The sequence below is a fragment of the Marinirhabdus gelatinilytica genome (assembly GCF_003353425.1).
Classification (GTDB): Bacteria; Bacteroidota; Bacteroidia; order Flavobacteriales; family Flavobacteriaceae; genus Marinirhabdus; species Marinirhabdus gelatinilytica.
On record NZ_QRAO01000003.1, the window covers coordinates 399,445 to 457,115 of the forward strand.

At 41.9% G+C, this 57,671-nt stretch carries 55 protein-coding genes (1 of these 55 running past the window's edge); 21 read left to right on the forward strand and 34 right to left on the reverse strand.

Going from position 1 to position 57,671, the window contains the following annotated elements:
• The first annotated feature begins 38 nt into the window (after positions 1–38).
• Positions 39–1,352: a 7TM diverse intracellular signaling domain-containing protein gene (locus tag C8D94_RS10890; RefSeq protein WP_115123966.1), complete on the forward strand. Its 1,314-nt coding sequence runs from the start codon at positions 39–41 to the stop codon at positions 1,350–1,352.
• Positions 1,353–1,387: 35 nt separating this feature from the next.
• On the opposite strand, the gene ccsA is transcribed toward C8D94_RS10890, so the two are convergent.
• Complete coding sequence (gene ccsA / locus C8D94_RS10895; RefSeq protein ID WP_115123967.1) at positions 1,388–4,606, reverse strand: cytochrome c biogenesis protein CcsA; 3,219 nt, start codon at positions 4,604–4,606, stop codon at positions 1,388–1,390.
• Positions 4,607–4,750: 144 nt separating this feature from the next.
• Between ccsA and C8D94_RS10900 the strand changes: the two genes are divergently transcribed.
• The 9 genes from C8D94_RS10900 (at position 4,751) to C8D94_RS10940 (ending at position 13,814) form a co-directional block, all read left to right on the forward strand.
• On the forward strand, positions 4,751–5,491 hold the full coding sequence (locus C8D94_RS10900) for a Rossmann-like and DUF2520 domain-containing protein (protein WP_115123968.1): 741 nt from the start codon (positions 4,751–4,753) through the stop codon (positions 5,489–5,491).
• Between the two features lie 70 nt (positions 5,492–5,561).
• A complete protein-coding gene (locus C8D94_RS10905) occupies positions 5,562–6,095 on the forward strand; it encodes a KdsC family phosphatase (RefSeq protein ID WP_115123969.1) in 534 nt (177 codons plus the stop codon).
• Positions 6,096–6,122: 27 nt separating this feature from the next.
• Positions 6,123–7,037, forward strand: coding sequence for a geranylgeranylglycerol-phosphate geranylgeranyltransferase (locus C8D94_RS10910; RefSeq protein WP_115123970.1), 915 nt, complete (start codon positions 6,123–6,125; stop codon positions 7,035–7,037).
• 262 nt (positions 7,038–7,299) lie between these two features.
• Entirely contained in the window at positions 7,300–7,887 is a 588-nt protein-coding gene (locus C8D94_RS10920) for a Maf family nucleotide pyrophosphatase (protein ID WP_115123972.1), read from the forward strand.
• Positions 7,888–7,918: 31 nt separating this feature from the next.
• On the forward strand, positions 7,919–8,830 hold the full coding sequence (locus tag C8D94_RS10925) for a septum formation inhibitor Maf (protein ID WP_115123973.1): 912 nt from the start codon (positions 7,919–7,921) through the stop codon (positions 8,828–8,830).
• A gap of 2 nt (positions 8,831–8,832) precedes the next feature.
• Positions 8,833–9,417: a mechanosensitive ion channel domain-containing protein gene (locus C8D94_RS10930; protein ID WP_115123974.1), complete on the forward strand. Its 585-nt coding sequence runs from the start codon at positions 8,833–8,835 to the stop codon at positions 9,415–9,417.
• Between the two features lie 50 nt (positions 9,418–9,467).
• On the forward strand, positions 9,468–11,960 hold the full coding sequence (locus C8D94_RS10935) for a PIG-L family deacetylase (RefSeq protein ID WP_115123975.1): 2,493 nt from the start codon (positions 9,468–9,470) through the stop codon (positions 11,958–11,960).
• A 21-nt stretch (positions 11,961–11,981) separates the two neighbouring features.
• Positions 11,982–12,113 carry a hypothetical protein gene (locus C8D94_RS15510; protein ID WP_262510545.1) on the forward strand — a complete coding sequence of 44 codons (132 nt, stop codon included), beginning with the start codon at positions 11,982–11,984 and terminating at the stop codon, positions 12,111–12,113.
• On the forward strand, positions 12,114–13,814 hold the full coding sequence (locus C8D94_RS10940) for a sodium:solute symporter (RefSeq protein WP_115123976.1): 1,701 nt from the start codon (positions 12,114–12,116) through the stop codon (positions 13,812–13,814). It abuts the gene before it with no gap.
• A gap of 234 nt (positions 13,815–14,048) precedes the next feature.
• Here the strand turns inward: C8D94_RS10940 and C8D94_RS10945 are convergent, their stop codons facing one another.
• The 14 genes from C8D94_RS10945 to C8D94_RS11015 form a co-directional block, all read right to left on the reverse strand.
• On the reverse strand, positions 14,049–14,990 hold the full coding sequence (locus tag C8D94_RS10945) for an NAD(P)H-dependent flavin oxidoreductase (protein ID WP_115123977.1): 942 nt from the start codon (positions 14,988–14,990) through the stop codon (positions 14,049–14,051).
• Positions 14,990–16,612, reverse strand: coding sequence for a S8 family peptidase (locus tag C8D94_RS10950; RefSeq protein WP_115123978.1), 1,623 nt, complete (start codon positions 16,610–16,612; stop codon positions 14,990–14,992). The genes C8D94_RS10945 and C8D94_RS10950 overlap by 1 nt, the downstream gene beginning before the upstream one ends.
• A 32-nt stretch (positions 16,613–16,644) precedes the next feature.
• Entirely contained in the window at positions 16,645–17,835 is a 1,191-nt protein-coding gene (gene mnmA, locus C8D94_RS10955) for a tRNA 2-thiouridine(34) synthase MnmA (protein ID WP_115123979.1), read from the reverse strand.
• 90 nt (positions 17,836–17,925) lie between these two features.
• Complete coding sequence (locus tag C8D94_RS10960) at positions 17,926–18,615, reverse strand: toxin-antitoxin system YwqK family antitoxin (protein ID WP_115123980.1); 690 nt, start codon at positions 18,613–18,615, stop codon at positions 17,926–17,928.
• A gap of 104 nt (positions 18,616–18,719) precedes the next feature.
• On the reverse strand, positions 18,720–20,594 hold the full coding sequence (yidC, locus tag C8D94_RS10965) for a membrane protein insertase YidC (RefSeq protein ID WP_115123981.1): 1,875 nt from the start codon (positions 20,592–20,594) through the stop codon (positions 18,720–18,722).
• 203 nt (positions 20,595–20,797) lie between these two features.
• Positions 20,798–22,408 (reverse strand): CTP synthase, encoded by a 1,611-nt coding sequence (locus C8D94_RS10970; protein ID WP_115123982.1) that lies wholly within the window; start codon positions 22,406–22,408, stop codon positions 20,798–20,800.
• 277 nt (positions 22,409–22,685) lie between these two features.
• Complete coding sequence (locus tag C8D94_RS10975) at positions 22,686–23,330, reverse strand: alpha/beta hydrolase (protein WP_115123983.1); 645 nt, start codon at positions 23,328–23,330, stop codon at positions 22,686–22,688.
• An 87-nt stretch (positions 23,331–23,417) separates the two neighbouring features.
• Entirely contained in the window at positions 23,418–23,816 is a 399-nt protein-coding gene (locus C8D94_RS10980) for a VOC family protein (RefSeq protein WP_115123984.1), read from the reverse strand.
• Between the two features lie 203 nt (positions 23,817–24,019).
• A complete protein-coding gene (locus C8D94_RS10985; RefSeq protein WP_115123985.1) occupies positions 24,020–24,451 on the reverse strand; it encodes a VOC family protein in 432 nt (143 codons plus the stop codon).
• Between the two features lie 295 nt (positions 24,452–24,746).
• Positions 24,747–25,358, reverse strand: a complete 612-nt coding sequence (locus tag C8D94_RS10990; RefSeq protein ID WP_115123986.1) for a tetratricopeptide repeat protein — start codon at positions 25,356–25,358, stop codon at positions 24,747–24,749.
• A 182-nt stretch (positions 25,359–25,540) separates the two neighbouring features.
• Complete coding sequence (locus tag C8D94_RS10995) at positions 25,541–26,041, reverse strand: hypothetical protein (protein ID WP_115123987.1); 501 nt, start codon at positions 26,039–26,041, stop codon at positions 25,541–25,543.
• A gap of 308 nt (positions 26,042–26,349) precedes the next feature.
• Positions 26,350–27,450, reverse strand: coding sequence for a TIR domain-containing protein (locus C8D94_RS11005; protein ID WP_115123989.1), 1,101 nt, complete (start codon positions 27,448–27,450; stop codon positions 26,350–26,352).
• 285 nt (positions 27,451–27,735) lie between these two features.
• Complete coding sequence (locus tag C8D94_RS11010) at positions 27,736–28,188, reverse strand: hypothetical protein (RefSeq protein ID WP_147278542.1); 453 nt, start codon at positions 28,186–28,188, stop codon at positions 27,736–27,738.
• 163 nt (positions 28,189–28,351) lie between these two features.
• Entirely contained in the window at positions 28,352–30,826 is a 2,475-nt protein-coding gene (locus tag C8D94_RS11015) for a M14 family metallopeptidase (protein WP_115123991.1), read from the reverse strand.
• A gap of 242 nt (positions 30,827–31,068) precedes the next feature.
• Between C8D94_RS11015 and bshC the strand changes: the two genes are divergently transcribed.
• Positions 31,069–32,664: a bacillithiol biosynthesis cysteine-adding enzyme BshC gene (bshC, locus tag C8D94_RS11020; protein ID WP_115123992.1), complete on the forward strand. Its 1,596-nt coding sequence runs from the start codon at positions 31,069–31,071 to the stop codon at positions 32,662–32,664.
• A 2-nt stretch (positions 32,665–32,666) separates the two neighbouring features.
• Here bshC and C8D94_RS11025 read toward each other — a convergent pair whose 3' ends face one another.
• From C8D94_RS11025 to C8D94_RS11040, 4 genes are read right to left on the reverse strand one after another with little or no spacing between them, the layout of a single operon-like run.
• On the reverse strand, positions 32,667–32,966 hold the full coding sequence (locus C8D94_RS11025; protein ID WP_115123993.1) for a chaperone modulator CbpM: 300 nt from the start codon (positions 32,964–32,966) through the stop codon (positions 32,667–32,669).
• Entirely contained in the window at positions 32,963–33,871 is a 909-nt protein-coding gene (locus C8D94_RS11030) for a DnaJ C-terminal domain-containing protein (protein ID WP_115123994.1), read from the reverse strand. Before C8D94_RS11030 ends, C8D94_RS11025 begins: the two co-directional genes overlap by 4 nt.
• 11 nt (positions 33,872–33,882) lie before the next feature.
• Entirely contained in the window at positions 33,883–34,923 is a 1,041-nt protein-coding gene (locus C8D94_RS11035; RefSeq protein ID WP_115123995.1) for a glutathione synthetase, read from the reverse strand.
• Positions 34,924–34,936: 13 nt separating this feature from the next.
• Positions 34,937–36,760, reverse strand: coding sequence for a flavohemoglobin expression-modulating QEGLA motif protein (locus C8D94_RS11040; protein WP_115123996.1), 1,824 nt, complete (start codon positions 36,758–36,760; stop codon positions 34,937–34,939).
• 180 nt (positions 36,761–36,940) lie between these two features.
• Here C8D94_RS11040 and guaA point away from each other — a divergent pair, with 180 nt between their 5' ends.
• The 6 genes from guaA (at position 36,941) to C8D94_RS11070 (ending at position 42,675) form a co-directional block, all read left to right on the forward strand.
• On the forward strand, positions 36,941–38,470 hold the full coding sequence (gene guaA, locus C8D94_RS11045) for a glutamine-hydrolyzing GMP synthase (protein WP_115124053.1): 1,530 nt from the start codon (positions 36,941–36,943) through the stop codon (positions 38,468–38,470).
• A 98-nt stretch (positions 38,471–38,568) separates the two neighbouring features.
• A complete protein-coding gene (locus C8D94_RS11050) occupies positions 38,569–40,467 on the forward strand; it encodes a LysM peptidoglycan-binding domain-containing protein (RefSeq protein ID WP_170134763.1) in 1,899 nt (632 codons plus the stop codon).
• Positions 40,464–40,868, forward strand: a complete 405-nt coding sequence (locus C8D94_RS11055) for an OsmC family protein (protein WP_115123998.1) — start codon at positions 40,464–40,466, stop codon at positions 40,866–40,868. The genes C8D94_RS11050 and C8D94_RS11055 overlap by 4 nt, the downstream gene beginning before the upstream one ends.
• A gap of 49 nt (positions 40,869–40,917) precedes the next feature.
• Positions 40,918–41,460 carry a DUF922 domain-containing protein gene (locus C8D94_RS11060; RefSeq protein WP_115123999.1) on the forward strand — a complete coding sequence of 181 codons (543 nt, stop codon included), beginning with the start codon at positions 40,918–40,920 and terminating at the stop codon, positions 41,458–41,460.
• Positions 41,438–41,686, forward strand: a complete 249-nt coding sequence (locus C8D94_RS11065) for a DUF3820 family protein (RefSeq protein ID WP_115124000.1) — start codon at positions 41,438–41,440, stop codon at positions 41,684–41,686. The genes C8D94_RS11060 and C8D94_RS11065 overlap by 23 nt, the downstream gene beginning before the upstream one ends.
• 62 nt (positions 41,687–41,748) lie before the next feature.
• Entirely contained in the window at positions 41,749–42,675 is a 927-nt protein-coding gene (locus tag C8D94_RS11070; protein WP_115124001.1) for a tetratricopeptide repeat protein, read from the forward strand.
• On the opposite strand, the gene C8D94_RS11075 is transcribed toward C8D94_RS11070, so the two are convergent.
• Together C8D94_RS11075 and C8D94_RS11080 are read right to left on the reverse strand one after the other, a co-directional pair.
• Positions 42,672–43,922 (reverse strand): glycosyltransferase family 4 protein, encoded by a 1,251-nt coding sequence (locus C8D94_RS11075; protein WP_245946282.1) that lies wholly within the window; start codon positions 43,920–43,922, stop codon positions 42,672–42,674. The two genes, C8D94_RS11070 and C8D94_RS11075, sit on opposite strands and share 4 nt — an antisense overlap.
• A gap of 33 nt (positions 43,923–43,955) precedes the next feature.
• A complete protein-coding gene (locus C8D94_RS11080; protein ID WP_115124002.1) occupies positions 43,956–45,212 on the reverse strand; it encodes a hypothetical protein in 1,257 nt (418 codons plus the stop codon).
• A 57-nt stretch (positions 45,213–45,269) separates the two neighbouring features.
• On the opposite strand from C8D94_RS11080, the gene C8D94_RS11085 reads away from it, so the two are divergent.
• Positions 45,270–45,632, forward strand: coding sequence for a hypothetical protein (locus tag C8D94_RS11085; protein WP_115124003.1), 363 nt, complete (start codon positions 45,270–45,272; stop codon positions 45,630–45,632).
• A gap of 85 nt (positions 45,633–45,717) precedes the next feature.
• On the opposite strand, the gene rimO is transcribed toward C8D94_RS11085, so the two are convergent.
• Positions 45,718–47,019 carry a 30S ribosomal protein S12 methylthiotransferase RimO gene (gene rimO / locus C8D94_RS11090; protein WP_115124004.1) on the reverse strand — a complete coding sequence of 434 codons (1,302 nt, stop codon included), beginning with the start codon at positions 47,017–47,019 and terminating at the stop codon, positions 45,718–45,720.
• Positions 47,020–47,353: 334 nt separating this feature from the next.
• On the opposite strand from rimO, the gene C8D94_RS11095 reads away from it, so the two are divergent.
• Positions 47,354–48,028 carry a hypothetical protein gene (locus tag C8D94_RS11095; protein ID WP_115124005.1) on the forward strand — a complete coding sequence of 225 codons (675 nt, stop codon included), beginning with the start codon at positions 47,354–47,356 and terminating at the stop codon, positions 48,026–48,028.
• A gap of 84 nt (positions 48,029–48,112) precedes the next feature.
• Here C8D94_RS11095 and ftsY read toward each other — a convergent pair whose 3' ends face one another.
• From ftsY to C8D94_RS11135, 8 genes are all read right to left on the reverse strand, one after another.
• Positions 48,113–49,066 (reverse strand): signal recognition particle-docking protein FtsY, encoded by a 954-nt coding sequence (ftsY, locus tag C8D94_RS11100; protein ID WP_115124006.1) that lies wholly within the window; start codon positions 49,064–49,066, stop codon positions 48,113–48,115.
• A gap of 221 nt (positions 49,067–49,287) precedes the next feature.
• Positions 49,288–49,440, reverse strand: coding sequence for a DUF4295 domain-containing protein (locus C8D94_RS11105; protein WP_115124007.1), 153 nt, complete (start codon positions 49,438–49,440; stop codon positions 49,288–49,290).
• A 9-nt stretch (positions 49,441–49,449) separates the two neighbouring features.
• Positions 49,450–49,632 carry a 50S ribosomal protein L33 gene (rpmG, locus tag C8D94_RS11110; protein WP_081211513.1) on the reverse strand — a complete coding sequence of 61 codons (183 nt, stop codon included), beginning with the start codon at positions 49,630–49,632 and terminating at the stop codon, positions 49,450–49,452.
• Positions 49,633–49,658: 26 nt separating this feature from the next.
• Complete coding sequence (gene rpmB / locus C8D94_RS11115; protein ID WP_115124008.1) at positions 49,659–49,898, reverse strand: 50S ribosomal protein L28; 240 nt, start codon at positions 49,896–49,898, stop codon at positions 49,659–49,661.
• A gap of 77 nt (positions 49,899–49,975) precedes the next feature.
• Positions 49,976–51,223, reverse strand: coding sequence for a competence/damage-inducible protein A (locus tag C8D94_RS11120; protein ID WP_115124009.1), 1,248 nt, complete (start codon positions 51,221–51,223; stop codon positions 49,976–49,978).
• On the reverse strand, positions 51,224–51,565 hold the full coding sequence (locus C8D94_RS11125) for an Hpt domain-containing protein (protein ID WP_115124010.1): 342 nt from the start codon (positions 51,563–51,565) through the stop codon (positions 51,224–51,226).
• A complete protein-coding gene (locus tag C8D94_RS11130) occupies positions 51,566–52,177 on the reverse strand; it encodes a fumarylacetoacetate hydrolase family protein (protein ID WP_115124011.1) in 612 nt (203 codons plus the stop codon). It abuts the gene before it with no gap.
• Positions 52,178–52,225: 48 nt separating this feature from the next.
• Positions 52,226–52,999, reverse strand: coding sequence for a 3'-5' exonuclease (locus C8D94_RS11135; RefSeq protein WP_115124012.1), 774 nt, complete (start codon positions 52,997–52,999; stop codon positions 52,226–52,228).
• A 45-nt stretch (positions 53,000–53,044) separates the two neighbouring features.
• On the opposite strand from C8D94_RS11135, the gene C8D94_RS11140 reads away from it, so the two are divergent.
• Together C8D94_RS11140 and C8D94_RS11145 are read left to right on the forward strand one after the other, a co-directional pair.
• Complete coding sequence (locus C8D94_RS11140; RefSeq protein WP_115124013.1) at positions 53,045–53,662, forward strand: glutaredoxin family protein; 618 nt, start codon at positions 53,045–53,047, stop codon at positions 53,660–53,662.
• A 146-nt stretch (positions 53,663–53,808) separates the two neighbouring features.
• Positions 53,809–54,222, forward strand: a complete 414-nt coding sequence (locus C8D94_RS11145) for a 3D domain-containing protein (protein ID WP_211308914.1) — start codon at positions 53,809–53,811, stop codon at positions 54,220–54,222.
• Between the two features lie 47 nt (positions 54,223–54,269).
• On the opposite strand, the gene C8D94_RS11150 is transcribed toward C8D94_RS11145, so the two are convergent.
• The 4 genes from C8D94_RS11150 to C8D94_RS11165 form a co-directional block, all read right to left on the reverse strand.
• Entirely contained in the window at positions 54,270–55,628 is a 1,359-nt protein-coding gene (locus C8D94_RS11150) for a dihydrolipoamide acetyltransferase family protein (protein WP_115124015.1), read from the reverse strand.
• A 77-nt stretch (positions 55,629–55,705) separates the two neighbouring features.
• Entirely contained in the window at positions 55,706–56,827 is a 1,122-nt protein-coding gene (locus C8D94_RS11155; RefSeq protein WP_115124016.1) for a glycosyltransferase family 2 protein, read from the reverse strand.
• 6 nt (positions 56,828–56,833) lie between these two features.
• Positions 56,834–57,451, reverse strand: a complete 618-nt coding sequence (gene recR / locus C8D94_RS11160; protein ID WP_115124017.1) for a recombination mediator RecR — start codon at positions 57,449–57,451, stop codon at positions 56,834–56,836.
• A 75-nt stretch (positions 57,452–57,526) separates the two neighbouring features.
• Positions 57,527–57,671, reverse strand: partial view of a T9SS type A sorting domain-containing protein gene (locus C8D94_RS11165; protein ID WP_170134764.1) — the 3' portion only. The gene runs 2,345 nt beyond the window's last position; the window shows 145 of its 2,490 coding nt (coding positions 2,346–2,490); the start codon falls outside the window, past its right edge; its stop codon occupies positions 57,527–57,529.

Genomic DNA, 57,671 nt, shown 5'->3' on the forward strand with positions numbered 1-57,671 from the left:
GTATATTGGACTACCCAAATTTATAAAACCTACTAACTATGAGACTACTATTTCACCCCGCATTATGGTGTCTTTTTCTTGCATTTTTCTTGGCTCCCTCGTGTATCCAAGCCAAATCTAAACCTATTGTTTTAAAAACTAAAAATGCTGATTACGAGTATTTTAAACATATTTCCAACAGCAAAGAAGCAATTTTTACCAATGCAACTACTGCTAATAATCTTTCGACAAATGCAACCATAATAAACAGTCCCAATCTTGTTGGATTGAATTATGTGACACATTATGAAAATGCTTCGTTTGAAGAAAATTCCTACAATTATTCTAAAGGTTCTGCTGCCGCTGAAACAGAATTTTCAGAAAATTATCAAACATTACAATATGTAGCCTCAACAGATACAAAAACATCTTTTCTACAAGGCTTGTACTATGGATTTGCCTGTATGGTGTTGCTCATAAACCTTGTGTGTTATTTTATATTCGAAGAAAAACTATTCTTTTTCTATTCAGTTACGCTTGTAGGAATTACCTTGGTGTTCTTCTTTAACGATGGGCTACATAACCTATTTGGCATCCCAGCGCCCAGCAACCCATTTTTGGTACAATCGTTATTGTTATGGTTTGCTATGGGTAGTAGCGCACTGTTTGCGGCCAATTACTTGAGTCTCAAAGAATTTTTTCCAAAATTAAAACTAGTAACCTACCCCCTTATTGCAATAGGAGGTTTGCTTACTGTGGTAGCGTTAGTTACCAATAGTGTCGTGCTTGCATACACAGCAAACTTTGTGTCTATATCGGTTTTAGTGTGTTATTTTGGGGTGAGCGTGGCGTTGTTCAGTGGAAAGAACTATGCTAAGTTTTATGCCATAGCTAGTTTTATCCCCCTGCTTTTTGCTGTCGATTTCTTTATTCTGAAAAATCTTGGTGTACACTTCCTCTCTACAGAAAGTATACATATTAAAATTGCCGGATTGGTGGAAATGCTCATACTTACCTATGCTATTGTATACCGTATGCGTGCCATTAAGGAAGAACACGAGATGCGCCAGACCGAAATGCGTATTTTCCTAAAAAGACAAGAAACGTTGAACAGACAGAGCGCCATAAAATTAATGGAGGACGTCTATCTAGAAAACCTTATCATGCACTACGACCTGGACGGTCTGGAAATAAAATTATTACAGTATATAAGCGAGGGCAAGGAAAACCCAAAAATTGCCCGCAAGTTAAAAATCACCGAAGCCGATGTAGAAGAACTTACCAAAGAACTCTATCAAAAACTAGAGATCGGGGAGCATGTACAGGAAGATTACCGCCTATTGGACAGCCAACCGGATTATCTTTATAACTAAAAAAATAACGTATATTGGAAAGGATGGCTATTTGGCTATCCTTTTTTTATATAGTACTTCTTGTATTTCAAGTAAGAAACCCCACTCAATATCACAAAAAAGGCAACTAGATAGTAAACAAAAGTAGGTGTCACCGGTACATCACCACTGGCGTAGCTGTGTAATCCAGTGAGGTAAAAGTTCACCCCAAAATAGGTCATCATGATACTGGCGTATGCAAAAATGGAGAATACGGCAAAGGTCCATTTACCACGCAGCCCCGGTACCAATCTAGCGTGGATTACAAAGGCATATACCATTATACTAATGAGTGCCCAAGTTTCCTTTGGGTCCCAACCCCAATAACGCCCCCAGCTTTCGTTGGCCCATTGTCCGCCTAAAAAGTTTCCTATGGTGAGCATTACCAGCCCTACAGTTAGCGCCATTTCAGTAATGATGATAAGCTCTTTTATGTTTAGGTCCATTTTGGGTTTGTTCTTCTCATTGGTCAATAAAATAAGCAACAAAATAGTGGTTCCCAAAATCATTCCAAGGGTAAACGGGCCATAGCTTGCCACAATAACCGCTACGTGTATCATTAACCAATAACTGTCCAAAACAGGCACTAAGTTGGCAATAGAGGGATCCAGCCAATTCTGGTTGGCCACCCACAAGATAATTGCTGCTACAAAAGCGGTGCTGGCAATGGTCAAATTACTCTTGCGCCCAAAGGCCAGGCCAAAGAATACTGTTGCCCAAGCAACGTATATGATACTCTCGTAGGCATCACTCCAGGGTGCGTGACCACTAATATACCATCTTGCAGCAAGACCAAGTGTCATTAGGACAAAGAAGGCCCAAATTGTGTATTTACAAACCTTTACAAGCGTGTTCAAGACTTTACCCTCCTTAAAAATCTGGAAGATGATAAACGTGAACATTAAAATTCCAACGAGGACAAAATATTTATAAAGCCTGTTAAAAATATCCACTTTATTATAAAGGATCTCAGCTTTTATCTTATTGTCGGAAAGCATCACTTCCCCCCCAAACTTATGCTGAAATTTATTGATTCCCTCCAAGAGTGCATCGGCCTGCGAATAATCTCCTGTCTTTCGTGCTTCCTGCAAACTCTGGAAATAAGCAGGGAGAATATTCCGAACGTTTGCTGCTTCTTCACCCGTAAAATTGGCTTCCCCCAATTCCAGATAAGACACCCATTTATTACCCGGGTCGTTAGGAACTGGGAAGATTTTTAGAATGCTTCCGCTCAAAGCCTGGTTCAGTAAGAATACATTCTCATAGGTTTTTACAAAATCTTTTTCAAACTGGTTAGGATTGTTTTTTGCAGTGGCTGCTTCCAGATAAGGATCCAACTTGTTCACGCCTTTTTCATCAAACAAATCCAACAGACTTATTTTTTTGGTATCAACCGGAACGCCCAGTACTTTTCTAATGCTATCGTTACCGCGTTTTAAATTTACCAAGGGTACTTCAACCCAAACACGTGGAAACTCTGTCATGGAAAGAAAAACCTGGTTTGCATCCAGACCTTCGTAGGTGTCATTTCGGCTTATTTTACGTAACAATTGGCTGGCATAGGTGTGTACGGGTTTCATACGGCCGTTATCCTGTATCACCAGCTCGGCAAACTTAGCTGCGTGTGCCTTGTCTACCACGTTTGCTTTTATAACACTATCTAATTGTTCTTTTTTAACCTTTGTATGGGCGTGGTTGGTTTGCTGTGCCTGCATTCCCAATCCAAAGAACAACACCAAAATAGCCGTTAGCCTTGCTTTTTTAGATTTTACATTATCCAGCATTCGCTTTAAGGAACCAAAGCGGGAACCCTTCACGAACAAGATGGCCATCAAACCTATGTATAATAGAAAATAACCTATGTAGGTAATCCAGGTTCCCCAAGCATCGTGATTCACGGAGAGGATGGTACCTTTCTCGTCTGGATCGAAACTGGCTTGGAAAAAACGGTAGCCCTTGTGGTCTAAAACGTTGTTCATAAACACCTCGGTATCGAAAAACTCGGTTTCGGAGTCGCTAACGGTAAGTTTGCTTTTAAAGGATTTATAGTTCTTTTCGGTTCCGGGATATTTTTCAGCAATAAAATCGCGAAGGGTGATGCTAAAGGGAAGTTCGTATTCCTTGCTTCCGTAGGTAAGATACACGTCCAAGCCATTCACGGTTACCTTTTTGGGGTCCGGAGCGGTTCCTATCCCGCCCAGCAATTCTATAGTCTTGGTTTCACCACCAGAGCTAACGTCCAATACAAGACCGCTCTTGTTCGTTTTTTCCAATCCTTCGGCCTTTACTATTCCTTGTCTTCCCTGTACTACGGGACTAGGGATTACAAATTGCATTTCGGCCAAGTTATAGAGGGAGCGCAATAGCAACGGCTGTACGCTATCCTTCACAAAAGGTCTGTGGAACTGGTCCATATTCCCCGTCATTTGCCCGGGTTGTATTCCTGCGGCACTCAGTTCTGCCATATTGAGATAGGTACCCTCAAAAGGTGAAGAAATACTGTAGCTACCGTCTTCCTTGTTATAGGTAATATTTACGGCGCCTTCGGTAGGGTTGTTCAGTGCGAAAAGAATGTTGTGGATATTGGCTACTTGTCCCATTTCCAGCCAATGGTCGTGTTTTTCGCCGCCTCCACTTTCAACTATTTTCAGGTATTCTTTACCATCTACTTCGGTTACGAGGCTTTCCTTGGCGTTATCTATAAAATTCTGATACGTTATGGTAACGGGGGTTCCGTTATAGTCGGTTGTAATGGTAAAATTGTTATCCAAGCGTTCAGAAAGATTCATTTTCCTGGGTTCCAGCACACGGCGTTGTGCAACGCCATCTACCATATAGTCACCATCGATAAACGTAGTGAGGTAGGCGTGTTCTGAAAGAAACGTATTTTCCGTAGCGCCTTCCCGTATGCTCATTCGCCCTTCGTACCCAATGTAACGGGTAACAAAAGCCCCGACCAAAATCAAGATAAAGGATAAATGCAGGGTAAGTGTGGCCCATTTCTCCTTCTTATACAATCTGAAACGGAAAATGTTCCCCAAAAAATTGATCACAAAGAACACCATAATGGCCTCAAACCACCATGCATTGTAAATGAGCTCTCGCGAATAGGGCGTTGGTGAAGTCTCAGATGAAGCATCCAAGAATGTTCCTACGGCCATGGCGACGGCAAAAACAATAAAAAGAACAGCGGTAAGGCGAGTAGAAAAGAGGAAAGCGGCCAATTTTTTTTGCATCGGGCAAATTTTTTGCAAAAATAACGAAAATCTGAGGCTTAAGTACCGTTTCTAAAATGAATTTAATTACAAAATAATCTGCTGGTTTTAGAATTTGATTTTTGGAATTTATGATTTCAAAAATCTGTTGCGTACCTTCGCTCTATGACAACGGTAGTACTCTTGGGCTTCGGTAATGTAGGACAGCACCTTTACAAGGCATTCAGTGCTTCTGAAAAGGTGAAGGTAGTGCAAATCTACAACCGGAACTTTATAGAAACCCTCCAAATCCCCCAATGCCAGGACACTTCAAAACTTGTTGAGGCCCATGTATACATCATTGCCGTTCCCGATCAGGCAATAGGTAACCTTTCCGCAGTACTCCCATTCAACGGTAGGTTTGTGGTGCACACCTCGGGCGGCGTGCGTATGGATGTCCTTTCAGAAAACAACAAGCGTGGGGTGTTCTATCCACTGCAAACTTTCAGCAAGGATACAAAAGTAGATTTCAGCAGTATCCCTATCTGTATTGAGGCGGAACAAAAAACCGACCTAGCATTGCTGAAGACCATTGGAAGCGCAGTTTCTGAAAAGGTGGTGGAAATTTCTTCAGAAGAAAGAGAAAAATTACACGTTGCGGCTGTGTTTGTAAATAATTTTAGCAACCATCTGTACCAAATTGCAGAAACGATTACGAAGAAAAATGGGCTGGATTTCGATATACTGAAACCATTGATTACCGAGACTGCCCGCAAAGTACAACGCCTTCCCCCTGCCCAAGCACAAACCGGTCCTGCAAAAAGAAACGACAAGAAAACAATAGAAAAACATTTAAAACTGTTGAAAGACAGTGAATACGGGGAGTTGTATGAGAAGCTTACCGAATCGATAAAGAATAGTGGTTAGTGCGTCGGGCAATTGTATTCCCCATAGCAATAGTACGCAGTAGACTATATGGTTTAAATTAAATAATACTATGGAAAAAAGTTATAAAGAATACCTCAGCAACATTAAAGCCTTGGTTTTTGACGTGGACGGAGTCCTTACCGATGGTACCATACAAGTGAATACCCAAGGCGAGTTATTCCGTACGATGAATATAAAGGATGGATATGCCCTAAAAACCGCTGTGGACCAAGGATTCCATATTTGCATTATAAGCGGTGGTTCCAACGAGGGAGTTCGCAAACGCCTACAGGGACTGGGAATTACCGATATACATTTAGGAACCCACCAAAAGACCGCTACACTAAAACAATATTTAAAGGATAACAACCTTACCCCCGAACAAGCACTGTACATGGGCGACGATATTCCGGATTTTTATGTCATGCAGGAAGTTGGACTGCCCTGCTGCCCTCAGGATGCCGTGCCAGAAATCAAGGAACTCAGCAAATATATTTCCCACAAAAACGGCGGTAAAGGTTGTGTGCGAGACATTATTGAGCAAGTGTTGAAAGTACAGGGTAAATGGATTTCTAAAAAATCTGTGAGTGCCAAGTACGATTAATGGAAGTACCCTAAACAAATTCCAAAAGTGGCGTACCTAAAAATCATCAGACCCAATAATTTGCTGCTCCTACTGTTGGTGCAGAGCATACTCAAATACGGTTTTTTGGAGCCTTTGGGGATCCCACTGGCAATGAGTGGTTTTGGTTTTGGTCTGCTGGTCGTTGCCACGCTCTGTATTGCTGCTGCGGGTAACGTTATAAACGATATCCAGGATGTAGGGATAGACACTATCAACAAACCGGATAACGTACTCGTAGGTCGTAAAATTTCAGAAAAAACAGCTTATACCTTTTATATAGTGCTCAATATCCTGGGAGTAGTAGCAGGGTTCGTACTGGCCAATAGGTTGGGGCATCCTGGCTTGGCAGCGGTTTTTATCATTATCTCGGCACTGCTCTATAGTTATGCACTATACTTGAAAACTATTCTGTTGGTGGGAAACCTAACAGTTTCATTTTTGGTAGCGATGGGGCTTATCGTGCTAATCATTTTCGACATGTATCCAGCCATCACAACAGAGCTGATGGACTCACAGAACATGGCAGCCAAAACCATCCTTTGGTACGCTGGCAGTGCCTTTTATCTCAATCTTGTTCGTGAGATCGTAAAAGATGTGCAGGATATAAACGGCGATAAAAAAGGGGGTCGTAATACCCTCCCCATCCTTTTGGGCAGGAACCGCGTGAGGAACATTCTATTTGTATTGGGCGTTTTTATGCTATTGGCCATTCTTTGGTTCGCGTATGATTTTTTATACCAGTTTACTTGGGTAGCAGCCTATTTTGTTTTTTTAATAGCCGCACCAGTTCTCTATTTTTGCATCAAGGTATTTCATGCTGAAAGTGCTACCGATTACAAAATGTTGTCTACAGTTTTAAAATTAACAATGTTCACGGGAGTATGCTCACTTCCCTTTTTTGCTGAAATTTTAAATTTTTGATATTACGTTAAGAAGCAAGATCAAGAAAAACCCGAAAACCCACAACCCACAACAGACAACCCACAACAGACAACCCACAACCCACAACCGACAACCGAAAACCGAAAACAGACAACCCACAACAGACAACCCACAACCGAAAACCGACAACCGAAAACAGACAACCCACAACAGACAACCCACAACAGACAACCGACAACCGAAAACCCACAACCCACAACCGAAAACAGACAACTGAAAACCCACAACCCACAACAAAAAAATGCTAAAAGAAAAACTGAAAAACCACAATCTCATCCTAGCCTCGGGTTCGCCACGCAGGCATTATTTTTTCAAGGAATTGGATCTCGATTTTACAATTGACGTACGCCCTGTAAACGAAGTATACGACCCAAACCTGAAAGAAGCTGAAATAACCGACTACCTCTCAAAATTGAAGGCTTCGGTATTTAACGATTTAAAGGAGAACGATATTTTGGTCACCAGCGACACCATTGTCTGGAAAGACGGCAAACCTATTGAAAAAGCTAGGGATGAAGCCCACGCAAAAGCAATGTTGCGAGATTTGAGCGGTGCCATGCACGAGGTGTTCACTTCGGTTTGCTTTACGGGAAAGGATTTCCAGAAAGTTGTAAACGACCGTACCAAAGTGTGGTTCAAGGAACTCACCGAAGAGGAAATACACTACTACATCACTACCCACAAACCCTACGATAAAGCAGGCAGTTATGGGGTGCAGGAATGGCTGGGCTACATTGGTATCGAGAAATTGGAAGGTAGCTATTTTAACGTGATGGGGCTGCCAACACGCTTAGTTTATAAAACGTTACTGGAACTCTCCTCAAACTGATTTTCTTTACCTTTGATTAAAATCCATTCCAATGAAGACCACAACAGTTTTACTGCTTGTAACAATGTTAGTAATCACCTCCTGCAAAGACTCTGAAGGAAACCTCATCCCTAATAGCCAGAACACTGCAAAGGAAATCCCCTCAAAGGATAAAAGTCGGTCGCTTTCCCCAGAATTCAAGGAGTATTGGTACAACGGCACTGCCGAGATCACTTCCTACAAACTCTCCCAAGAACGGTATGGTGAATTGCGTGAAGGCACGGCCGTGAATGTTTTCGTGACCGAAGAATTTCTCCCCAGAGAACAAGTAAAGGCCAATATTGCTGCTGAAGGAAACATCCCTGTCCTTAAGCTGAACCAGACCAAGAATTACATAACGGGTATTTATCCCTATTCGGTAATGACGAGTACATTTACACCCACAAACAGCCAGAACAGCGCCATTAAAATATCGCACTCTGTGCAGGAATGGTGCGGACAGGTATACGTACAATTGAACAATAGAGCAAATTTTGAGATACAGTCACATTCCTATTTCCAAGGAGAAGCAGACCAAGAAATTTCATTGGATAAAACATGGCTGGAAAGCGACTTGTGGAACTATATCCGTATCAACCCCGAAGAGCTACCTACGGGCGACTTCACTATGCTACCCCCTTTTGAATATTTCAGGATGAACCATAAGGATATTGCCGCACACGAAGCAACAGGAGAAATTATGGTGGGCGATTCTATTTCAAGGTACACAGTAAGCTATCCTTCCTTAAAGCGAAAACTGAAGCTCTATTTCAGCAGTACTCCTCCCTATACTATTGAACGCTGGGAAGAGACCCACGAAAACGGTTTGGTGACTTCGGCAGAAAAAATGAAACGTATAAATACCGCCTATTGGAAGCAAAATAATACTACATTTGAACATCTACGAGATTCTTTAGGGTTATAATTATGAGCAACTTTCTTTACACTCACGGCATACAGTCTATATGCGTTATTGTTTTTTTGGTAGTGCTACGGTTTATCCTAATTTCCATAACACGGCGTTTTGCAAATAAATACGAACGTGTAGAACACCGCACCGGACTTATTGTTAAGCATATAAATTATGCAACCCTGTTTTTACTTGCCCTTTCGCTCATCATTATTTGGGGTGTGGATTTTCAGGATTTTGGCTCGGTATTTCTTTCAGTATTTGCCGTGATAGGTATCGGTTTTTTTGCACAGTGGTCTATCCTTAGCAATATTACCAGCGGTATTATTATGTTTTTCATATTTCCCTATAAAATTGGCGACTTCATAAAAATCCACGATAAAGAGCATAGTTACGAAGGCATTATAGACGATATAAAGACCTTCCATGTAATCATTAAAACTGAAAAAGGCGAAACCATAACCTATCCCAATAGTTTGATCCTCCAAAAAGGGGTGAGCGTGCTAAAGCCCGAAGAGATTGGGTTGGTAGATGAATTGTTCCATCCCGAAACAGCCGAAAAGGAAGACGATAAAAATGTTAAAGAACAGCCAATAGATTAATGCAAGGGTTCATTTTCGGTATATTTGGTTGCCTAGAAAAACATAGCTCAATGCGCAACAAACAACCTATTTTACTACTACTTTTTGTAGTTGGCTTTACTTCGCTATTTGCACAACAACCTGCCAAACCCACAGCTTCAGAAATTTACCATAACCTTCAAAAATTAAACTTTGTAGGCTCCGCACTATACATCGCAGCACATCCCGATGACGAAAACACCCGCCTTATCTCTTATCTGGCTAACGATGTAAAGGCACGAACAGCCTATCTTTCCTTAACACGGGGCGATGGCGGACAAAATCTTGTGGGGCCAGAGATACGGGAACTTTTGGGCGTGATTCGTACCCAAGAACTATTGGCGGCGAGAAGGACAGACGGTGGCCAGCAGCTCTTTACCCGAGCTAACGATTTTGGTTACTCAAAACATCCTGACGAAACCCTGGACATTTGGAACAAAGAAGAAGTATTGGGGGATGTGGTACGTGCCATCCGAAAATTTAAACCAGACGTGATCGTTAATCGCTTCAACCACCGCAATCCCGGGAGCACACACGGGCACCATACAGCCAGCGCGATGTTGAGCGTAGAGGCGTTCGATTTGCTGGACAATCCTACAAAATATCCAACCTCTGCCAAGACTTTTGGCACTTGGCAACCCAAACGGTTGTTCTTTAATACCTCGTGGTGGTTCTATGGAAGCAGGGAAAATTTTGAAAAAGCAGATAAAAGCAAGCTGGTTGAAGTACAAACTGGTAATTATTATCCCGCCCTGGGTCTTTCCAATGGTGAAATAGCCTCACTGAGCCGAAGTATGCACAAGTCGCAAGGATTTGGGAGCACTGGCTCCCGTGGCAACCAAACCGAATATCTGGAATTTTTAAAGGGTGACTTCCCCAAAGACAAATCCAATCTATTTGATGGTATTGACACCTCTTGGAATAGGCTGGAAGGAGGTGCGGCCATTGGCGCGATCTTGAATCCGCTGGAAGAAAATTTCAACTTTACAAATCCTTCGGCTATGTTGCCACAGCTTACACGGGCTTATGAACTCGTGAAACAACTAAATAACGACCATTGGCGGGAGATTAAACTGAAGCAACTAGAAACCCTCATCTTGGATTGTGGCGGTATCTTCTTGGAGGCCGTGGCAAATACAAACACCATAAACCCCAACGGAAGCTACGAAGCAACTTTTGAAGCCATTAACCGAAGTGACTATCCCGTAACCATCAACAGTATTAAAAACTCCAATGGTAAAGTTCTTTTGGCTGTTGGTGAAACGCTGCAACCCAATGAAAAAAAGGAGTTTCAGATGACTATCACCTCTTCGGCCTCAAAAGTTTCAGCACCGTACTGGCTCAGCCAGAAAGGAACATTGGGCATGTACAAAGCCCCTGAAAATATGATTGGGCTTCCTGAAACACCAGCTCCGGAGCAAGTCGTATTTGAGCTTCAGCTAAGCCGAACAGAAATTCCGGTCACTCGGGATGTAGTCTATAAATATACCGATCCCGTAAAAGGCGAGGTGTACCAACCCTTGGAAGTATTGCCAGCGGTAACTACAAGCATCCCGGAAAAAGTTTTGATTTTTTCTTCGGAAGCTTCTAGAGTGGTACCTGTTACCGTAACAGCGGGACGAGATAACGTTACGGGTTCGGTCACCTTGCAACACCCCAAAGGCTGGGAGGTTGCGCCAGCGCAAGGAGTTTTCAATATTGATAAAAAAGGACAATCGCAAACACTTCAGTTTACAGTAACACCTCCAAAGGAGCAAAGTGAAGGCTATTTGAATGTTTTGGCACAAATGGGCGACCAGTTTTTTGAAAAGGAACTGGTAACTATAGACTACGACCATATTCCATTTCAACGGGTGTTATTGCCTTCAGAAGCAAAAATTGTACGTATTGATATTGAAAAGAAAGGTGAACATATAGGATATATTGAAGGAGCTGGGGATGCTATTCCGCAGAGTTTACGGGAGATTGGTTACAGCGTGACCACAATAGCCCCTTCTGAAATTATCGCCAGCAACCTAAACCAATACGATGCCATTGTAGTGGGAATACGCGCATACAATACCGTACCAGACCTTGCCTTTAAACAAACCGAATTGAACAACTATGTTGAAAATGGCGGGACATTGCTATTACAGTACAACACAGCGCATAGGATGGTCACCAAGGATATTGCCCCCTATCCTATCACCTTGTCCCGTGAGCGTGTGACGGACGAGTTTAGCGAGGTAAGGATTTTAGCTCCCAACCATCCTGTCCTGAACAATCCCAACACGATTACCCAAACCGATTTTGAAGGCTGGGTGCAAGAACGCGGTCTCTATTTTCCCAGTGAGTGGGATGAAAATTTTAAGCCCATCCTAGCTATGAAAGATAAGGGTTATGGCGAGAGCAAGGGGTCGCTCCTGGTAGCTTCCTATGGAAAAGGACACTATATTTACACTGGCCTTAGTTTTTTTAGGGAACTGCCCGCAGGTGTGCCCGGTGCCTATAGATTGTTTGCCAATTTATTATCGGTTGGTAAGTAACCCAATAACTTAATTACTAAAATGATGCAAACAGACGAAGTAGTAGAAAAAGTAAAGGACAAATTTGTCTGGAAGTGGAAATACACCTTGGTATTGCTTCTCAATGCTGGGTACATTGTATTATTTTACTACATCATGAAAGCCTACGCCTAAATGGAACAGATAGATTGGATCGTACTTATTGGCACTCTTGTTTTTATAGTTCTATACGGAACCTATAAGGCCCGTGGCAGCAAAAATGTAACAGATTACCTCAAGGGTGGTAACGATGCCCAGTGGTGGACAGTAGGGCTTAGTGTCATGGCAACGCAAGCCAGCGCCATTACGTTTTTATCTACACCGGGGCAAGCCTTCCATAGCGGGATGGGGTTTGTACAGTTCTATTTCGGGTTGCCCATTGCAATGGTAATCATCTGCTTGGTGTTCATACCCATATACCATAGATTAAACGTATTTACAGCTTATGAGTATCTTGAAACCCGTTTCGACCTAAAGACGCGTACCCTCACTGCAATCTTATTTTTGGTGCAACGCGGACTGGCTGCGGGTATCACCATTTTTGCTCCTGCCATTATACTTTCTGCGGTATTGGGGTGGAATTTGCTATACCTCAACATTATTATAGGTGTACTGGTTATAATCTATACCGTAAGTGGCGGTACCAAAGCCGTGAGCGTAACGCAAAAGCAACAAATGGCCATTATATTTTTGGGGATGCTGTTTGCCTTTTTGCTTATTCTGAATTATTTACCACTGGACATCACCTTTACCAAAGCACTGGAGATTGCAGGTGCCAGTGGAAAAATGGAAGTGCTGGATTTCTCCTTCGATTTTGAGAACCGCTATACCTTTTGGAGCGGGATGATAGGTGGAACATTCCTGATGCTTTCGTATTTTGGGACGGACCAGAGCCAAGTACAACGGTATCTCTCGGGTAAATCTGTCAAACAAAGCCAGATGGGCCTTATAATGAACGGTTTTCTTAAAGTCCCTATGCAGTTTTTCATTTTATTGGTTGGGGTTATGGTATTTGTATTCTACCAATTTAATGCTTCTCCGCTTCATTTTAACCCCGCAGCTGTCGAGGATGTTATGGAAAGTGAGTATGCACAGCAGTACGTTGCCCTAGAGGATGAAAAAAAAGCAATAGACGCCCAACTTTTGGAGGCACAGATGGATTATTCGGTGGCTTCAACTACTTCAGAGAAAGAACAATTGAGTGCTGAGATACAAAACTTTCAGCAACAAGAAGAATCGTTGCGGGAACAATCCAAGACAGTAATAAAAAAGGCGAACCCAAATGCCGAAACCAACGATAAGGATTATGTATTCATTCATTTTATCCTGAACAACCTCCCCCGGGGATTGATAGGCTTATTGTTGGCCATGATCTTGAGTGCCGCTATGTCCTCCACGGCTTCAGAATTGAACGCTTTGGGCTCTACCACTGCTGTAGATCTCTACAAACGTAATACACCCGGTAAGAGTGATAAGCACTATGTAAGTGCAAGTCGTTGGTTCACCATGCTATGGGGGGTGGTCGCCATTATGATTGCGTGTGTTGCCAATTTATTCGAAAACCTGATTGAGCTCGTAAACATCATTGGCTCTATTTTCTATGGAAATGTGCTGGGCGTGTTCCTGCTTGCATTTTTCGTAAAATATGTAAAGAGCAATGCAACCTTTATAGCCGCTTTGATAACTCAAGCCATCATCGTTGTAGTTTGGTGGATGGATGTAATGCCCTATTTATGGCTCAACTTAGTAGGATGTGCGCTCGTAATGTTTATTGCCTTGATATTGCAAACAATGCAAAAGAAAGGTAGTGATACCACTGAAGCTTCAGCATCCTAAAATTCAATCGGGCAAATCTCTCATAAACATCTTGGCTACCATGGCATAGTAAAAATTTTTCTTCGGAAGATTTTTGCCACGGTGACGCGCTACCTTAATCTTGTTTATGGTGTAGAGCAAAAACAAGACCGCTGCAAGAATAATAAAAGTAAGTAGGTAGTAAGCCACGTATTTCTGATATGCTGGGACAATATATAAAATAAATACGAAATTTTTCTGAATTGAGCTTTCCAGTTATAAATCCTGTATGCTTATTTTAGCAGTTTCAAACTCTGAAACCATTTCCTCAACTATTTGGGCAGCAGGTTTTATATCGTGTATAAGCCCTGCTATTTGGCCAATTTCCAGTTCTCCGTCATCAAGGTCGCCTTCAAACATCCCACGCTTGGCACGGGCTCTTCCCAACAGTTCTTGCAATTGCTCTTTAGTAGGGTTCTTGGTGTACAGCTCCATCACCTCTTCAAAAAACTTATTTTTCAGCATACGGACGGGTGCCAATTCTTTTAAGGTGAGCAAAGTATCACCTTCTTTGGCTTCCACCACCATTTTCTTAAAATTACGGTGAGCGCTACTTTCTTCCGAAGCTACAAAACGGCTACCCACTTGCACGGCATCGGCACCCAAGACCATTGCGGCCAACATTCCCTTGCCATTGGCGATGCCACCAGCGGCAATTAATGGTATATCAATCTTCTCTTTCACCATAGGTATCAAGGTAAAGGTAGTAGTCTCTTCCCGGCCATTGTGCCCTCCTGCCTCAAAACCCTCGGCAACTACGGCATCTACGCCCGCCTCTTGTGCTTTTAAAGCAAACTTTACACTGCTCACCACGTGCACCACGGTAATTCCTCTGTCCTTTAATTGCTGGGTGTAAGCCTTTGGGTTTCCCGCAGAAGTGAAAACTATTTTTACCCCTTCTTCAATAATGATCTGGATGATCTCCTCCAAATTTGGGTATAGCATGGGTACGTTTACGCCAAAGGGTTTGTTGGTCGCTTTTTTGCATTTCACGATATGTTCCCTTAAAACATCAGGGTACATAGAGCCTGCGCCCAAAAGACCCAAGCCGCCCGCATTGCTCACGGCAGATGCCAACCGCCAACCACTGTTCCAAATCATCCCGGCCTGGATGATGGGATACGTAACATTGAAAAGTTGTGTGATTTTATTTTGCACTATTTCTTTAAGATTTTAAAGTTATTGGTAACACCTTCAGCCGTAATACTGGCTATGTACACCCCTCCAGATAAAGCTGAAATATCTACCTTGTTCTGTATTGCTGAAATTTGCTGTACCATAACCTGCTTGCCCAACACATTATACAGAGATACCGTTGCTCTTTCGGTTTGTTGTGGGAAGGAAACATTGAAGACATCGGTCACTGGGTTTGGGTAAATAGCAAAGGTTTCTTTCAGTAATTGCGCTTCAATCCCCAAAGTTTTTAGAGCGTTGTAGGCATCTTCGAAATTTGGGATTCCGTAGCCCATTTCATCTGTAGGGTTGTTGAACAAGTGTGCCGACTCCCGAACCAATTGCATAATGGTACTGTTTTTTACCTCTGGTCTATATTCCCAAAGGCACGCTATCGCACCAGCCATAATAGGCGAGCTGAACGAAGTTCCACTGCTAAAGGTTACGTCTCCATCCTGATTTACGATGGCGGCATCCTGCCCCTGTGCCATTACATCTGGCTTAATGCGCCCGTCCACAGTAGGGCCAATAGAGCTGAAGCTTGCATAATTTCCGTTAGAGTCTACTGCGCCAATGGTCAAGATCCCTTTGGAATCTCCCGGAGTGGCCACAAATGTAAATCCGCCACCATCGTTCCCAGCAGAGGTTACCAGCAGCATCCCTTTTTCGAACGCAATGTTGCCACCGCGGGCGGCTATGGTTGTTTCTCCATCGAGGTCTTCATAAGAGTGGTCGTAGCTGGGGTTATCGTAATCTTGGTAGCCCAAAGAGGTGTTTACCACATCCACACCCAAACTATCGGCACGTTCCAAGGCTTCAACCCACCAAGCTTCTTCAACAGGGTTTTCAGAAGGTCCAAACTCTGTTCTGAACAAATAGAAGGATGCTTCCGGAGCGGTACCTACAAAATTTTCATCTCCGTCCAAAAACGCTCCAATATTACTAAAAGTCCGTGCCCCGTGGGAGCCGGTACCATCTACATTGGTCTGTCTTTCAGCAAAATCGTAGGTTCCCAATAGGCGACCATCGGAAACCACATCAGCAAAGGCATCGTTTGTAAGTACATTTGGGAAACCACTGTCCATTACGGCCACGATCATTCCCTCTCCCGTTAAATTTTCCTCGTGCAAGAAATCTACTGCTAGCATTTCGGTTTGGTTGGTGGCTGCTCCATAATCGTATGTAATCCTACTTTCCTGATTTTCAATAATGAATTTATCCTCGGTTGGCGGTTGGAATGGGCTCAAGTTCAAACCTTTGTCAGCAAATTCAACTTCCGTGACAAACGACAGATTTGTAAGCGCATTGATGTTGCTCTGGGAGCCACGCACATACACAGCATTTAACCACTTACTCTTTGCGTGTACGGTAATTCCGGATTGGTTTTTTATCTGGGTGATATAGTCTTCGTTTACCGGCACATCCCGCTCATCTATGGGAGTATTGTGCATCGCCTTTCGGTCTATGGCTTCTTGTGTTAAAATCGTGATAGGGTTTGCGATGGAGGCTGCCACGTCTTCCTTATCGGCAAAGAACACTAGGGCATCCTCTTGTGCCATTGCTGTGACAGAAAATAACACAGTAGCTATTAGTATTAATTTTTTCATCTTTCTCTTTCTTTAAAAATTTATCTGTCTTTTTAGGAAATAACGCCGCTTCCCAATAATTCATCCCCGCTGTACCAGGCTACGAACTGCCCTTCGGTAATGGCAGATTGGGGCTTTGTAAAGATAACATAAAGGCCCGAACGGGTTTGGTGTAATGTGGCTTTCTCTAACGGTTGTCGATACCGTATCCTTGCCATTACCTCCATGGTCTCACCTATTTTCAACACTAGATCTTCACGCACCCAATGTATTTCCTCTTTTTTTACAAAGAGACCGCGGCGGTACAGACCGGGATGGCTCTTGCCCTGTCCGGTATAGATAATGTTTTCCTCAACATCGGTAGCGATGACGAAAAGAGGCTCCTGCGTACCTCCTACTCCCAATCCTTTACGTTGCCCGTTTGTAAAATAATGGGCGCCTTGGTGTGTTCCCACTACGGTTCCATCATTTTTTTGGTATTGGGTTTTTGCTGAAAGGGTTTGCAAATTTTTTTCTTCTGAAATTTCAGCTCCTTTTTTATATCCTTCAAAATCTGAAGGAATTTCAACAATAGCTCCTTTTTTGGGTGCCAGTTGTTGTTGTAAAAATTCGGGCAAGCGTACTTTTCCTATAAAACACAAACCTTGTGAGTCGCGCTTTTCCGCAGTGATTAAATCTTGTGCTGCTGCAATCTCACGTACTTTTGGTTTTAACAATTCCCCAATGGGAAACAGGGTTTTTGCGAGTTGCTCTTGTGATAGTTGACATAGAAAATACGATTGGTCCTTATTGGGGTCCTTTCCTGCCAATAGTTGGTGGATGGTTTGCCCATCTTTCTGAAAGCTTGATTTCCTGCAGTAATGTCCCGTAGCAACAAAATCGGCTCCCAGATCTAGGGCGATTTTCATAAACACATCAAACTTTATCTCACGATTGCAAAGTACATCTGGGTTTGGGGTGCGTCCCATCTCGTATTCACGGAACATATAATCTACAATACGCTCTTTATATTGCTCGCTCAAGTCTACGGTTTGGAAGGGGATGTTCAGTTTTTGGGCTACCAACATAGCATCGTTGCTGTCTTCCAGCCAAGGGCATTCGTTGGAAATGGTAACTGAATCGTCGTGCCAATTTTTCATAAACAGTCCAATCACCTCATAACCCTGCTCCTTGAGCAAATAGGCAGCCACGCTGGAGTCTACCCCACCGCTCAATCCTACTACTACGCGCTGTTTCTTTTTCATTATGGACACAAAAATACGATGTAATATCTACAATTCTACACAAAGAAAATCCTTAAAACCGATAGCCGTATCGGTTCGCTTTATGGTTACTTAGTTTCTTTTTTGGGGTTTGGGATAGGTTTCTTCCAACTCTAGGGCACCGTCCTTAAAGTACTGCCAGAGACCGTGTTTCTTTCCGTTTTTATAGTAGCCCTTAATGGTTATGTTACCGTTTGCATCGTAATATTCGGCTGGACCATGGAGTTTGTCGTTGTGGTATATAAGCTTTTTCAACATAACACCCTCTGGCGAGTAGTAAAAGTTGTCGCCTTGTTTTATACCGTTCTCGTAGGTTACTTCTTCGGTCTTGGTACCATTTGGATAATAGGTGGTTTGTACACCGTGCATTTTTCCGTCCACATAATTTTCCCTACTCATAATGTTGTTGGACTTCTCTTGGTAATACACCCACTCACCTATTCGTTGCTTACCCTCCATTTGGCCTTCGCTCACGAGTTTTCCCTTTATGGTAAAATACTTTACCACTGCAATGTTACTGTTGGGTTTAAACTCCTTGGTGGTCGTAGGCTTATCGCCACATTCACTACAATAAAACGAAAAGGTACCTACTTCTTTACCATGCTCAAACTGCCCTTCGTACCTAAGTTGTTTGGTATTGGGATAGTATTTTTTCCAGACCCCGTGGCGTTTACCAGCCTCGTCAAAAGCATTGACTTCTTGGGCCGTCAAAAAATTTACTGAAAGAATTGCAAAAACGAAAAAGATGCTGATACGTTTCATAGAAAAATACTTTTTAAGATAACGCAAGTTTTTTAATTCTATTAAATGAGTACTCACTGAATTTCAAAAAGCATACCATTCACGAACTACGGAATTTCAAAAAATTACTTTTTCTTTCCCTGGGCCTTTTTCTGTTGTTCTGCCTGCTCCATCATTTCGGCCATTTTACGCTGAAAACGGTTTTGCTTCTTAGGTTTTTTCTTCTTTACCTGTATCTGGGCCTTTATTTTTTCCTCGTCTATTATGTAGTTCTTGATTACTAGCATAATACCAATGGTAATAAGGTTTGACGTAAGATAGTATAAGGAAAGTCCACTTGCGTAGTTGTTGAAGAACACCAGCATGAACAATGGCGAGAGATACATCAAGAATTTCATATTGGGCATTCCCGGTTGTTGCTGTGCCTGCATACTCTGGCCAGTACTCATAATCATATACGCACCAATGGCAATAGAGGCCAAGATGGGGAACAAACTCACGTGGTCTCCATAAAACGGTATGTGGAAGGGCAACTCGGCAATAGTATCGTAACTACTCAAATCTTCGGCCCAAAGGAAACTTTTTTGTCGTAGATCGAAGGCCGTAGGGAAAAAGGTAAACAGCGCGTAAAACACCGGGATTTGCAATAGCGCTGGTAAGCAGCCCTTCAGCGGACTGGCCCCGGCTATATTTTGCAGCTTCATGGTCTCCTGCTGGATCTTCATCTGGTTGCCTTCGTGCTTCTTACGGATTTCATCAATCTCGGGCTTTAACACTTTCATCTTTGCCTGCGACAGGTACTGCTTGTACTGTACTGGAGATAGCGCCAGCTTTATCAAGATTGTTAGAACGATAATGGCGATTCCTGCCGGTAAAAAGCCACTTAACAACCCGAACAATGGAATAATGATGTATTTGTTTATCATCCCAAAGATTCCCCAGCCCAATGGCATAGCTTCATCCAGGTTTCTATCGTAATCGTTGAATATCTGGTAATCGGTTGGACCGTAGTACATATTCATATTCTCGGCAAGCGCGCCTCCTTTTGGTTCGATCAAAATTTTTGCGCCGTATTTCTTGGTGAATACAGTGTCTACTTCTTCATCGATCACCAAATCTGTAGAAGAAAATGCTACTTCCTTGAAGGGTACATCTGTCAACAACATAGAGCTGAAAAAGTGCTGGCGGAAATTCATCCAATCTACGTCTGTTTCCACTTCGGCATCTTCTCCGGTAGGATCCAGTTTGCTGAAATCTTCATTTTCGTGCTCATACGTTAAACGTGAGTAGCGATTTTCATACGTGATACTCTTGGCGTGGCGGAACCCTTTTAGCTTCCAGTCTATATAGATGGGTGACGAAGTATCCACGACTCCTTCCAGCCCTTGGGATTTTATACTGAAATCCAACATATACTCCCCCGGTTTCAGGGCGTAGCGGTACTCGATAAATTTATTTTCGCCGGCTTTTAAGCGCATGGTAAGCACCTCGTTGTCACCATTTTTGGTCAAAGAAGGTTCAAAAAAGAGGTCACGGCTATTCAGCAGCCTGTTTTCCGCATTGAACTGAAGGTTAAAATCGTTATTCCCATCTTTTATAAGATATACCTGCTCCCCATTGTAAGTAGTATGCTCCTTGAGCATTGCCTCTACAATGTACCCTCCTTTGTTGCTCACCTTTAATAAGAGTACATCATTTTCTAAAGTGGTAGTGGCATCTGTGGCCGAAGGCAGTGTCCCAGAATAGGCAAAAGAGCCCAAGCGGTTCTTCAGCTCTTCCACAGCGGTAGAATCGGTAGCTGAGGCAGTATTTATTTCTTCCTGGGTAACTTGTTTGGTATTGGTATTAACCTCTGGTGTATTGGTTTCCTCGGCAACTTCTTCGGTAGTAACTTCCTCCTTAGCCTCTTCGTTTTGGTTCATATAGAGCATCCAGAGCAGGATGGCACCAATGATCAAGAAACCGATTAACGAATTTTTATCAAACTTTTTTTCTTCCATATTTCAACTCCGCCCAACATACAGTTGACGGTTTTTTTAATTTATGTATTCAGAAATTCTCTGAACTTACAATTCTATTCTTAGAAGTTAACTACTCCTGTTTATACTGAGCTTGCTGAAGGACTCAACCAGACACAGCCAATTATATACTTTTTTTTTACAATAACTTAGCCCTAACAGGGTAAAGCGACACATTGTCTTGTTTATTTTGAATGTTCGTGCGCTGCTTTTACAAATGCAACGAACAACGGGTGCGGATTGGCAACCGTACTCTTGTATTCTGGGTGGTACTGTACGCCCACAAACCACGGGTGCTCGGGTATCTCAATAATTTCTACCAAGCCTGTTTTTGGGTTGATTCCCGTTGCTTTCAATCCTGCGGCTTCCAGTTGGTCGCGGTAGGCATTGTTATATTCATACCGGTGGCGGTGGCGTTCCTGTATAATATCGTCCTCGTACACGCTGCTCACAATACTGTTATCCTCCAAGGCACAATCCCAGGCTCCCAAACGCATGGTGCCGCCCATATTGGTAATATTTTTTTGCTCCTCCATAAGGTTTATCACGGGATGGTCTGTATGTTTGCTCATTTCGCTGGAGTTGGCATCTTCCCAGCCCAGGACGTTTCGGCTATATTCAATCACGGCCATTTGCATACCCAAACATATTCCCAAAAAAGGTATCTCGTTCATCCTGGCATATTTTACAGCTTCCACCTTTCCTTCAATACCACGTTCTCCAAATCCCGGAGCGACCAGTATCCCGTCCAGTTTGTGGAACTGTTCTGAAATGTTGATTGGGTCTATATGTTCAGAATGTATGGAGACTACATTTACTTTTACTTCGTTCTCGGCGCCTGCATGGGTAAGGGCTTCCAAGATAGATTTGTAGCTATCCTGCAGTTCAACATACTTACCAATAAGACCTATGGTGATATTGCCCTTAGGGTTTTTATGGCGTTGGAGGAATTTGTTCCAGTGGGTAAGATCTACCTCATTGGTATCTTCCATATCCAACTTTTGAAGCGTCACTTTATCCAGACCCTCTTCCAGCATCATATTGGGGACATCGTAAATTGTAGAAGCATCTATAGACTGGATAACGGCTTCCTTCTTCACGTTGCAGAACAGGGCCAATTTTCGGCGTAGGTCGTCACTCAATTCATGTTCAGTACGGCACACTAAAATATCGGCTTTTATACCGCTCTCCATCAATGTTTTAACGGAGTGCTGTGTGGGTTTTGTCTTTAGTTCCCCTGCTGCAGAAAGATAGGGCACCAAGGTTAAGTGTATCACCAACGCATTGTCATCGCCCAGTTCCCACTTTAACTGGCGCACCGCCTCTATGTAGGGTAAGGACTCAATATCGCCCACGGTACCGCCAATTTCGGTGATTACGATATCGTAATCGCCACTGTTGCCCAAAATCTGGATGCGTTCCTTAATCTCGTTGGTAATGTGTGGTACTACCTGTACGGTCTTTCCCAAAAATTCGCCACGACGTTCTTTTTCGATCACGCTCTGGTAGATACGGCCTGTGGTAACATTATTGGCCTGTGAGGTGGGAACATTCAAAAAGCGCTCGTAGTGGCCAAGGTCGAGGTCGGTTTCGGCGCCATCGTCGGTTACGTAGCATTCCCCATGTTCGTAGGGATTTAGTGTTCCGGGATCTACATTAATGTAGGGATCCAGCTTTTGGATGGTGACACGGTAGCCCCTGGCCTGCAATAGTTTGGCCAGTGATGCCGCTATAATTCCCTTACCTAATGATGAAGATACGCCGCCCGTAACGAAGATATATTTTGTAGTGCTCATGAATGGTTCTCCTGTGTTCGCTATACGGGATGCAAAGGTATGGATTTATTGGTACAGTTTCCTGAAAATTGGTCAGAAACTTGTGGGCGAAAGTATTGATAAAAATATTGAAGCGGATATACTAAAACGTAAATACGCTTAGGGATAAAGATTTCGGAAGTTGTGTGATTTTGAATTTCACCACTTTAATCTTGAAGACGATTTGCGACAAATTGTAGGAAAGCCAATCAACTTACCCAACTGTACCATTATCGTTATGGGTTATATCCATACATTTTTATTTCACGGTGTAATTTCCATTTGCCCATTGTATGGTTGGTTCAATCCATTCTTTCAGGGGCTTGAATAAAAATCCGTGTTCTAACCCAGTATTCAACTCAATTTCTTCGAAGTGATCGATTTTGCAACTTGAAGTATTTTTCCGTTCCAAAGCGGAAACTCCAAACGGGTCTGTTTTTTCATAAATCGTCAAAATATTCCCACAATAATTTATTTCGGGAATATTTTCGATATCACTATTTCTAAAACTCCCGATAAAGACAAAATTTAAATCTGGATTGTTTGCCAATGTAGAAATATATTGAGCAATGTATCCACCTTTTGAAGTCCCAACAACAGTTATTTTTTTCGGTTCTGTTCCGTTTTTTATTAAACTGTCAATTTGAGTTACAATGCCAATGGCGTATTCTCTTGCGTTAACATTTCCACTCCGTTTTTCGCTTATCACTTTAAGTCCGCTTTTCTTAAATTCAGAAATAATTTCGTTGTATTCAGTTCGCCCAAATTCGGGATGCAATTCATTCAATTCGTGTTCTTCTAAAAATCGGTTGTGAAGGAAGAAAATAAATCGGTCATCATTTTCAGTTCCGCACTCAAACAAAATTGAGCAAAAAACCATACCTATTATAGCACTAATTTTCATTTATAATCTTTTTAAACGTTTGGTATGGCTTAACATCATCTATGCAACCAATTGCAATGGGTTGTCCACGTTGGTGGCAGCGGTTTTCTATTTCAAATTCAATTGCCAAGAAACTCCAAATTGGTCTTCAATAAATCCAAATTTTTGACTAAAACCGTAGTTGTTCAATGGCATCATAACTTTTCCGTTTTCAGATAATCCAGAAAATAGTCTTTCAAGTTCATCTTCATTTTCACACTCTATGTAATTGGAGACTGCTGGGGTAAAGTCCCAAGCGTGAATTGGTGGGCTATCACTGCACATAAACACGTTACCATCCAATTCGAAGGTGGCTTGCATAATCTTTCCTTCCGTGGTAGGGGCATCTTTTCCCCAACGGGTTACAGTAATGATTTTGGAATTATCGAATATGTCCAAATAAAAATTCATTGCGTTTTCTGCATTTCCGTCCTGAAAGGTTAGTGACCTGATCATTTGGTTTTCCATAGTAGTGTCGTTTTGTGTGATGATAGTTTTTTAAACTGTCGTTTTCCACCTGTAGCTTTTTGATTTCTTTCAGATTATTGTTCGTATTGTCTCAACCACTCAACACCATTAATCCCAACAATGCTATTAGTATAGTTTTTTTCATAGTATTTCTATGTTCATCTGGTTTCTTTACGTTCCGTTTTTTATCTCGATGGCCTCCCTTATTGATCAAGAAGTACAAATTGCCACGATATACCATATTTGTCTTCGCACCATCCAAATTTCTTCCCAAATCCGTAGTCTCCCTCCCCCTTATAGTTCTCTAGCGGAACCATTACCTGGCCGCCATTTGAAGATAGTTCTTCGAAAAGTTCCTGTATTAAAGTACCCTCTGTATCACTAATAAAAATTGATACCGCTGGCGTGAACGACCAAGCGTGGTTGTAATTACTTTCAGAAACCATATAATGGGTTCCATTCAAGGTAAACACTCCGTGTTTAATAAGCTCGGGGGTGCCCCCTGCCTCTCCATCAGCGTATTTTTGTATGTTTTTAATTTCCGAATTCGGAAATATGGACGCGTAAAAGTGCATTGCTTCCTCTGCCTTTCCGCATTGGTCACCAACAAATGTTAGGAATGTGGTTGTTTTCATTTTTAAATTTAGTTCAGGTTATATTTGTCTTGAAAAATTACTTCCAAAGCTCGAGTTATATAGTGTTACGCTGAAAATGTGCACTATCCGCACGCAGGCAGGTTCAGTTGTACTCAAACGCCTGTATTTATTATATTACATTGTTGCCCACATTTTTTATGGGCATCGTGAATTTAAACTCCGTAATCTCGTCAGTAGGCTTTACTTCCATCTTACCATTGTGCGCTTTTGCAATTTCAGAGGAGATACAAAGACCAATGTGACCGATGTATTATATCCGGTGTTGGTAAACGTATTATAAGTTTGCAAAGATTAGCACCTGCTCTAATTCAATTAATTCCGTTTTGTCAGGAAATTCTTTTAGTAATTTCGATAATGATTTATCAGCAAGTTCACATTTTTCTTTTTCGTTTCTACATCTATAAACAGCAGCATAAGAATATCTATAGTGAGCGTGATAATCATTTGGAAAAATTTCAATTGCTTTATTGAATTGAAACATTGCATTATGCCATTCTCCCTTTTTGATATATTCATCTCCGTCTGAAATGAAGAAATTATATTTTTTTATTCTTTCATCTTTCTCGATTTTTTCAATCATCAACTCCTTATTTGTTTGTGTTTTGAATAAATCAAATGAAAAATAGATTAAAGGAGAAGCTATAATTACAAATAGGAATAAGAAAATCAGATTACTTTTTCTTCTGCGTTTTATTATAGTTTTTCTAATCCCAGCTAATTCTTCTTTTGTTGCTGTTTTTAAATCAATTATACCTGCCGCTTTATGGTATTCTCGTTTTCTATTTAAGAAAGACCGTTCCTTTCTGAAATATGTTTTTTTTCTGAGTAATTGCCTATTCATTTTTAGGCTATTGTTCATTCCTTGAATACTTCCTCCTCCTCCCATTAATCTTTTAATGTATGATTGCCAACAGATTTGATCACGATATGGCGGGCCATTTTGCACGAGGACAGCGGCACTGTCACTACATGCCTATCCGCTGTACCAAATTTTTTATAAAGTTAGGGAATTTAGTTAAACTTGAAAGTGTCACATTTTATTAAATGCGGTGTTATGTAACGTTGATATCAATCATATCCATGTTTTTCTTTCCAATCCGATATATCAATTTTATCAATTTCTTCAAGTCTTTTTTTATTACTTTGTTCAGTAGAATAACTTATAAATACAAACCAAGAAATAAAGCTTAGCGAGAAAATAATTATTCTCTGTTTGAATTTTAGATAGTAATTTTCTCCTCTTAAATTAAATAATGTATAGGAATGAAGAAGATATGGCCTTATTATCAATATAGGTCCAAAAATGAACATCAAAATCATTTCCCAAATTTTATAACTTTCGGTTTTATTATTTTCTAATCTTTCCTTTTCTTTTGTAATCCATTCTTGATACTCTTTTTCCCATTTTTCTAAAACTTCTCTTTGCTGTTGTTCTGTTATATTTCTTCTTACAAGTTCTTTTTTAGCTTGAGAAATAGCTTCTTGTTGCCATTGTTTAGTTGATGAGTGGGCAATTCCAATTAATTCCTCAGTTTCTCTCTCAGAAATAGGTGGTTTAAAATCTGTCATTCAATGTTGGCTAACGGTTTTGCATATGATCCGGCGGGTTTTGAGCGGCAGCTTCGGCAGTGCCAACATCCCGACGCAGGTCGGGAGTGGGAAGCGCAGCGTGCGAATCAGCCGCTTGTCTCCGACGAGCTTTTTCTGCGAGAGGAAGACATTGGCGCCGCAACTACGTATTTTTCCGCGTGACCAATTTACGATTAATTGGGGAGATTCAATTTAAGCCAGATAAAAGGCATAAAATATATGCATTGTTGGCAATAGTTTTATCTAATATCTTTAATCAGATACTTAAATTTTTCTGGTTTACTAAGTTATTGAATAATTTTATCGAATGGAATTTCAACAAAACGTACTCCAAAAGCATAAGCACTTACAGAATAATCATTAAATATAATTTCAAGACCTTTTTTAGTAATTAAAAAATGTTGAAAATTTTCCCATTTAGGAGAAAGGCTTCCTTCCCAAAATAAATCCTCATCTTTTACATTTTCATCATAATTAAAAAATTCAACAGCCTCTTTCTTAAGAACTTCGAAACAAAAATGTGAAAATAAATTTAAAACCTTTTTCTCGTCATCATTGTCAAATAAATCTTCTATATCTAATTTTAATAAAGGATTTAACCTAAAGTTTAAACCTGTAATTATCCCAGATCCGTGAGCACCTCCAAAATATTTATATTGATTTTCTGAAATGCTAATTATCGATTTAGAAATTAAATTTGAATTATAAGATAAATCGAGGTTCCAGTCAGGTGTTGTAAATTTGTGCTTTATAGGTTTTCCATCAATTTCAAAAAACAGTTTTCTTACAAAAGCAATTGATTCAGCTTTTCTACCCTTAATTATATGGTTAATATCATTTATATCAGAGTTTTTTTTATTTAGAAACTGTATGAAATTGACTTGAATATCAAGTTTGATTTCTGCTTCGTAATTAAGTTTTTCATTTATCTCTTCAAATTCAAAAGTATCATTTGAAGATAATTTTGATTGTTCAATATCAATATGCTTTTTTCTTTGCAGATTCATCGCTTTTAATATTGATTCAAAACCATTTAAATATTCTACCCATTGAAACTTCCCAAGTTTTAAAGGAACTTCGCAATCATCAATTTTTACCGGAATAAGAAAAATATCATCATCTAACTTTTCTTCATAATATTCTAATGCAAGTTTAAATTCTCTCTGTATGTAGCCTCTTTTTTGTACTGATGTTTTCGAGAGTAGTAGAATTATAAAATCTGAGTCTCTCAATTCTTTTCTTAAAATGAAATTCCAGTCCTGTCCAGGAAGAATCTTTTTTTTGTCTAGCCAAGGATTATAATTTGTTGTTTCCAGAAAGTCATATAACTGCTCCGCAAATTTATAATCCTCTTTAGCATAACTTATAAAAACTTTATCAAACATCATTTAATTTGTTATGTCAAGATATTGAATTCTGGAATATATTCTTTAATTATTGCTAACGGTCTTGTATATGATGCGGCGGGCAATGAGCGGCTGATTCGGATGTGCGTAAACGCGGAGTAGCAGCGTGGCGTAGCGTTTGGTAGCAGCTCATAGAGCTGCGTGAGAATCAGCAGGGCAGAGGCGCCGCCTCTATTTTTATCCGCATTAGTTTTGTTTTGATAAAGTTAGGAAATTTAACGAAAGCCAAAAATAACAGCTGCATTTTATACGTTGTTGTGTAACGTTTCATAAATCATTATCTAAATATGGATTTAGTGAATCCAATTGATTAATCAGCGTTTCATCATAGATGTTACCTAAATTGTAATATCCACTTTCTGTTTCGCTCAATATATTCAGATAGCTCTTTTTTTCATCCGTTTTTTCAATTATTCCGATATTCAATTCAAAATTCCAACCATTTTGTTTTATTTTAGTTTGATAAAATCTTGTCGTGTAGTTGGCTTCTATGAAACCAAAAAAATCATCTTTGCTATACAATGAAATCGACTTAAATAGATTTTTAATTTTAGATGTATCGGAAATTATAAAAGATTTTTTTCCATATATCGGATCCTCTACGATATAAGATACTTTTAGAGGTTCGAGATCGAAGTCATCGTATTTAAAAGAAAACTCTTTTGGCTTGCTACATGAAAAAATCAATATAGTCAAAAGTAGAGTTAATATTTTGAACATAAACAACAATGGTTTTGATTAATTATTGACACATCTCCAATAGAATGTTACACAACGTGTTATATGGTGACATTTATCATGGTTATCCCGGGAATTTCTCAGGATACCCATGAAGATTTGTCATGGGTATCCGGTAAAGTTACTATATTTTTTAAACAGCCTGTTATAACGTAAACTTGTTGTTGTTCACAAAGAATATGGCATTAACAAAAAACAGCTTCCCATTCTCCCAAAAGCTTCTAAAGAGTACATCGTCCACCATATAAATAATACTACCGCTGCCCATTCTGGCCTCGCCAAACACTAGGGAGTTGGTCAGTTTGCTTTTGGCATCCTCGCCAGAGAAGCCAGATACCGAGGTGGGGGTTTCAATATAGCCCACATTGTACCCTTGCTCTAGGAAGGCGTAGGAGCTGCTTCCCAACTTTAGGCTATAGTAGGTATCGCCATACCCAAATGCCATAGGGTGGCTAGGATCTATCTTTATTTTATAGATGCTACCCGTTATAAAGTCCTTTACCCTCGAGCGCTCGCGCTGGTCGTAGGGAGTTAGGTTTCCTTGGGTGCCTTCTTCCTTTTCGTCGCTGGTTTTGTTGCGTTTTAGGTCAAAGCCATCTTTATCGGCAAAGGTGTTTATGGCTCCGCCCATGGCAATTATCTTGCCCCCACTGCGCACCCACGCGTTCACTTTGTCCATGGTATCCCCATTTAAGCTGGAGTACCAGCCGCTGGGCAGGACCAAAACATCGTAGTTTTTTAAGATGGCAGGGTTAAAGTTGCCTGTATCTATAGAGGTAATGGGATAGTGTAATTGTTGCTCAAAGAAATGCCAGATAGCACCATAGTTCAAGGAAGAGACTCCATCGCCACGCAACACGGCAATACGCTGGTTGTTAATGAGCTTTACGTCCGGGGAACCAAAATCGGTACGGGTATCGCCAAAACTGGTATTGGAGGCGTATAGTTGGCGGTTGTGCTCATTGGCTATCGCCACCACTTTTTTATTGAAATCTGGGTTGTTTCGGTTATCGCTCTTGGTAATCACCAAACTTCCCTTCCCAAAGTCCTTTCCGCCAAACTTCAAGTCCTTCTCGGTAAATCTAACGCGTATGTCCTCTTTTAGCAAAGCTGCCAGAAATTGGGCATCGTACATACTGTTCCATGATACTATATAACCTGCCGCGTTGGGAGCTGCGGAGTTGTTTATAGCGTAGGTTGGCAATTCACTATCTGCGGTCACCTTGGTAGTGCTGGCTACAGCGTCCAACCCGTATGCGTGCGGGATGCTCCACGCCGTAATATCGTACGTAAGGGGTTCTTCCAGTTTGGCATTGGGCTCCATCAACACCTTTACCATCTTGCCCTTGGGCTGGTTGGTATGTATTACCAAAGCATTGCTGGCATCCATACTGCCCTGGGCATTGTTGCTATAGTTAAACCCACTCACCGTACCGTTACGCTTAAAGCCATACCGTATGTTGTGCTTTTGTAGTAGCTTTGTAAGCGCGTCAATCATATCGGGGTGGCCTTTTAGCACGTAGCTCTTGTATTTTAGATCGTCGTTGGTAAAGAACTTTTTAAACTCGGTGTTTAGCTGTGCGGCATTCTTGCTGCCCATTTCAACAGTAGAGAGTCCTGTGGTGGTGTGGTGTGCTACACGGTCCACAAGGGTGAGCTCGTAGCCTTCATCGGTATTTATGCCCAATCCTGCCCTACCGTGGCCCGCTTGCTCGTAGGTCATCCCAATGGCACCCATAAAGGTGGGATAGGTATCGCCGTAGCTTGGGTACAACAAATCGAACCGCTCCCGTGTAAAGAACAACCAGCCCTCGGCATCAAAATATTTGGCGTGGTTCTTCCCTATCGCAGTCTGGAAATCGCGCTGGAATGGGGTAATGATCTCATGGAAAGGTTCCGCGGCTGGAGCAAAGTAATACGGCTCGTTTATACCCTGCTCGTGGAAATCTACATGGATATGGGGCATCCACTGGTTGTAAATTTTTAATCGTTCCCGTGTCTCAACCTGTGTGGCCCATGCCCAGTCCCGGTTAAGGTCGAACAGGTAATGGTTAGGTCTTCCTCCCGGCCACGGCTCGTGATGCTCTACAGCAGCCTGCTTGGGGTTATAGGGCTCTGCCTTTACTTGGTTGTACCAGTTGGCATAGCGGTCCCGGCCATCTGGGTTTACGCAGGGATCTATAATCACCACGGTATTTTGTAGCCATGCTTGCTTTTCGGTAATGAGCTTGTATAGGGTAGCCATAGCCGCCTCGGTGCTGGAAGCCTCGTTACCGTGTACGTTATAGCTTAACCAAACAATGGCCGTTTGCGGATTGGCACTACCGTTCTCCAACCCGATATGCTTTAGGTTATCACGACGAATCTGGTCTATATTTGCCATATTCTGTGGAGAAGTTACCACCGCATAGGTCAACGGTCTACGCTCGTTTGTTTTTCCGTAGGTATCAAAAGTTACCATCTCGCTGTTGGCGGCCACGTGCTCAAAATAGCGCACCACATCGGCGTGGCGCGAAAACTGGGCACCTACCTCATAACCAAGGAACTCGGCTGGAGACTGTAACTGTGCGGTAAGGGTTGCTGAAATAAAAAGAAATACAAAGGTGAGTTTTTGTAGCATTGTAAGGATTATTTTTAGAAGATGCTAAGATAAAGGAAATTCCAAGTTTCAAAATTGAAATTCTAAAATAATAGGGAACGCTATTGCGTATTCCTATCGCTGGAACTTTTGTGGATGCCACTTTTAAACGTGTACCGAAGTTTTTAAGAGCATATCGCACTTAAAGTTGTCACAAATTATGGATTCTAAATTCTGAATTCTGAAATTACCCGTATTTTTGAAGAAACCTTCTGAAATTTTCTATGGCGAAGACCACCATCCCGTACCACGAAACCGGCTATTTTTCAACACTGATATGCGATTACCTGGCCGAAAAACCCAAACTGAAGGATTTTTATGGAAGGTTCCCAACGCTGGAAAATTTCAAGGAACAGCTAAAGGAGAAAGCACCGTCTTTCCCAGCACAGTCCAGGGCTACACTGGTACAACAACTCCAGCAACAGTACAAGGGTTTTCAGGTTTCCGAAGCTACCGAAAACAATATCGCTTCACTTGCCAGCGAGCACACCTTTACCATAACCACGGGGCACCAACTCAACCTTTTTACGGGGCCCTTATACTTTTTGTATAAGATTGTCTCGGTGATCAACCTTTCCGAAAAACTCAACGCCCACTACCCCAACAACCATTTTGTACCGGTGTATTGGATGGCGACCGAAGACCACGATTTCGACGAGATCAACTATTTCAACCTTAAAGGTGAAAAAATAACCTGGAACCGTCCCGATGGCGGTGCCGTGGGCGAGCTGTCCACCAAAGGGTTGGAAGCCGTTGCCAAGCAAACCGAAACACTCTTCGGCAAAAGCGAACACGGAGAACACCTGCAACAATTGTTTATTGATGCTTACACAAAACACCCTAACCTAGCGGCTGCTACCCGACATCTGGGTAACGAGCTCTTTAAGGAATACGGTCTTGTAATCGTGGACGGTAACGATACCCAATTGAAAAAGCAGTTTATCCCTTATGCCGAAAAAGAACTTGCCGAGAACCTTTCGCACCAAAACATAACCAGGACCACGGCACGACTCACCCATTTGGACTACCCCGAGCAGGTACACCCACGAGAAATCAACCTGTTCTATCTTTCTGAAGGAGTTCGCGAGCGTATCATTGAAAGGGATGGAAATTACTATGTGAACGAAACCGAGCTGGTGTTCACAAAAGATGAAATATTTGCACAATTGCAGCAGCACCCAGAGCGTTTTTCGCCCAATGCCTTACTGCGCCCGTTGTATCAGGAAGTGATATTGCCCAACCTTTGTTATGTGGGTGGTGGCGGAGAACTGGCCTATTGGTTTCAGTTACAGGACTATTTTAAGACCGTGGAAGTTCCCTTCCCTATGTTGTTGTTACGAAACTCTGTATTACTCGTACCCGAAAAACTTTCAGAAAAACTTCAGAAATTAGAGGTAGCCATAAAAAGGCTGTTTCAAGATACGCACTCCCTAAAAACTGAATTTACACATCAAATTTCAGCAATAGAGATAGATTTCTCTACACAGCGGGAGCATTTACAGCAACAGTTCAAGGAGTTGTACCAGCTTTCCAAAAAAACCGATGCCTCTTTTGTGGGAGCCGTTGCGGCACAAGAAAAGAAGCAACTCAACGGACTGGACCACTTGGAGAAGCGACTGCTGAAAGCACAAAAAAGAAAATTGAGCGACCAACTTGGGAGACTCATGACCATACAGGACCACTTGTTCCCTTCACAAAGCCTACAAGAAAGAACTACCAATTTCTCTGAGTTCTACCAACTGTACGGCGATACCCTATTGCAAATCTTAAAAGAAAATCTGGATCCACTGGAACGGGAATTCACAGTAATACAACTGTAAAATTATTGTTCTGTGTCATAAATATTCAACCTGCTCTTTAGACTATTCATCTCCAGCTGGAGGGTGTCTATCTTTTCAAGAAGGTTTAAAATAATATCTATTCCCTCGGCATTTACATGCAGCTCTTGGTGCAACCGCATTATTTTATCTACCTGGTGTATCGCTTGTAAAGACACACAGGGTTGCTCTTCAACAGTGGTAATGTGTATCAAACCTGTATCGTGCAACTTATGGAACCATTGTGAGGTCACCTTGTATTGGGTGCACAATTGGGTTACTGTTATATATTCGGTACTCTTCATGATGCTTTTATTTTTGAAAGTTGGGTGAAAAGTTCTCTTTCTTTTTCAGTGAGGTTTTTTGGGATTTCCACGTTGTAGGTAATGTAAAAGTCACCGTAGCTATTGTCCTGTTTGTATTTGGTGAACCCTTTTCCTTTCAGTTTTACCTTTGTACCATTTTGGGTACCGGGTTTTACCTTTAGCTTTACTTTACTGTTAAGGGTTTCTACAGTAATCTCACCTCCCAAAACTGCTGTGTAGAGGTCTAGGACAACCGTGTGGTGCAAATCGCTTTTGTCCCTTTTAAACTTGGTATTGTTCAACACATTAAAAGTGATGTACAAATCCCCCTTTGGGCCACCGCCAACACCTTCGCCGCCATACCCTTTTATTTTTATGGTTTGCCCATCTTCTACTCCTGCAGGGATGGTAAGGCGAATATTCTTCCCATTAACCGTAAGGGTTTGCTTTTGGGAGGTGTACACATCTGTTAAGTTTATCTGTAAGCTAGCGTTAAAGTCCTGTCCCTTGAATTTTGGGGATCGTCCAAAACCACTACCGCCACCCCCTCCGAACATCGATTCAAAAAAATCTGAATATCCCGAGGGATCGCCGCCAAAACCTTCAAAACCGCCTTGGTTGGCATGTTGGTATTGATATTGGTCTTGTTGTTGTTTTTTGGCACGTTCTATATCGTCTGCATGTTTCCAGTCTTTACCGTACTGGTCGTATTTCTTTCGGTTTTCAGGATTGCTCAATACTTCATTGGCCTCATTCACTTCCTGAAACTTCCGTTGTGCTTCGGGGTCGTTCGGGTTTACGTCGGGATGGTATTTCCTAGCTAGTTTGCGGTACGCCTTCTTTATTTCCTTTTCAGTAGCTGTTTTATCGACGCCTAAAGTTTTGTAGTAATCTATAAATGCCATTGTTCCGTTTTTTAAAGTGTAGCTAACATTTTATTTTCAAGATATCCTTCATAGGTGTTTTTATAAGCGACCTTACGCTCTATCGCAATGATCACTTCTTTGGCAAAGTCCCTTTCATAAGCACGGCCCATCATATTCAACCCTCCTGGGGAGAATACGTTGATCTCCATTAACTTATCGCCCACGATATCAATCCCCACCAAGAACATTCCATCTTGTACGAGTTTGGGGCGCACGATCTCGGCCAGCTCCAGCATCTGGTCGGTTACTTTCACGGTGTCCGGTCTTCCGCCTGCGTGGATGTTACTGCGTATGTCCCCTTCGGCATTAACGCGTTGTATCACGGCATATTCCCCATCTACCTGCAAAGGTTCACCATTCATTAAAATGAGCCTAGTATCGCCTTTGGTGGCTGCAGGCAGGTATGCTTGGGCAATCACGTACCCATCCCTACAAATAGCCTCGATGGTCTGGCTCAAGTTGTGTTCGTTCTTTTTATCCATCATAAATACATTGGTACCCCCAGAGCCTTTTAAGGGTTTTAGAATCATTTTCTGTTTTTGCTTCTTGAAAAAATCGCGTATTTCTTTTTCGTCCCGGGTAATGATGGTCTCTGGACGTAACACCTCTGGAAAATGCTGAAAATACATCTTGTTTACCGCGCTCGCCAAACTACTGGGATGGTTAAGGACCAATACATTGTTTCGAACCGCTATCTCGCCAAAGATGAAGGCTGCATTCTGTGCCCACTCCCGCTCGCCTATCTCGTCACTGGGATCGTTACGAAGAAACAAAACGTCCAGGTTCTCAGAAGATACAGGCGTTAATTCCTGCTCCTGCACTGCCTTAAAATAGGTTTCCTGGCCCTTGAATTTTCTATCGGAGATAGTTTTGCAACGTGCCATTAAATTTCCGTCGCTGTCATACCCCAACTCGCCAACACCTATGTACGAAACGGTATGCCCACGTTTATAGGCTGCATAGCCAAGTGTGGGGGTGGTGTATTTTACCTCTTCGGTTTCGTGGCTGTTTATAATAAAAGCAATATGCATAGTTAGGTTGTTTTTAGTTAAGCAATTCGGTAAGTTGTATCCCGTTCCTTAAATTCTCGAGACGTTGCTGTACACTATCCCGTTCCAAAAAACGAGGGAGTACAGGTTTTCTCAATACGTCACGGTGCATTAATTCCTCTATGAGGGGGACATGGTTGGTATTAAATTTTCCTGCATACAAAGTTTCAAGATTTCCATTTTCTTTTAAATAATCCAATACATTCATCAAACCAGCGAGGTATACTGCATCTTTGGTAAGCCCACCCCCCCGATAAATACGCATTGTAATATAATAGGCCGTTTTAGCCGGAAAATTATGGTTGTCCTTAAGCAACTTGAACGTTTCAATAAAAGTTGCACCCATTACCAAACTATGTGCTGCTACGACACGGCCAGCCAATAATCGCAACCTATTTATGGTAAGCCCGTCAACAAGATATTCGGCAAGTACGGCCAGTCCTTCCTGCAATTGGTCATAGCCCGCAAAGCCAGCGTACATTTGTTTAATGGGTTGGCTCTTTCCATTGCAATAGGTTAAAATGTGTGTGGCCACCTCGTGCTGTATCAAGGCATCGCAACGGTTGGCATCCATAGAGAGTTGGTCGCTTATAAGCAAGGTAGTTTCAGAGACCATGATCCCTGCTACGTCGTTCCTAATTTCCAGCGACAGCTCCAACTGCGGAAATCTCTCTTGGTAAAAATCTATTTCCTTCTGGGCGTGTTCGGCAAAATCATGACAATTGAACCTTTCAATTTCTAAAGGGGAATCACCCTCGGGAAATGCTTTCAACAACTCTTGCGCCCCTCTTAAAACCTCGTCTTCAATAGCGCCATACAAACTCTCACCCACAAACCTAAAGCTGTCGGTTCCTCGTTCCTCGAGCATGGTTAGCTGTTTTTCAATCTCCAAACGTTTATCGCGTAAGATGAAGGCCAGTGTTGGGTCGTTCACCTTTTCCAGTGGGATATCGTATAGTTTTCTTTTTTGCTGCTCGGGATCCAGTGCCACCAATCTGTAATTAAAAGAGGGTGTTTTTGTAAAATTACTTATCTTGAATTTTTCCCACTCTTGCGAACTGTTAACAGGGGTAGTACGCATTAAAAAGGACATTCCCTCGCTAATCTCGGCCAAGGTATCATCTGCTTCCATGGTAATTTTGTCCAGATTGGTTTTACCCAGCATTAAATAGTGCGCAAACGGGTTGGACGTTTGTACCCGTATAAATTCGTAAACGGCACGTTTTATAATTTCTGAAAGGTGGGTTGCGAACTTTCGGTAAAAAATAGAGAAGACCTGGTTCTCCTCAGGACGTTGGTAAATAGTGGGCACTGCCAGCCCTATAATCAAACTACCCGTTTCTTTGGTCTGGTCCATTTTCAGGAGCGGTTCCAAACGGTCCGGGTGCCTATCGTGCGTATCGGAAACTATTGCTGAAACCTCGGGATAAATCAACCGCATCTCGTCTATACCATCCTGCAAGGCTTTTACGGTTGCGGGGGCTTTTTCTTTTGGGCAGGAAATTTCAAATTCTGCCTCGTGGTCTTTGCGAACGGGCCACATTTCGAGTATCAAGAACGAGTTCAGTTTTTTTGAAACTGAAGTTGCCAGTAGCTCCAGTAATCCTGAAATATCTACTGTATCTTTTACAATGATATAGGAGGCTTGGGTCTTCAGCAACCCTGAAAAATATAGGTCTGGTTTTTTATATCGATACACACAAATATACGGCAGTACCTTGTCTATATGAAGCATTCCACCCTCTGGCAGTGCCTGGTTTATGGGTAATTCGGTTTCGAGCGAGTCGTTTAGTGATCGTAAAAAATCTTGGTCAATCATATACTCTAAAAATACCTAAAAATTGTACGCTACGAGAGGTTTTGGGCTTAGATTAGGATATGTTTAACGTTGGATTACTTTCCCTTTTGAAAATTTTGGCAAATCATATTGCACTGAACATTTTTTAGATAAAAGCAGGGTAATTTTATGGAAAATTGCACCGAAGTATTATTTTTGCAGATGCAAAACAAAGTCCTCATCCTAGATTTCGGATCGCAGTACACACAACTTATCGCAAGACGTGTAAGAGAACTGAACATTTACTGCGAAATTCATCCATACCACAACATTCCAAACGATCTGTCCAGCTTTAAGGCAGTAGTACTCTCCGGAAGTCCACTATCGGTACGAAACGAAGATGCTGCACACCCAGACCTTAGCAATATTAAAGGAAAACTCCCGCTTTTGGGGGTTTGTTACGGCGCCCAGTATTTGGCCCATTTTGGTGGTGGAAGCGTGGAGCCGTCCAACATAAGGGAGTACGGTCGTGCAAAACTTTCAATGATAAAGGATAGTGAGCCTTTGTTCAAGGAAATCCCCGAAGGCACCCAAGTATGGATGAGCCATAGCGATACCATTGCAAAGCTACCCGAAAACGGTGTACGCTTGGCGAGCACAGCAGATGTTGTGAATGCAGCTTACAAAATTGAAGGTGAAGAAACGTATGCCATACAATTCCACCCAGAAGTATACCACTCTACCCACGGCAAGCAATTGCTGGAAAACTTTTTGGTACACATGGCAGGGGTGGAACAAAGTTGGACCCCCGCTGCTTTTGTAGACACAACAGTAGCTGAGTTAAAAAAGAAAATTGGTCTTGACAAAGTAGTGCTGGGCTTGAGCGGAGGAGTGGACAGTACCGTTGCAGCAGTTTTATTGCACCAAGCCATTGGAAAAAACCTGTACTGTATTTTTGTGAACAACGGCCTGTTGCGAAAAAATGAATTCAATAGCGTGCTGGAGCAATATAAAGATATGGGGCTTAATGTTAAGGGTGTAGATTCCAGTGACCGCTTTTTAAGTGCCTTGGCCGGAAAGAGCGACCCCGAGGAAAAACGAAAAGCCATTGGTAACACTTTTATAGAGGTTTTTGATGACGAGGCCCACGAAATAACCGATGTAACCTACTTGGCACAAGGAACCATATACCCGGATGTTATTGAAAGTGTCTCGGTAAATGGGCCCTCTGTTACCATTAAGAGCCACCACAATGTAGGAGGTTTGCCAGATTTTATGAAACTGAAAATTGTAGAGCCCCTGCGAATGCTCTTTAAGGACGAAGTGAGGCGCGTAGGCGCACAGTTGGGTATCGACAAGAAGCTATTGGGCCGCCACCCGTTCCCAGGACCAGGATTGGCCATTAGAATTTTAGGGGATATCACGGCAGAGAAAGTACGTATCCTCCAAGAAGTGGATGCTATTTTTATCGATGGGCTCCGTAAATGGGACCTATACGACAAAGTGTGGCAAGCAGGTGCCATTTTACTTCCCGTACAAAGTGTTGGCGTCATGGGAGACGAACGTACCTACGAAAAAGTAGTGGCCCTTCGAGCCGTGGAAAGTACCGATGGGATGACCGCAGACTGGGTAAACCTACCCTACGAATTCTTACAGGAAACCAGCAACCATATAATAAATCGTGTAAAAGGCGTTAATAGAGTAGTGTACGATATAAGTAGCAAACCCCCTGCAACCATAGAATGGGAATAGCGTCCCGGGGTAACATTTGCAACTTTAATCATATTTTAAGAACAACAAACCTGCTTTATCCGTACTTTTATGGAAAAGTAAAAACCTTGATACGAACATTGAAATATCTTCTTTATATAGCCATAGTTGGCTTTTTAATTGTAAGCTGCGATGCCATTTCTTCCACAACACAGGAAAAGTACAAGAGCCACAAGGTTTCCAAAGGCGAAACCGTTTTTAGTATTGCCAAACAATATAATACCACCCAAGAAGCTATTTATAGCCTCAATCCAGATGCTAGGGACGGCGTAAAGGAAAACACGATCTTAGTGATACCTTCGGGTGATGTTATAAATAGCTCTGGAACTTCTTCTTTTAAAATGCACAAGGTAAAACGAAAGGAGACACTTTTCAGCATTTCACAGTTGTACGGGGTTTCCATAGATGATATAAAAAAATACAACAAGCACTTATATGCAAAGCAAGTGAAGAAAGGAGAAAAGCTTCGCATCCCTATCAAAAATACAGCCTCCACTACCACTACTACCACTGAAACAACCGCTACCTCTTCAAAAAACACCCATACGGTACAACCCAAGGAGACAAAATTCGGTATCGCGAGAATGTACGGTATCACAGTAGCCCAACTAGAAGCGCTGAATCCAGATCTGGGCGAAGGCCTGCCAGTAGGAATTAGTATACATGTTCCTGAAGAGAAAATAGTTTCAGAAGAAATAGACAACGACAAGTATACCCTCTACGAGGTACAACCCAAAGAAGGGTTTTATAGATTGAAAGTGAAGTTTGGCCTTACCGAAGAAGAAATAGTTTCCCTGAACCCTTATGCCAAGGACGGACTGAAAGAAGGGATGATACTAAAACTTCCCAAAAATATTGAAATAGTAGCCACTGAAAACGTATCCAACGTAAATCTGGAATCCAGCCTCACCAACAAATCCGAGAAAAACATAGCGCTTATGCTACCGTTTATGTTAAACCGAGCTTCGGTAGATTCGATCAACAATACAGAGGTACTCCAAGAACAACGTACCATGCGAATTGCCTTGGACTTTTATAGCGGAGCGCTCATGGCAGCAGAATTTGCCAAGGATAAAGGTGTTTCGGTTACTTTTAACGTATTCGATACAGAAGCGAATGCTTCAAAAGTGAGCACTATAATTTCAGCAAACAATGTAAACAGCATGGATGCCGTAATAGGGCCACTGCTTAGCAACAACGTAGAAAAAGCTTCTTCAGCATTAAACCGAAGCGATGTCCCTGTTTTTTCACCTCTTAGCAATCGTAAGTTAAGGGCCACCCAGAATGTGTTCCAAACCCTTCCCGATGATGAAATTTTGGAGAACGGGATGCTGCAATGGATACAAAGCAATAGCGCAGGGAACAACATCGTTTTAATTTCTGATGCTTCCAGAAGAAAACAAAAGGAAAAGATAGTTGCAGCATTACCTCAGGCAAAAACCATTACCCCTAGGGAAAAAGGATTTCTGTACATTGGTGATATAGATAAACATATGGCCCGAGGCACAGCGGACAACTGGGTAATCGTGGAAACTACAAATCCTGTGCTCCTGAGCAACGTAGTGACCCTTCTTAACGGGATGCCAAAAGATTATAATGTACGTTTGTTCACCCTGGACAAGAACAAAGCTTTTGAGTTTGATGATGTAAGCAATATGAATTTGGCCAGATTGGGGCTTACCTTTCCTTCGGTGAGTAAGAGTTATAGCTATGACGAAAAAGATCCCTTTTTAATAAGCTATAAGAACAAATATGGTGTATTGCCCAACAAATATGCCGTACGTGGGTTTGATGTAACCTACGACGTACTCTTGAGGCTGGCTTCTTCCGAAGATTTTTATAAAGAGATTACCGGTGAGATAGAGACCGAATACATTGAGAGTAAGTTTCGTTACCAACCTAAGGCTACTGGGTATGCCAACAGAGCTATGTATATTTTACAGTACAACAAGGACCTTAATTTTGATGTGGTAAAATGAGCACTTCCAAAGTAACATATCTGGGAAACCTTCGTACCGAGTGTACCCACCTAAAATCTGGTAACAACTATATAACCGACGCCCCTACCGATAATAACGGGAAAGGAGAAGCATTTTCCCCTACCGATACCATAGCAACCGGTCTTGCCAATTGTATGCTTACCGTTATGGGAATTAAGGCAATGGATCTGGGTGTAGATATAACAGCCAGTACAGCAATGGTTACCAAAACAATGACTTCAAATCCAAGACGCATCTCAAAGATTGAAATTGAACTGAATCTACCGGGGAACACTTCGGATAAAAATCGAAAAATCCTTGAAAATACTGCTAATTCCTGTCCCGTGCACCATAGCTTGCACCCCGATATTGAAAAGGTTATCCAATTTAATTGGGGCTAAAGTTGAAGTGGCTTTTCAATAAAAACCTCATAAACCCGTTACAATAGTCATGAAAATTCTTGTAACCCTCATATTGGCCCTTTGCATGGCTCCCCTACCCTCCACCAGTACTATAAAAATGCAATGGGATGAAGACCGAAAGCTTACTTGGGCAGATTTTAAAGGAACTCCTGATGCCGGAGATAGTTTTGTGGCCAGTACCAACAGTGGTATCTCTTTTTCATTTTCGTACAAGGTGAAAAGTGGAAAAATGACGATGGACTACGACGTACAATGTAATTTTTACCCAGAATTATCGTGGTACAAACCAGATCTGGTAACAGATTATATCCTAAAGCACGAGCAGACCCATTTTGATATTTCTGAACTCTACGCTCGCAAATTGCGAAAGGCCATGGAAGAAACCTCCTTTTCTAACAACCCAAAGGAAGAGGTAAATGCACTTTACCAAAAAAATGAAACTGCCCGACAACAAATGCAGACCAAATTCGATTTTGACACAGACCACTCCAAAAACGAACCAGTAGAAATACAATGGCGCCGCTTTGTTGCCAAAGAACTGAAAAAATATGAACGCTGGAAATTACAATAATCCAAACACATTTCCAGACCCCGAGCATTTAAAGGAACTGGCCAACTATAAAATGCCTTTTGGCAAATATAAAAACCAACGTCTCTTGACGCTTCCCGAAGCATATTTTGTGTGGTTCAAGCAAAAAGGATTCCCAAAGGGAAAACTAGGTAGTATGATGCAAGAAATGCACGAGATAAAAATTAACGGCTTGGAGAGCTTGCTACGACCACTTGTGCAAGATTAAAATTTAAAACCAAACTTTTCTGAAAATACATTTAGCTATCTTTATACCGTAAATGTATACACATGGTAAGATATTTCCTTTTTGCTTTTTCATTGTTATTGTTAAGCTGCAACGACAAAAACACCTCCCTTCAAATAGAGGATTCTTGGGACAAAGAGTACCAAGCCATCTCAAAACTGGGCGATACCCTATATAGCAATCCGCCTCCCGAAAAAATTTCAGAACAATACGAGGAAAAGAAACAAGCTTACCAACAAAACGATGATCTGGAAAATACTATCTGGCTAGGTAGGTTTACGGCCTATACCGGAAACTACAGAGAAGCTATAGCCATATACACCACGGGGCTGGAAAAATTCCCAAACGAGTCTCGCTTGTTGCGCCACAGGGGCCACCGTTATATTACCGTTCGAGAATTTGAGAATGCGGTTGCCGATCTTGAAAAAGCAGCGCAACTTATAGAAGGAACTGAAAACAAGGTTGAAGAAGACGGCCTGCCCAATGCACAGAATATTCCGGTGAGCACAATGCATGGCAATATCTATTATCATTTAGGGTTGGCGCACTACCTTAAAGGTAGCGACCAAAAAGCACTTGATGCCTTCAAGAAATGTTTACGAACGTCAAAAAACCCAGACAATGTCGTATCTGCATCCCATTGGATCTATACCATAAACTGCCAGATGGGACGTAAACCCACAGGATTTAATTATGTGAAAAATATTAATAGCGACCTCAACGTAATTGAGAATCATGCCTATCTTAAAGCTTGTTTGCTCTACAAAGGCGAACTAAAACCAGAAACGCTGCAAACAAATCTTGAAGATTCGGCTTCAAACAGTGCGCTTGCTTACGGGCTTGGCAACTACTTACTGTGCGAGGGCGATGCAAATACTGCCGAATCCATTTTCGAGGAAATTGTCTCAGGCGATGATTGGGCATCCTTCGGCTATATCGCGGCTGAGGTAGATCTGGCCAATAAGTTTTAACTCGAAGTATTTTTTCGTTCTTTTTCTTCAATCCACTTGCTTAGATATTTAGTGGCCTGCAAGGTTTTATATTGAAGGACTTGCCCAATAAAATGACGGTTTCTGTGGTCCTGTACATCTTTCAGCAATATTGAAATTTTTGCTGAAAAAGCTTCTGAAAAGTCGCGTTTATGAAAGCGCTGTCTCAAGGTTTTATATCCTGCCCTTTGGGCTTTTTGCCAATCCTCCTTCTGTAAATACAACGTTGAAGCCGCCTCTACAAATTGTTTCCAATCATCTTCAATGTTACCTGGAATTTCTTCTAAACCGTACATCCCTTCTGCCCCGATAGCGGTAGTGACCGATGGCAGGCCAAATTGCATTGCATCCAGAAGCTTTCCCTTCAATCCTGCGCCAAATGGGATGGGTGCCAACTGCACCCGTGCATTTTGCATAACTCCCTCTATATCCTCTGCCCAACCTTTAATAAAAAACCGTTCCGATGGACTGTGCAATGCTTGAATTTGCTGGGGCGCATAGGCACCATATACATAGAGATTCGCTTCAGGAACCTTGTTTTTCAAGATAGGCCAGATGTGCTCTTTCAAGATTTTTACGGAAGCTACATTGGGAGCGTGCTTCAGGTTCCCAACAGCGATAAAATGGCTTCGATCCTCAAAAGAATCCTGTTGGCGTATTGTTGTTGCTGAAATTTCTGCTGGAATAACAAAGGGAAGATAAAAGAGCAACCCTTTGGGGGTGTTAAAGGTAGTGGTGAGCAATTCCATTTCAACTTCAGAAATAATCAAACTTACATCACATCTAAGAATACTCGCTAATTCACGTTTGGCGGTTTGGGTAAATAAATCCGCTTGCGATATGGGCCATCCCTTTCTGTATGCCGCTTCCCTAGCCTTTCGGAGAAAGTGAAGGTCTTCAGTATCCAAGATGCGTATTGCGTTGGGGCACATTTCGGCAACCCGCCAACCAAATTGCTCCTCGGTGATAAAACGGTCAAAAAGTACGACGCTGGGTTGTAATGCTCTTAAAAGTTCATCAAAACTTGGGTCGTTCAACTCAATTGTAGAGGTGGTGATAGACAACCCCCCCAGCGCAAACGATTTGTCACTCCTAGCAGCCGTAGTTGCAAACGAAAGGGAAAACCCTTGTTCCAAAAACAACTCGATAAGCTGTAACATCCTACCACCGGCTGCAGTGGTGCTGGGCTCAGGGAAGGTATGGCCTATTATGAGGAGTTTTTGGCTCAAGAAAAAAAAGGTTTAAAATTCCGAAATTTGTGGTTACTCAATATCTTTAAGGTTAATGGCTACTGTTCGCACAGTTTTCTCTTTTCCCTCAACATCCGTCCAAGCGACATAGGCAGTTTCTTCCATTACTTCCAACTGTGGGAAACCACTGGCACGGTCTGGAGTGGTTTCAAAAATTTGTACTTCTTTCGTTTTTCCTTCTGAAATTGAAACTTCTGCCAGCATAATTACTTCGCTTTCGCCTTTGGGCTCCATCCACAGAACCAAAGCATCAGTTTCAGAAATCATCTCAACATCCACACGGCCGGTTGCATTGCCGTTATCAATCCTGAACGGTTGTTGTATGTCGCTTTCCAGAAATGAGACTTTTATTTTTCCTTCGCCATCGGCAGCTGTAAACCAAGCTGTAACAAAGGAATTCCCAAAAGCATCAATTGATGGGCCATTTACGGGGCAACCCGCAATTTTCCAAGTATCGGCGTGAACCTTTTTTATAGATTTTTCCAAATGCCCTGTTACAGCCTTTGTTGCCACTGAAATATCCCTAATCTCAGTTTCGCTCCTATCTCTATACGCAATGCGGGTCATTCGGCCAGAATTGGCAATAGATGTCTGGCAACAATCGCACACCCTATTATCCAGTTGTACCTCATTTAATACTTCACCATCATTAGTTATTATTGCACTACGCAGGGTCATAGCACCACCCGCACCTTGCTTGTCATGATTCTCGTGGCTACCACCTGTGTTTCTACCATCCAGCCAAGCAACTTCAAATCCACCTGGTACGGGAACGGCAGAAACGAAGCCGTGTTCGGTTTTAGTCCCGTCTGTATTGAGGAGCAAATTTTTATGCCAGGTTTTAGTTTCTGAATTATAACTATTATATCGAATATCGTAAGCATACGTAGCGGTATCGGATTTTTGAAGGTACGTGGTCAAGATATTACCATTATTTTCACAGATTACGGGAAAATCGGCCCAGTTGGTAAACCAATCTGTACCTTGCGTGATAGTTTCGGTTTTGTTCCAAATTGTTCCATTATATACCGAATAATTTAGAAAATCTGTATCCTTTTCACTCGTCACCCAAGACATATACAGCTGTTTTCCATTGCTGAACAAACGCGGGAGATGGCTTTTGTCTATTTCAGCTGGGTTTAAAAATTCTTGGACGCTTGGATTTTTTTTAGCTTCAGTAGAAAGGTCTTTTGAAGGATGCTGGTGCTTTATCCCGTCGTTACAAGACGACATTAGCAATGCTATGAAGAACAAGAGTTTATATTTCATAAAATTGTAGAGTACTTTTTAAGTATACCAAAAATAACTAAAATAGTATCTTTGGGTATGGCATACGAATTCTTTTTAGATGCATTACACACGCTTCCACTCCATTCAAAAAATATGTTTGGGGTTACTGCTTATTACCTTGAGGATTATTTGCTTTTTGCGCTCAATACGAATAAGAAATATCCTAACGATATAGGTATTTGGGTGGCTACACCGCTAGAAACACAAGAAGAACTCACCAAATTACTTGACGAATGGCGCTATCTACAAAGAATCCCCACAAAAAAATATGTGCTATTGCCTGCGGAAAGTGATACGTTTGAGGCAGATGCCAGAACAATTACCGAACTGATCCTAAACCGAAGTACGCTAATTGGCACATTACCAAAGAAAAAATCGTCTCAAAGAAAGTCCGACTGAGAAATCGCATCTTGGTAATCCGTGAGCAGGTTTCTACACAGCAAGATGTAGCCAGTTGCGTGATTTCTCTTCGCTATGGCATGTTCTAGATGACCTCGGCATACAAGTCGAAATCTTCAGCGGCAGTGATCTTTACATCAAAGAATTCGCCAGTGCGCAGATAGCCGTCTTCGGCATTTATGAGTACTTCATTATCTACATCGGGACTATCAAACTCGGTACGGCCCACGTAATAAGTGCCTTCTTTCCTATCGATGATCACTCGGAAGGTCTTCCCAATCTTTTCCTGGTTCAGCTCCCACGAAATTTGGCTCTGTATGTCCATTATCTCATTGGCACGTTGCATTTTCACTTCGTCGGGTACATCGTCCTCCAAATTGTAGGCGTGGGTGTTTTCCTCGTGTGAATAGGTAAAGCATCCCAAACGCTCAAAACGTTGCTCGATGACCCAGTTTTTAAGGATCTGGAAGTCTTCTTCAGTTTCCCCAGGGTATCCTACGATCAATGTGGTACGGATGGCCATTTCTGGCACTGCCTTTCTGAATTCCTCCAAAAGCTTCGTTGTTTTCTCATAGGTGGTCCCGCGACGCATGGACTTCAATATTTTTGTTGAAATATGCTGTAATGGAATATCAATATAATTACAAACCTTGGGTTCCCGTTCCATCACGTCCAGAACGTCCATGGGGAAGCCTGTTGGGAATGCATAGTGCAGGCGAATCCACTCTATTCCTTCCACATTTACCAAGTTTTCAAGAAGTTCTGCCAAGTTTCGTTTTTTGTACAAATCGAGACCATAATAAGTAAGGTCCTGAGCGATAAGGATTAGTTCCTTTACACCGTTTGCTGCTAGGTTTTTCGCTTCGGTGACCAAGTCTTCAATGGGTGTACTTCGGTGTTTCCCGCGCATAATAGGGATGGCACAAAACGAACACGGACGGTCACAGCCTTCGGCAATCTTTAGGTAGGCATAATTTTTTGGAGTGGTTGTTAAACGTTCACCTATGAGCTCGTGCTTGTAGTCTGCTCCCAAAGCCTTTAGCAATCCTGGCAATTCTGTTGTTCCAAAATATTGATCTACATTCGGGATTTCTTTTTGGAGATCTGGTTTGTAGCGTTCAGACAGACATCCCGTTACAAATACTTTATCTACAACACCCTCCTCCTTTTTTTGAACATACTCCAAGATAGTGTTCACACTCTCTTCCTTGGCATTGGCAATAAAGCCGCAGGTGTTTATCACTACAACATTACCTTCTTCCTCGTGCACCACTTCTTTATTGTTAGCACGCAGTTGGCCCATGAGCACTTCGCTGTCGTACACATTCTTGGAACAGCCCAAAGTGACTACGTTAATTTTGTTCTTTTTTAGTGTTTTGGTACGCATAGATATAAAGTACGAGGTACGATTTAAGAATTAGGATCTGCTTTGCTTTAAGCGGGTGCAAAGGTACGAAATACGATAATAGATAAACGCTTATGAAAGCATTATTAGTCTCGTCTAATCATCACAAAGATGAAACCATCAACAATTTTTGATGTAACGGACCAACATTTAAAAAATTTGCTAAAATAGTTGACAGTTACTGTTATACCAGTGTGCACTTGTGAAGATCACAATAGACAAGAATTCATATATTTTTTGGGAGTCATTGATTTCATAGATATCCCATCGCTTTCTTACTACTACCTTTATGATCAACTAATTTAAAGTAAATATCATGAGAAAAATTCTATTTTTATCGGCTATCCTATGTATTATTACTAGTGTCCAAGTACATTCACAAGGATTCGAATGTCCACCTGGAGCTTGGTGCCACCCTGATGGTTCGGGACTTGGTGGAGGTCCTTGGGAGTATGGTTTTATGGCTGGAATGACTGAAGCGGCAGACGCTGTTGGCAAGGCCAGTCAAGGCGATCCCTGCGGCGAAAAAAGTTATGCGGAACAAGTATACTGTTACCCAGCACAATGGCTTGCTGGAGTTATTGCCTGCGGTTATGGCGAAGACACACCCCAGCACACGATGTGTGATGAAGATGATTCGGGAGACACGTCAACCGAAAGCTTAACCAATAAGGAACGTGAGATCTTAAAAAAAGTAAAAAACAAGGCGGTTCACTTAAATCCTAATTTTAGGCCTGTATACATAACTGCTAAAAATTCGAAAAAGGCGCTGAAGGATTATTTGGCTAAAACGAAAAGAGGGCAGACAATCAAAAAATGGAAACAAGGGTACACGCTTACTTTAGCTTATAAATATTACACTTCAGAAGATAAAAAGGACTATACAGCTGTGTTCCATTTAAAAAACAAAAAAGGTAACGTGATCGCAAATCCTACGCTTTTCACAAAGAAAAACAAAGTCTACATTGCTGATATATTACACAAAAAATAGTAGGTGAAGCCATAACCAACCTACCGTGATGATATGTGATACATTGTATTGACCTTACATCTCCCTTCACAGGGAGATGTAATTTTATTTAAAGAATGAATCTACAAACTCAAATTTATTGAATACCTGTAGGTCTTCGATGCCTTCGCCCACGCCAATGTATTTTACGGGAATCTGGAACTGGTCGCTAATACCAATAACAACACCCCCCTTTGCGGTACCGTCCAGTTTTGTAACGGCAAGGCTTGTTACTTCGGTGGCTGCAGTAAATTGTTTGGCTTGCTCAAAGGCGTTCTGCCCTGTGGAGCCGTCCAACACCAACAAAACGTCATGAGGGGCATCGCCCACCACCTTTTGCATCACTCGTTTTACCTTGGTGAGCTCGTTCATTAAATTTACTTTGTTGTGCAAGCGTCCGGCGGTATCGATAATAACTACATCGGCATCTTGGTTTACGGCACTCTGTAGGGTATCGAATGCCACACTCGCGGGGTCACTGCCCATACTTTGTTTAACAATGGGGACATCGGTCCTATCTGCCCATACCTGTAGTTGGTCTATGGCGGCGGCACGGAAGGTATCGGCCGCACCCAGCACTACTTTTTTGCCCGCTTTTTTGAATTGGAAAGCCAACTTACCGATAGTAGTAGTCTTTCCCACTCCGTTTACACCCACGACCATAATCACGTGGGGCTTATTTTTTGAAGGAACCTCAAACTGGGTGGCGTTTCCGGTGTTGGTCTCGCTCAAGAGACCTGCGATCTCTTCACGGAGAATTTTGTTGAGTTCTTCGGTGCCAAGGTATTTATCCTCAGCGACACGTTTCTCAATTCGGTCTATAATCTTTAGGGTGGTGTTTACTCCCACGTCGCTGGATACGAGAACTTCCTCGAGGTTGTCCAAGACATCATCATCTACTTTGCTCTTACCGGCTACGGCCTTGGAAAGTTTATCGAAAAATGTGTTTTTGGATTTCTCCAGTCCCTTGTCCAGGGTTTCCTTTTTTTCTTTACTGAATATTTTTTTAAAGAAGCTCATCTTACGTTTAGTTTAATGTGTAGCGTACTATACCGTATACTGAAATTGCTCAATTCGTATTTGCATTGCGTGAGGGATAGCAGCGGCATCCCTCCAACTTGATTGGAGGATATAGCGGATAGCCCGGTCCCGTTTATAGCGGGAGCACGCCCAAACACGTATAAAAATACAAAAAGCCACCTTTGTAAAAAAGTGGCTTCGTATATCTTATACGGTTTGGTTTATTGCTTGTTCAACCAATCGTTTACTTGGTCTGGAGCCATGATAGACTCTACAAATACATAAGCGCCAGTCTTTGGAGACTTTACCATCTTGATGGCTTTAGTTAAACGCTTGGATCCTGTTTGTAATGATGCTACTGATTTCTTTGCCATGACTCAAATTTATTTTATCTCCTTGTGTACCGTCATTTTTTTGAGGATAGGGTTGAATTTCTTCAACTCCATACGGTCTGGAGTGTTTTTCTTGTTCTTTGTTGTGATATAGCGTGACGTTCCTGGTTGCCCGCTTTCTTTATGCTCGGTACATTCTAAGATTACCTGAACTCTGTTTCCTTTTTTTGCCATTGTACTGTGCTTTTATTAGCGTATGCCTACTTGTTCAAGAATCCTTTTTGGCGGGCTTCCTTTACTACAGCGTAGATACCTTTTTTGTTGATGTCCTTTAATGCAGAAGTGCACACCTTGAGTGTTAACCACTGGTCCTCTTCTGGGATGTAGAAACGCTTTTTAACGAGGTTTACGTTAAATTTACGTTTTGTCTTGTTCATCGCGTGGGATACGTTGTTCCCTACCATTGCTCTTTTGCCCGTAAGCTCACAAACTCTTGACATTACTGTATTGTTTATTAGTTATTTTTAAACAGGGTGCAAATTTAATTAAATTAATTGGTTTGAACAACAAAAGAAATTTAGTTTTTCAAAATTTCTTTAAGGAGCATTTCAAATGCCTTGTTCGTTGCCTTTTTAATGACCCGTTCCCGAAGGTTCCCAAAACTGAATTTTTCAGCAAAAACTCCCTTGGGCGATGCTATGGCAATGTACACCGTGCCCACCTCATCTGTAGCATCTCCCTTGGTTGGACCAGCGATTCCGGTAGTGGCCAGTGCATAATCCGATCCAAAAAGGCGAACACACTTTGTTGCCATGGCTTTGGCTACTTGTGCACTTACAACGGTATTTTTTTGTATGATGGTTTCATCAATTCCTAAAACAGTGACTTTTTGGTGTGTCTCGTAGGGAACCACGCTTCCTTTGAAGTAAACAGATGCACCCGGGACAGCAGTTATTTCTTGGGCGATGGCGCCTCCCGTGCAACTTTCGGCAAGACTTAGGGATTGGCTCTTGGATTGTAACAGGGCGCTTATTCGTTCTTGGATGTTGGTTTCGTCCTCGTATCCCACTGCTATATCCACCAGCAACTCATGGAGCGTATCCATTTGCGCTCCTACCGCTTTCTTAAGCTGTTCTTCGTTTGGACCTGTAGATGACAAACGCAACCTTACTCTTCCCAAAGAAGGTAGATAGGCCAGTTTTATATCGTTTGGCAATGCTTCTTCCCAGTCTTTTATGTGTTCTTGTATTTCGCTTTCGCCCTTTCCATAAGTGAGCAGGGTTTTATGGTAAATGTGGGGCCGGTTATATCTTTTCACTACCCGTGGGAGTACTTCTTGGGTGAGCAGGTATTTCATTTCATAGGGTACCCCGGGCATGGAGACAAATACCGTATTTTCTTTTTCCATCCACATTCCCGGGGCGGTGCCGTGGATATTGTTCAATATAGTTGCGGTGGATGGGACTAGTGCTTGAGAGAGATTGCTGGGCAAGGGCACCCTCTTGACATAGGTTTTAAAAATGTGCTTGATATTTTGTAGCACCTTTTCATTTTTTACCAATTTATCGTCCAGAAATTTACAGAACGTCTCCTTGGTTACATCGTCCTTTGTGGGGCCCAGTCCACCTGTGACTATAACAAGGTCTGCCCTGTTTTTTGCATCTTCAAGTGCTGTAAGTATGTGATGCTCCTCATCTTGTATAGAGGTGATCTGGAACACTTTTACCCCAATACCATTGAGGGTTTTACTAATAAAAGCCGAATTGGTATCTACAATCTGCCCTATTAGGATCTCGTCACCTATGGTGATAATTTCTGCTAGCATCTATAAATTGAAGTCTCTTTTCAACTCTGCAAGTACAGCATTTACAGTAGACACTACTTTGTTGACCGTATCCAATATTGCACTTACGCTTTTTGAAGTCTTGGTCCAAGACTCTATAGCGGTGATATCTTTTTCGAGGCCTAGACCGAACATCTCAAAGTTAGGTTTCATCTTGTGAGCAAACTGGTATGCCAGCTCTTTATTGTTGTTTTCTACGGCTTCTTCCATTGCTGCAAGGTCCGGAGGGATTTCATCCAGAAAAGTTTGAGCTACAACGGCCATAAAATCTTCATCACCGCCTGCAATTTCTTTTAGGTTTTCTACTGAATAGTGTGTGTCCATTTATTTTACTTTAATCGAAAAAGCTTGTTGCTCTTCCAAAAATCCTGTTAATACATCGTTAGGGGATACTTTACCTACTCCAGCAGGGGTTCCCGTGAAAATAACATCTCCAATCTTTAACGTAAAATATTGAGAGATATAGGAAATAAGGGCATCTATATTCCACAGCATTAGTGCTGTAGAGGCATTTTGCACGATCTTTCCATTTTTTTCCAACCTAAAGGTAAGGTCTTCGAGGTTTTTAAACGTGTTTTTTGGGAAAAAATTACCAATTACTGCGGCTCCATCAAAACCTTTTGCCTTTTCCCATGGCAATCCTTTGCTTTTTAATTGTTGCTGAAGATCTCGTGCAGTAAAATCGATACCCAGACCAATCTCATCGTAATACTTATGGGCAAATTTTTCTTGTATATGCTTTCCTATCTTCTTTATTTTCACCAAAACCTCAACCTCGTAGTGTATTTCTTCAGAAAAATCTGGAATGAAAAAAGGTTGTTTTTTCAATAGGATCGAGGTATCGGGCTTCATGAATAGCACTGGATCGCTAGGGCGCTCGTTTTCCAATTCTTTTATATGGTCGGCATAGTTTCGGCCAATACAGATGAGTTTCATAGAATAGCGGGTAGTTGGTAGAGGGTAGTAGCTAGGTGGTATTAAGATTTACAATTTGTTGTTCAGTTTTTGAAGTTTCAGTCTTGTTAGAATTTTCTTGGTGTACAACGGGAAGTCTGCGTTTAAGAGCCAACCAAAGTACCCTGGCTCCTGCTCCATCACTTCTTCGACCAATTTTCCCCTATGCTTTCCAAATGAGAACACCTCGCGGCCTTGCTTGTCGTAGCCAATGTACCCTGCAAAATCTACATAGTTTTTGTGTGCGCTGTATTTTGAGAGGAATTTAGTATCGTTCTCAAGATCGTCATACCTATCCAGTTGGGCTTTCAGTACTTCGTAAGTTGCATTGGTATCGGCCGCTGCACTATGGGCATCTACCAGTTCTTTATCGCAATAGAATTTATAGGCTGCCTCTAGGGTACGTTTCTCTTTCTTGTGGAAGATAGTCTGCACATCTACGGCGAGGTTTTTTTTGAGATCCAGGTCTATCTCGGCTCTCTCAAGCTCTTCGGCAAGCAAGGGAATATCGAACCTATTACTATTATATCCGGCCAAATCACTATCCTTTAACATCTCCTGTATCTTTGGTCCTAACTCTTTAAAAGTAGGTTCGTTTGCTACCATCTCGTCGCTTATTCCGTGAATTGCGGTAGTGGCGGGCGGGATGGGTATGGTGGGGTTTACCCGCCATGTATGGCTTTCCTTATTTCCGTTGGGAAAGACTTTTAAGATTGCAATTTCTACGATGCGGTCTTTGGCGACGTTGGTTCCCGTAGTTTCGAGGTCGAAAAAACAAATAGGTCTTGTAAGCTTTAATTCCATTGGTACAGTTTGTGCTACAAAGGTAGTAATTGTTATTTTTGTGATATGGCTAAAAGATTACTTTTTATCAGTATATTATTCGTCTCACTTGGCTCTTATGCACAGGGGTTGAAAGTGCTCATTACCGAAAAGAAAAAAGGCAAGCGCACCGTGCTTATGGCCGAAAACAAGACTGGCGACACACTGAATGTGTTCCTAATGGTAAATGCCACAGGGTACCGAAGAAGTGCCGACAAGCCCGTCTTAAAGGACATCCCGCCAGGCAAGAAAATACCTATGATCACCTTAATTGAAATAGCTGACCAAGAATCCAGCTATACGTATGATTTGATCGTGAACGAAGAACAGCGCAATGTGAACATTACACACGATAAGCAGGTTAAGGACATAGAAAAGAATATCAAGAACAGGCTGGTGCTATTTTCTACTGAAGACTGTGAACAATGTACCGCCCTTTCTGAAGCCCTTACCGAAAAAAGATTAGAGCACCGCGTGTTCAATATCAATGAGGACCCTGTGATATACCGACAGTTTATGGCTTTTATAGAGCGAAAATTAACCAATGAAACTAAAATACGGTTTCCTGTTATCTGGAACAGGACCGAAACTATTTTTGGGTATGAAGCGCTAGAGGATATCATCAACCTATTAGGTGATAAATAATAATAGCTTCTCCGACAAACACCAATACTTTCATTTTCAATAGATTAAGAAGTTTTTAACTACAATTCTGTTTGAATAACCGTATATTATTGATAATGAATCTTATATCCAGAAACATACTTGTACCATTGGTGTCAGTTCTTTTTATGACAGGATGCGAAAATAATTTACAGAGTAGTTATGTTTCAGCTGAAAAGAATACTGAAAAAACCATAACTGTTACAGCTACCGCATATAATTCAGTTGAACGACAAACAAAAAAAGGAAATCCTTCCTTGGCCGCATGGGGTGATATTCTTGTACCTGGTGAGCGCGCTATTGCTGTTTCCAGAGATCTTATAAAAAAGGGGTTGGACCACAACGAAGAGGTTGAAATTAAAGGAATGCCAGGAATTTATGTTGTGAAGGACAAAATGAACAAACGCTGGAAAAACAAAATAGATATCTATATGGGGTTGAACGAAAAAGCTGCCCGTAATTGGGGCAAAAGAACCGTAGAATTAATCTATAACCCCAAAAACAAAGAGGGTAAATTTGACAAACTCCAACAATCGTTATAGTTTTTACTGTAATGGCTGCTCGTTAATATGCTCCTAGAGAACAAATACTATACCTCCCTATTCACATCCCAAGCCTCCAGATAATCTGCTACAGCTTTTACAAACTGTCCGCCCAAAGCGCCATTTACCACACGGTGGTCGTAGCTATGGCTTAAGAACATTTTATAGCGAACGCCTATAAAATCGCCATCAGGGGTTTCTATTACGGCAGGCACCTTCCGTATGGCTCCCAAAGCTAAAATTCCAACCTGCGGCTGATTGATGATAGGTGTCCCCATAATGCTACCAAAGGTACCTACGTTGGTCACTGTATATGTTCCTCCCTGTATTTCATCCGGCTTCAACGCATTGTTTCTAGCACGGTTCGCAAGATCGTTTACAGCTTTACTCATGCCCACCAAGTTTAATTGGTCGGCATTTTTTATTACAGGAACAATCAAATTACCATCTGGCAGAGCAGCAGCCATTCCAAGATTAATATTTTTTCTTTTTATGATGGTATCGCCATCTACGGCAATGTTCATCATTGGATACTCCTTTAATGCTTTTGCAACGGCCTCCATAAATATTGGGGTAAACGTAAGGTTTTCGCCTTCTCGTTTTGCAAAACTGTCCTTCACTTTTTTACGCCAGTTCCATATATTGGTCACGTCGCACTCTACAAAACTCTGCACGTGGGCACTGGTTTGTACACTGGCTACCATGTGGTGCGAAATTAATTTACCCATACGGGTCATTTCAATAATCTCATCGCCACTATTTACCGAAACCGGAGCCGCCTTAGATGCAGCAGCTTTTGCAGTAGCAGGGTTTTTAGCCTCCACAGCAGTTTTAGGTGTACTATCCTGCTGGCTGCCTTTAGCCTCAGGTGTGCGGAGCGGAGCGGAAGTACGGTTCTCCAAATACGAAATCATATCGTTTTTGGTCACCCGTCCATCTTTTCCGGTACCTTGGATCGCGTCCAGTTCAGCTTGCGAGACACCTTCTTCCTTAGCCATATTTTTTACCAACGGAGAGTAAAAACGATCGCTCGTACTTTCTATGGACACTTGGGTAGTTTCTTTTGCAGCGGTTATAGTCTCTTCAACGGCAGCAACAGTTTTGGGCTCCGGGGCCGTCATTTCTGTATCACTTGCCTTAGTAGTTTCTGTGGTAGTTGCTTCACCTTCAATCTCAATAATGGCTATGGTTTGTCCTACTTGGACCACGTCGTCCACATCAAACAATTTTTCTTTTAAAACACCATCTACCTCGCTGGGCACTTCGCTATCTACTTTATCGGTAGCTATTTCCAGCACCGCTTCGTCGGCTTCAATGGTGTCTCCCACATCTTTTAGCCAGTTGGTAAGGGTAGCTTCTGCTACACTTTCGCCCATTTTAGGTAGTTTCAGTTCAAATGTTGCCATTACAAATTGTTCTATTTTTTACGAGTGCAAAATTAATCAAAATTTACGGCTTTGTGATTTCATTTTGGGGAAATTTGTTAAAACTGAACCACGCCTCCCTTGTCGTCGCTCTGGTCGCTCCCAATGATGAACGAGCAACCCGGCGGACGGATACGAAACTGATTGCCCAAATTTCTATACTGCCTCATTACGTTGAAGATTTGCGTATATGGAATGTAATCTGCATCAAAAACCACTAATGTTTCTTGTACACTACCGTCCTGAAAAATACTTTTTGAGACTGATTTTAAAGGTTGTTCCACCACTGCCGAAAGCCCCTTGAGCATTGCCAAGTTGTCCGTAATAACAATGGCTCGGGAAGGTGTGGGTGTCCCTTTTTTTCCTTCTGCTATATTTTTGGTTTTTAGTAATTTTGCAGTCCACACCCCTGTCTTGACCGAAAGGTCCAGCAATAGGTTGGAGTTAAAATGCTTTTTGTAAAAAATTTGCATCGCCCCATAGAAACGTTGTAGATACGCAGCATCTTTTTGGGTACTCTCTCCTTTATAATGCAAAGTCTCAGCGGTACCCAGATAGTAATTTTTATACCCAGCCTGGGTAATTTTATAGGACAGGTCTATATCTTCCCCGTACATAAAATAGTCTTCATCAAAACCATTTACCTCATTGTAAATGCTCTTTTTCATAAACATAAATGCCCCTACCAAAACCTCTACCTCTCCTTCGTTTTCTTCGGAAATATGAGTAGCATAGTATTTTTTTGTAAACCCTATCAATTTTAGGAAAGAGGCTTTTGGGGTGGGTAGGTTCCGTTTGCTTTCGGGCAGGAAATTTCCGGTCCCGTCCAACATATACACCCCTAAAGCACCAAGGTCAGGCAATTTTTCTGCCTTTTGTATACACCTAACAAAAGTATCCTCGGCCACTGCCGTATCTGGGTTCAGGATACAAATAAATTCGCCTTTTGCAACTGAGACTGCTTGGTTGTTTGCCTTGCTGAATCCTACATTCTCTTTATTTTCAATCAAGATAACACTAGGAAAGTCCCGCTTTACCATTTCACAACTATGGTCTGCCGAAGCATTGTCTATCACAATAATTTCTGCCTCAAGGTTTCCTATAGCCCTTTGTGCACTTATGATACACTGCCTAAGAAAATAGGCAACGTTGTAATTAAGGATGATTACGGAAAGTTTCACCGGCGATTAATTTTTTAAGGAATTTTCAAAAGGCACCCTGTGCAGTATGCTTCTACCCAAGGTTACCTCATCTGCATATTCCAGCTCGTCTCCTACCGAAATTCCCCTGGCAATGGTAGTCGTAGTAATATCGTACTCTTCAATTTGCTTAAAAATGTAGAAATTTGTGGTGTCGCCTTCCATCGTGGAACTAAGGGCAAAGATCAATTCTTCTACCGTTCCCTCCTTTACTTTTTCTACTAAAGATTGAATAGTCAATTCTCCAGGGCCAATTCCGTCCATGGGAGATATCTTTCCCCCCAGAACATGGTAGTGCCCTTTGTATTGACTGGTATTCTCGATTGCCATTACATCACGAACATCTTCCACAACACAAACTATTTTTTCATTTCGGTTGGGATTGGCGCAAATCTCACACAGTTGGGTATCTGAAATATTATGACAACTTTTACAAAAATTGATTTCCTCCCTCATTTTTTGGAGGCTTTCGGCAAGTAGGGCTGTTTGTTGCCCGGGTTGGCGCAACAAATGCAGCACCAGTCGTAAAGCCGTACGCTTCCCAATGCCAGGGAGTTGGGACATTTCGTTAACGGCATTTTCCAATAATTTTGAGGAGAATTCCATGGGATGTGAAGATAAAAAAAATGCTTTAGAAATGGGTTGTCATTTCTAAAGCATTCACAATACATTTATACTGTGTTATTTCACTATCAATTTCTTCGTGGCCGTTCCTTTTTCAGAATTGAACCGAACATAATACACCCCAGGCTGTAACTTAGAAATGTCTAGGGTAGCTCCCAAGGTAATTTGTTTGTCCTTTTCCAAATGCACCAGTTTACCCAAT

Excerpts from the sequence above, each read along its gene's own strand:
- C8D94_RS10890 (WP_115123966.1), top strand. The coding sequence starts at position 39 with ATGAGACTACTATTTCACCCCGCATTATGGTGTCTTTTTCTTGCATTT.
- ccsA (WP_115123967.1), bottom strand. The coding sequence starts at position 4,606 with ATGCAAAAAAAATTGGCCGCTTTCCTCTTTTCTACTCGCCTTACCGCT.
- C8D94_RS10900 (WP_115123968.1), top strand. The coding sequence starts at position 4,751 with ATGACAACGGTAGTACTCTTGGGCTTCGGTAATGTAGGACAGCACCTT.
- C8D94_RS10905 (WP_115123969.1), top strand. The coding sequence starts at position 5,562 with ATGGAAAAAAGTTATAAAGAATACCTCAGCAACATTAAAGCCTTGGTT.
- C8D94_RS10920 (WP_115123972.1), top strand. The coding sequence starts at position 7,300 with ATGCTAAAAGAAAAACTGAAAAACCACAATCTCATCCTAGCCTCGGGT.
- C8D94_RS10925 (WP_115123973.1), top strand. The coding sequence starts at position 7,919 with ATGAAGACCACAACAGTTTTACTGCTTGTAACAATGTTAGTAATCACC.
- C8D94_RS10930 (WP_115123974.1), top strand. The coding sequence starts at position 8,833 with ATGAGCAACTTTCTTTACACTCACGGCATACAGTCTATATGCGTTATT.
- C8D94_RS10935 (WP_115123975.1), top strand. The coding sequence starts at position 9,468 with ATGCGCAACAAACAACCTATTTTACTACTACTTTTTGTAGTTGGCTTT.
- C8D94_RS15510 (WP_262510545.1), top strand. The coding sequence starts at position 11,982 with ATGATGCAAACAGACGAAGTAGTAGAAAAAGTAAAGGACAAATTTGTC.
- C8D94_RS10940 (WP_115123976.1), top strand. The coding sequence starts at position 12,114 with ATGGAACAGATAGATTGGATCGTACTTATTGGCACTCTTGTTTTTATA.
- C8D94_RS10950 (WP_115123978.1), bottom strand. The coding sequence starts at position 16,612 with ATGAAAAAATTAATACTAATAGCTACTGTGTTATTTTCTGTCACAGCA.
- mnmA (WP_115123979.1), bottom strand. The coding sequence starts at position 17,835 with ATGAAAAAGAAACAGCGCGTAGTAGTAGGATTGAGCGGTGGGGTAGAC.
- C8D94_RS10960 (WP_115123980.1), bottom strand. The coding sequence starts at position 18,615 with ATGAAACGTATCAGCATCTTTTTCGTTTTTGCAATTCTTTCAGTAAAT.
- yidC (WP_115123981.1), bottom strand. The coding sequence starts at position 20,594 with ATGGAAGAAAAAAAGTTTGATAAAAATTCGTTAATCGGTTTCTTGATC.
- C8D94_RS10970 (WP_115123982.1), bottom strand. The coding sequence starts at position 22,408 with ATGAGCACTACAAAATATATCTTCGTTACGGGCGGCGTATCTTCATCA.
- C8D94_RS10975 (WP_115123983.1), bottom strand. The coding sequence starts at position 23,330 with ATGAAAATTAGTGCTATAATAGGTATGGTTTTTTGCTCAATTTTGTTT.
- C8D94_RS10980 (WP_115123984.1), bottom strand. The coding sequence starts at position 23,816 with ATGGAAAACCAAATGATCAGGTCACTAACCTTTCAGGACGGAAATGCA.
- C8D94_RS10985 (WP_115123985.1), bottom strand. The coding sequence starts at position 24,451 with ATGAAAACAACCACATTCCTAACATTTGTTGGTGACCAATGCGGAAAG.
- C8D94_RS10990 (WP_115123986.1), bottom strand. The coding sequence starts at position 25,358 with ATGGGAGGAGGAGGAAGTATTCAAGGAATGAACAATAGCCTAAAAATG.
- C8D94_RS10995 (WP_115123987.1), bottom strand. The coding sequence starts at position 26,041 with ATGACAGATTTTAAACCACCTATTTCTGAGAGAGAAACTGAGGAATTA.
- C8D94_RS11005 (WP_115123989.1), bottom strand. The coding sequence starts at position 27,450 with ATGATGTTTGATAAAGTTTTTATAAGTTATGCTAAAGAGGATTATAAA.
- C8D94_RS11010 (WP_147278542.1), bottom strand. The coding sequence starts at position 28,188 with ATGTTCAAAATATTAACTCTACTTTTGACTATATTGATTTTTTCATGT.
- C8D94_RS11015 (WP_115123991.1), bottom strand. The coding sequence starts at position 30,826 with ATGCTACAAAAACTCACCTTTGTATTTCTTTTTATTTCAGCAACCCTT.
- bshC (WP_115123992.1), top strand. The coding sequence starts at position 31,069 with ATGGCGAAGACCACCATCCCGTACCACGAAACCGGCTATTTTTCAACA.
- C8D94_RS11025 (WP_115123993.1), bottom strand. The coding sequence starts at position 32,966 with ATGAAGAGTACCGAATATATAACAGTAACCCAATTGTGCACCCAATAC.
- C8D94_RS11030 (WP_115123994.1), bottom strand. The coding sequence starts at position 33,871 with ATGGCATTTATAGATTACTACAAAACTTTAGGCGTCGATAAAACAGCT.
- C8D94_RS11035 (WP_115123995.1), bottom strand. The coding sequence starts at position 34,923 with ATGCATATTGCTTTTATTATAAACAGCCACGAAACCGAAGAGGTAAAA.
- C8D94_RS11040 (WP_115123996.1), bottom strand. The coding sequence starts at position 36,760 with ATGATTGACCAAGATTTTTTACGATCACTAAACGACTCGCTCGAAACC.
- guaA (WP_115124053.1), top strand. The coding sequence starts at position 36,941 with ATGCAAAACAAAGTCCTCATCCTAGATTTCGGATCGCAGTACACACAA.
- C8D94_RS11055 (WP_115123998.1), top strand. The coding sequence starts at position 40,464 with ATGAGCACTTCCAAAGTAACATATCTGGGAAACCTTCGTACCGAGTGT.
- C8D94_RS11060 (WP_115123999.1), top strand. The coding sequence starts at position 40,918 with ATGAAAATTCTTGTAACCCTCATATTGGCCCTTTGCATGGCTCCCCTA.
- C8D94_RS11065 (WP_115124000.1), top strand. The coding sequence starts at position 41,438 with ATGAACGCTGGAAATTACAATAATCCAAACACATTTCCAGACCCCGAG.
- C8D94_RS11070 (WP_115124001.1), top strand. The coding sequence starts at position 41,749 with ATGGTAAGATATTTCCTTTTTGCTTTTTCATTGTTATTGTTAAGCTGC.
- C8D94_RS11080 (WP_115124002.1), bottom strand. The coding sequence starts at position 45,212 with ATGAAATATAAACTCTTGTTCTTCATAGCATTGCTAATGTCGTCTTGT.
- C8D94_RS11085 (WP_115124003.1), top strand. The coding sequence starts at position 45,270 with ATGGCATACGAATTCTTTTTAGATGCATTACACACGCTTCCACTCCAT.
- rimO (WP_115124004.1), bottom strand. The coding sequence starts at position 47,019 with ATGCGTACCAAAACACTAAAAAAGAACAAAATTAACGTAGTCACTTTG.
- C8D94_RS11095 (WP_115124005.1), top strand. The coding sequence starts at position 47,354 with ATGAGAAAAATTCTATTTTTATCGGCTATCCTATGTATTATTACTAGT.
- ftsY (WP_115124006.1), bottom strand. The coding sequence starts at position 49,066 with ATGAGCTTCTTTAAAAAAATATTCAGTAAAGAAAAAAAGGAAACCCTG.
- C8D94_RS11105 (WP_115124007.1), bottom strand. The coding sequence starts at position 49,440 with ATGGCAAAGAAATCAGTAGCATCATTACAAACAGGATCCAAGCGTTTA.
- rpmG (WP_081211513.1), bottom strand. The coding sequence starts at position 49,632 with ATGGCAAAAAAAGGAAACAGAGTTCAGGTAATCTTAGAATGTACCGAG.
- rpmB (WP_115124008.1), bottom strand. The coding sequence starts at position 49,898 with ATGTCAAGAGTTTGTGAGCTTACGGGCAAAAGAGCAATGGTAGGGAAC.
- C8D94_RS11120 (WP_115124009.1), bottom strand. The coding sequence starts at position 51,223 with ATGCTAGCAGAAATTATCACCATAGGTGACGAGATCCTAATAGGGCAG.
- C8D94_RS11125 (WP_115124010.1), bottom strand. The coding sequence starts at position 51,565 with ATGGACACACACTATTCAGTAGAAAACCTAAAAGAAATTGCAGGCGGT.
- C8D94_RS11130 (WP_115124011.1), bottom strand. The coding sequence starts at position 52,177 with ATGAAACTCATCTGTATTGGCCGAAACTATGCCGACCATATAAAAGAA.
- C8D94_RS11135 (WP_115124012.1), bottom strand. The coding sequence starts at position 52,999 with ATGGAATTAAAGCTTACAAGACCTATTTGTTTTTTCGACCTCGAAACT.
- C8D94_RS11140 (WP_115124013.1), top strand. The coding sequence starts at position 53,045 with ATGGCTAAAAGATTACTTTTTATCAGTATATTATTCGTCTCACTTGGC.
- C8D94_RS11145 (WP_211308914.1), top strand. The coding sequence starts at position 53,809 with ATGACAGGATGCGAAAATAATTTACAGAGTAGTTATGTTTCAGCTGAA.
- C8D94_RS11150 (WP_115124015.1), bottom strand. The coding sequence starts at position 55,628 with ATGGCAACATTTGAACTGAAACTACCTAAAATGGGCGAAAGTGTAGCA.
- recR (WP_115124017.1), bottom strand. The coding sequence starts at position 57,451 with ATGGAATTCTCCTCAAAATTATTGGAAAATGCCGTTAACGAAATGTCC.